Origin of the sequence: Formosa algae, assembly GCF_001439665.1 — a bacterium.
Classification (GTDB): domain Bacteria; phylum Bacteroidota; class Bacteroidia; order Flavobacteriales; family Flavobacteriaceae; genus Formosa; species Formosa algae.
On record NZ_LMAK01000034.1, the window covers coordinates 1 to 57,671 of the forward strand.

The following is a 57,671-nucleotide window of genomic DNA, read 5'->3' on the forward strand; positions in this document are numbered from 1 at the left end:
CTCGATGCTGCTTCTAATAACTCGGTAGACGATATAAGAAATCTTACCGAACAAGTTAGAATCCCGCCACAAATTGGTCAATATAAAGTCTATATTATTGATGAGGTACATATGTTATCTCAGGCCGCATTTAACGCCTTTTTAAAGACCTTAGAAGAGCCACCAAAGCACTGTATCTTTATTTTAGCAACTACCGAAAAGCATAAAATCATTCCTACAATCTTATCTAGATGTCAGATTTTTGATTTTAAACGTATTACGGTAAAAGACGCTAAAAACTATTTAAAATATATTGCTGAAGAGCAAGGTATAACTGCAGAAGACGATGCCTTACACATAATCGCTCAGAAAGCAGATGGTGCTATGCGTGATGCACTTTCTATTTTTGATCGTGTGGTGAGTTTTTCTGGTAAAAATTTAACCAGACAAGCCGTAACCGAAAACTTAAACGTTCTCGATTACGAAACCTTCTTTACCAGTACAGATTTTATTATTGAAAACAATATTCCACAATTATTACTACAATTAAACAATACGCTGTCTAAAGGATTCGACGGTCAACATTATATTGCTGGTTTAGCCTCACACTTTAGAGACCTTTTAGTGTGTAAAACACCACAAACGGTAGAACTCTTAGAAGTTGGAGAAGAAACCAAGCAGAAGTATTTAGAACAAGCTAGTAAAGCATCACAGTCCTTCTTGCTAAAAGGTATAGAACTCGCCAACGACTGCGATCTCAAATATAAAACCAGTAAAAACCAGCGACTCCTCGTCGAACTTTGTCTCATGCAACTTGCCTCTATCACTTTTGATGGAGAAAAAAAAAATAGCAAACGGTTCATAATTCCGCCTTCTTATTTTAGAGCTAAAGGCATTACCCCTATTCCGGTTAATAAACCCGTTATTTCAAACTCTAATAATCAAGAAACAGCAGTTGCTCAGCAAAAAGACACTACAAATACAGCCACCAGCTCTCCAGAAAAGAAAGCAGCGCCTTCTCAATTTTCTGAGCCTTCTGTTCCGAAAATTGTATTAAATAAAGCAAACAAACGTACTTCCGGTCTATCTTTAAAAAGTATTCGTGCTAAAAAAGAGCATGAAATTAAACAAAATGAAGTTGTTTACGATGAAATAAATTTACCAACAGACGACTTTATTGAAGAGGATATGCAAACCGCTTGGAAAGATTTTGTAAGCGTAATTGAAGCTGAAGGTAAACATAATTTAGCCTCTATTTTATCTATAGATACTCCTAAATTAAAAGACAAAACAACCATTAATGTTGTCTATCCAAATCAAACAAATAAAATTGAAGTTGAAAGAAGTCAGTTTCATTTAATGAGTTTTATTAGGAAACGTTTAAACAATTTCGATGTTAGTTTAGAGATTGAAATTAACGAAGAAAAAGAAAAGCAATACGCTTATACGCCTCGAGAAAAATTCGAAAAAATGTGCGAAAAAAACCCGAGTTTAGACCTATTAAGAAAAGCTTTCGATCTCGATGTATAAAATACTATATCATAATATTTTACAGTTTTCAATTTTACTCCTTATAGTAACTTGTTCTAGTTGCGATGGCAGAGATAAATCTCATAAAAAACCAAAGCAAATATTAGCAGATAATGGCTTATTAGAATCGTTTTCCGAACGCATAAATTATGTGCCAGAACACTATACAGAAACTGTTACAGACACTATTTTACATACAGGATATCATGTACGTATAAAGAGCTACACAGACATGAATTCTAATATACTTACCACCGAAAAAAAAGATAGTTTAGATATTAAAACGTTTTTTAGAACTCCCGTAGCAGAAGTAGCTGTTGATTTTAAAAATGAGACTATTTTTAATCATATCATTTCAAAAACATTTATTTCTGATAAGCTTGAAAACGTTTCAGAAGCACTTCACCCCTATCAATTAAAAAGTGTTTGGATAGACGACGACCACATCGCTAGTACTGACACTGTCCAGATGCAAATTTTATTTTGCAAACCAAACGTTATCTCAGACCACAAATCTTTTTTATTGTCAATTTCAAAAACAGGCGATTATAAAATCACTGAAATTAAAACTAAATTCTAAAGCATATGTTAGGCTTAAAATTACCAACAGATCCAAGATGGGTAAATATTGTAGAGAAAAATGTTGAAGACATTTTAACAGATCATGCTTATTGCGAACAAAAAGCAACAAGTACAGCAATTTCTTTAATTGTTAGTTTCCCAGAATATACAGCCTTAGTGCAAGAAATGGTGGCTTTAGTTAAAGAAGAAATTAGCCACTTTAAAATGGTTCACGATAAAATATTAGAAAACGGTTGGGTTTTAGGTCGCGATAGAAAAGATGCTTACGTGCTTAAACTAATTACCTTTTTTCCAAAAGGCGGAAGCAGAACCACACAATTAGTACACCGTTTATTGTACGCTGCCTTAATTGAAGCGCGAAGTTGCGAACGTTTTAGATTATTATCTGAAGAATTAGAAGATAAAGAATTAGCCGAGTTTTACCGTAAATTAATGGTTAGTGAAGCCAACCATTACACTATGTTTTTAGGATTTGCTAGAGAATATGGAGATAGAAATGAAGTCGATAGAAAATGGCAAGATTTATTAGAGTTTGAAGCTGAAATTATGAAAGATTTAAGCAAAAGTGAAACCATTCATGGTTAATTTAAACAGCCCTTTGAACGCCAATTTCAGAGGGATTTTTAAATTATTTCTTTGCAAATTCCTTTAAAACTTCAATAACATAATCTATATCCTCTTTAGTATTGTACTGAGAAAAAGAAAAACGGATAGAAGGTTTCTTGAAATCAGTTTCATTTAATAGTTCGGCCAACACATGCGAGCCTTTTTGACTACCACTTTGGCAAGCACTTCCTCGAGAACACGCAATACCTTTTAAATCTAACTGAAATAAAAGCATTTGGGTTTTATGTGATTCAAAAGGAAAACACACATTAACAATAGTATACGTTGTAACTTCTAAATTTGAAGAATCTCCATTAAAAGTAGCCTCAGAAAAAGCATTTTTAATTTCTGAACTAAAATACGTTTTTAACGACGTTATATATTCGCGTTCAGACTCTAAATGTGCATAGGCTTGCTTAAAAGCAGTTTCAAGACCAACAATATTATGAATAGATTCTGTACCTGCACGTAATCCACGTTCTTGTTCTCCGCCGTGAATTATAGGGTGAATTCCGGAATGTTTTCTCACAAAAACAAAACCAACACCTTTTGGTCCGTGAAATTTATGAGCACTTGAAACTATAAAATCTACAGGCATATCTTGTAAATCTAATTTATAATGTCCTATAGATTGTACAGTATCGCTATGAAACAGAGCCTGATTAGTTTTACAGAGTTCTGCCACTCGCTTCAAATCTAAAATAGTTCCTATTTCATTATTTACGTGCATTAAACTCACTAGAGTTTTAGCGTCCGATTGACGTAATAAATGCTCAAGGTCTGTAATATTAACAGTTCCATTAACATTTAAACCCACGTAAATCACTTCAATACCATCATTTTTTTCTAAAAAATTTACAGTATGCAAGACTGCATGATGTTCTATTTTAGATGTAATAATTCGTGTAACACCTAAATCTCTAACCGCACTTAAAAGCACTAAATTATCGGCTTCCGTTCCTCCAGAAGTAAAGAAAATCTCACCTGCTGTAACATTTAATTCCTTGGCAATAATCTTTCTAGCAGTTTCTACAACCGTTTTAGAGGCTCGCCCAAAACTATGAGATGATGACGGATTTCCATAAACCTCTGTCATTACATTTGTCATGTTTACAATAACATCATCATGTATTTTAGTGGTTGCAGCGTTATCAAGATATACCTTTTTCATGCTACAAATTTACTTCAATTAAAATTATTTTCAATAAGTCTATTTATAATTTCTCAAATCATTATTTTTGCATTTAAATTAATTTATATGCGTAAATTTTCGTTTGTTCTATGTTTGAGTCTATTCTCATTTTTGTCTTGTGATGATGGAGATATAATAACTGCCGAATTTGATTTTGATAGCACCTACGAGACTTGTGGCGATTTGGTATTTTACAATACTAAAGACGATCCCTACGAATCTTTATCCTTACAAATTACAGATCCAGAATTAACACTTGAAGATCTTTTAGAAGTTGAGGATGATAATACACTTGTTACGACTATAGATATTAGTTCTTCTAACCCGTTTAACTATCGTTCTTATGATGGAGATCCTTCAGATTATTTCTGTAATGATATACCGCCGTCAGATGTATATATTACAAACGATTTGGAAAGTACTTCTGGCGAAGCCACCATTACAACCATTTTAACTGAAGATGATGGTGATGGCATTCCTGCAGATGTTGAAGATGAAAATTTAGATGGTGATGATGATCCGAGTACAAATCCAACAGACACCGATGGCGATGGCATTCCTGATTATTTAGATGATGATGATGATGGAGATAATATTAAAACCAGCAGCGAATCGCCTAATTATGATGAAGATGAAGGCGATTTCGTAGATTCTTTAGATACAGATGGCGATGGCATACCAGACTATTTAGACCCGGACGATGATGGCGATGGCGTTTTAACTCGCGACGAAGAAAATAAAACACAAGACCAAAATCCAGCTAACGATATTACATTTAGTAGTGTGGGTGCAGATTATTTAAATCCAGATGTTGCAACTACGGTTACAGCAACAGCTTATAGAGAACACACCATTGAGCAAACGTATGAGATAACTACAGTACTTACTAATATTCAATTACCTAATGTAAGTCAAGATGTGTTTTATTTAGGAACTTTAGATGACGATGCAACATCAACTGAACGTTATGTAACACCAGATTTTTAATCTAAAATCTGGTCTGCATGTGCTTTTGTTTTTACTTTTAAGATAATATCATCAATAATACCGTCTTCATTAATTACAAAAGTGGTTCTGTGTATTCCATCGTATTCGCGTCCCATAAATTTTTTAGGTCCCCAAACACCAAAAGCATTAATAACTGTTTTATCTTCATCTGCTAATAAAGGATATTGAAATTTGTGTTTCGTTTTAAAGTTAGTTTGGCGTTTTTCACTATCGGCACTTACACCAAGAATTTCATAATTCAACGCTTGAAAACGCTCAAAATTATCTCTTAAATTACAAGCTTCAACCGTGCAACCAGGTGTACTTGCTTTAGGATAGAAAAAAATCACTAATTTTTTTCCTTTATAATCGTTTAAAGAAATTATATTGCCATCTTGATCCTTGGCTGAAAAATCTGGAGCCTTATCTCCTATTTTTAAAGTTGTCATAATTATTAAATTTATTCAAAAGTACAATAATGACTAAAAAAGAAAAAGTAGAGTTCGTTATAAATACACTAAAAGATTTATATCCTGAAATTCCTATTCCTTTAGATCATAAAGATCCGTATACTTTATTAATTGCTGTCCTTATGTCTGCACAAAGTACAGATGTGCGCGTAAACCAAATTACGCCGCTTTTATTTAAGAAAGCCGACAATCCGTATGATATGGTTAAATTAACTGTTGATGAGATTCGAGACATTATAAAACCTGTAGGATTATCGCCAATGAAAAGTAAAGGTATTCATGGTTTATCACAGATTTTAATTGATAAACATAATGGTGAAGTCCCTAAAACTTATGAAGCTTTAGAAGTGTTACCTGCAGTAGGGCATAAAACAGCAGCTGTAGTTTTATCTCAAGCCTTTGGTATTCCTGCTTTTCCAGTAGACACTCACATTCAGAGGTTAATGTATCGTTGGAATTTAAGTAATGGGAAAAATGTGGTTCAAACCGAAAAAGATGCAAAACGTTTATTTCCAGAAGCCTTATGGAACGACTTGCATTTACAAATTATTTGGTATGGACGCCAATATTCTCCAGCACGTGGTTGGGATTTAGATAAAGATATTATTACCAAAACAATTGGAAGAAAAACAGAAATTGATAAATATTATAAAACAAAAAAGTCCTGATTAAATCAGGACTTTTTTGTTTTTAGTTTATGCTTATTTTAAACTTTTCATTGTTACAATTTACAATGTGTAATGCTTTTGAATAATCTAAGAGAAATTTTAAAGTTTCCTTCTTAGGGTTTAAATTAATTTGACTTGTCGTCTTAGAGTAAAGTTTAGCCATTTATAATATTTTAAAGTTATTAATATTATAACGACAACCTTTTGAGTTTATTATGCTAATTTGTTAAAACCATATTATTTTTTTCAATAATTTTTCTCATATTAATTAGTGCATAGCGCATTCTTCCTAAAGCAGTATTGATGCTTACTCCCGTTTTATCAGAAATTTCTTTAAAACTCATATCGTTATACATACGCATAAGAATCACTTCTTTTTGGTCTTCTGGTAATTCATCAATTAACCGTCTAACATCAGACTCTACCTGACTTTTTATGATTTGTTTTTCAGCATTTAATGATGAATCACTTAAAACAGAAAAAATACTAAACTCACCAGAATTATCAAATTTTGGCATACGGTTATTTTTTCTAAAATGATCGATAACTAAATTATGAGCGATACGCATAACCCAAGGAATAAACTTCCCTTCTTCGTTATAATTACCCATTTTAAGCGTATTTATAACTTTAATAAAAGTATCCTGAAAAATATCTTCGGCAATATCGCGATTGTAAACTTTAGAATAAATAAAGCTATAAATTTTCTGTTTATGCCTTATAATAAGGGTTTCTAAAGCCCCTTCGTTTCCTCTAATATAATTGGTTATTAATACAGCATCTGCAGTAAGTTCTTTTTGCATAATCAATTTCTTTTAAGACACATAGAAGAACAAATCTTCTGTAATGTAGGTTAAAATGTTTTAAAAGTAATTGTGCTGAATAGGCTGTATCTATTTTGATTTGATGTTTCCAAATATATAAATATTCTTAAACAAATCACAAAATATTTTTTATAATTTATTTAACATTTTAAAGGGCAACAATCTATTTTCTTAGCTGACATACTTATGTTATCTTTGTAGACTATACTTAAAAACAGCTATGAGCAAGACCCTTTCTGAAGCAAATCCTAAAGAAAACATCATCATTAAAGGTGCAAAACTGCACAATCTTAAAAATATTGATGTCGTGATTCCTAGAAACAAACTTGTCGTTATTACCGGACTTTCTGGGTCAGGAAAATCAAGTTTAGCGTTCGATACATTATATGCAGAAGGACAACGCCGCTACGTAGAAAGCTTATCGAGTTATGCCAGACAATTTTTAGGCCGACTTAATAAGCCAAAAGTTGATTATATTAAAGGTATAGCACCAGCCATAGCAATTGAACAAAAAGTAAACTCTACCAATCCAAGATCTACTGTTGGAACCACGACAGAAATTTACGATTATTTAAAGCTATTATTTGCAAGAATTGGTCGCACCTACTCTCCTGTTTCTGGACATGAAGTCAAAAAAGACACGGTTACAGATGTTATTTCATTTGTAAAAACATTTCAGGACGGTGACAAATTATTACTCCTCTCTCCTATTATTCTTGAAGAAGGTAGAGCTTTAAAAGATAAACTGAACGCTTTAAAACAACAAGGTTACGCCAGAGTTAAAATTAACGAAGACGTTATTAGAATTGAAGAAGCGCCTGAAGACGCAAAAGTTGAAACCATTAAATTGGTTGTAGACCGAATTATTTTCAGAGATAATGAAGATTTCTTTAACCGATTAGCAGATGCTGTACAAACAGCTTTTTACGAAGGGAAAGGGAGCTGTTCTATTCAGGCATTAAGTGATAATTCTACACGTACATTTAGTAATAATTTTGAATTAGATGGTATTTCGTTCTTGGAACCTAATGTTCATTTATTCAGTTTTAATAATCCGTATGGTGCTTGTCCAACCTGTGAGGGATATGGAGATGTTGTAGGTATAGACGACGATTTAGTGATTCCAAACACTGCTCTTTCTGTTTTCGAAAATGCCATTTTTCCTTGGCGAGGCGAAAGTATGAGTTGGTTTAGAGACCAATTGGTAAATAATTCTCATAAATTTAATTTCCCAATTCATAAACCTTATTTTGAATTAACCGATGCCCAAAAGCAATTAATTTGGAGTGGAAACCAGTATTTTGAAGGCCTTTCTAGTTTCTTTGCTGAACTAGAATCTAAAGCCTATAAAATACAAAACCGTGTAATGCTTTCTCGTTACCGCGGAAAAACTAAATGTAAAACCTGTCAAGGCAAACGCTTACGTATTGAAGCCAATTATGTTAAAATTGGAGGTAAAACCATCACTGATTTGGTTGAATTACCTTTAGATAAACTGGCTGTGTTTTTTAAAGCCATAGAATTAAACGAGAATGACACCAAAATTTCTAACCGTTTATTAAAAGAAATAAATAGTCGTTTAGAGTTTTTATCAAATGTTGGACTAAATTACTTAACATTAAACAGACGCTCAAACACCTTATCTGGGGGAGAAAGTCAGCGTATTAATTTAGCGACTTCTTTAGGAAGTAGTTTAGTAGGCTCTATGTATATTTTAGACGAACCAAGTATTGGGTTGCACCCTAAAGATACGGAACGTTTAATTAGCGTTTTAAAAGCATTACGCGATTTAGGAAACACTGTAATTGTGGTTGAACACGATGAAGATATTATGCAAGCTGCCGATGAGATTATAGATATTGGTCCAGAAGCAGGAACCTTTGGTGGTGAAGTAGTTGCCACCGGAACGTATGCAGATATCTTAAAATCTGAATCGTTAACCGCTAAATATCTAAATGGCGATATGGAAATTAAAGTTCCAGAAAAACGCTTAACCTCTAAATATCAAATAGAAATTCTTGGAGCTAGAGAGCATAATTTAAAAAATGTAAATGCTACATTTCCTTTAAATATGCTTACTGTGGTTACTGGTGTTTCTGGTAGCGGTAAAAGTACATTAGTGAAAAAAATACTGTATCCTGCCATCCAAAAAGAACTCACAGGGTTTGGAGATAAACCAGGACAATTTTCAGAATTAAAAGGAAATTATAGTACGATAAAACACATAGAATTTATCGACCAAAACCCAATCGGAAGGTCTTCGCGTTCTAATCCAGTGACTTACGTTAAAGCTTACGACGATATTAGAAATTTGTTTGCTAATCAGAAATTAAGTAAAATCCGTGATTATAAAGCCAAACATTTCTCTTTTAATGTAGATGGCGGACGTTGTGAAACCTGTAAAGGTGAAGGAGAAGTGACTATAGAAATGCAATTTATGGCAGATGTACATTTACAATGTGAAACTTGCCAAGGAAAACGTTTCAAAAAAGAAGTTTTAGAAGTTACTTTTGAAGACAAGTCTATTGACGATGTTTTAAATATGACGATTGATGATGCGATAGCTTTCTTCGATTCATATAAAGAAACTAAGATAAAAAACAAATTACAACCGCTTCAAGATGTTGGTTTAGGCTATGTTACTTTAGGACAAAGCTCTTCTACCCTATCTGGTGGTGAAGCCCAACGTATAAAACTCGCAACCTTTTTAGGAAAAGGTAACACGAAAGAGAAAGCACTTTTTATTTTCGATGAACCTACAACAGGACTTCATTTTCACGATATACAGAAATTATTAAAATCCTTTAGAGCTTTAATCGAAAAAGGACATTCTATAGTCGTTGTAGAGCACAATTTAGAATTAATAAAATGTGCAGATTATATTATTGATCTTGGTCCAGGTGGTGGTGAATATGGTGGTAAAATTGTTGCTTCTGGAACGCCTGAAGAACTGGTAAAAAACAAAAATAGTGTAACAGCAAAATATTTAAAAGACAAAATATAACCTTAGTATTAATAGTATAGAAATGCTGCTGTCCCAATTATAGCAAAAGCTACAGGAATAACTAAAGATATAAATACTACCGAAATTATTACCGCTTTTATAAAACTTGTGCGTTTTCTAGACTTATAAAATTTACGTATTGCAAAATATAAATACATAAAACTTAACACTAATATCAGTTGGTTCGTAAATGAAGGCAAATCAAACAAAAAGTGAATTACTGTAAAAATGCTAAACATTATAAATAGAAACGCAAAATAGTACAAACTAAACACCAAATGTTGTGCATATTGCTTCTTTTTATAATGCATTAGATATAAAAAGAAAGCAAATATAGGCAATAAGACAAATAATGAAATTGGTACATAGTTATAAAATGTATCTATTAATGACACACTACTTTTATCCTTATAAAATTTATAGACTTGCAAGTAAAACTTTTTTTCAAAAGTACTTGCGTTATAATCTACACCCAACCCTTTTAAAACTTGATTTCCAGATGCATTTACTTGGACTAAAGAATCTAAAGTAAACCGATTAAATTTATTTTTTTCACCGTTATTAAATTGTAATTCAAGACTATCAATACCGTTTTTATTGACTTTTGAAGACTCTCTCTCTATTAGAGCATCCATCGTTTTAAAATTTTGCTGCACTTCTGCATCTATACGTTTTTCTTGTTTACTGACTTGAAAAGAAAATAAGAAGAAAAATACCACACTGGCAAACAAATAAAACTGAGCTGGGTTTAAATACTTTAATCGTTTTCCTTCAACAAATTGTAAGGCTAAAAATCCAGGCTTAATAAGTAACGGAAAAAAGCTTTTGAAAAAACGGGCATCTACAGAAAAATAATTATTAATCGTATTTTTAAAAATATCGTTAACCGTTAATTCTTCATGATAATTTTGCCCACAATTGGGACAATATTTAAATGTCTCATCAAATTTAAAATCGCAATTTTTGCACGTTTTACTCATAGGTTGAATTAAAAAAACTAAAAAGTGAAGATAAGTAACTTTTTAAAATATCTTATAATTAATTACCTTAGTCACTTATAAAAACCTATCATGAAATATAACATAGTTAAAGAAGACATCGTTTATAAAGATTTCTTTAAAATAAAAAAGGCTACAATCTTACACGATAGCTTCGAAGGTGATACTCAAATTGAGGTAGTTAGAGAATGTTTAGATCGTGGTAATGCCATCGCCATTATTTTAGTTGAAAAGGATACCGATTCGGTTTTGTTAATTAATCAATTTAGATATCCTACAATTACACATCCAGGATACGATGGTTGGCTAATTGAAATTGTTGCCGGTTGTATGGAAGCCGATGAAGATCCTATAGAATGTGCTAAACGCGAAGTTGAGGAAGAAATTGGGTATACCATAGCTAATATGGAATCTATGGGTGAATATTACTCATCTCCTGGAGGAAGTTCAGAAAGAGTTCATGGCTTTTATGCTGAAGTAAATTCTACAGACAAAAAATTTAAAGGCGGCGGATTAGATGCCGAACAAGAAGATATACAACTCATAAAATTTCCAATATCAGAAATTAAAAATGCTTTAAAAGCTAATACCTTTAAAGACGCTAAGACTATAATAGCACTGCAATGGTTACTATTAAACAAGTAATTATAATTAAACTTAAAAGCCCCTTAATCCTTATTAATTTCTCATAAAAAACGTATTTATTTATACATTATTAGCAGTAAAAATAAGATTTTACTAATATTAATTCAATAGCGATTTTGTTTTTGGCACGTTGTTTGTATTTATAACAGCACGAACCAAAAATTGATAAGCTATGAAATCATTTTTTACTTTATTACTTTTATCCCTTTTCGCTATTGCGGGGACTAAAGCAGCAACCTATACAACAGTTGCTACAGAGACTAGTAATTACAGCAATCCTAAAACATTTATATTTACAGAACAAGGTGTAGAGTTTTCAATATTCCAAGATGGACAATTCGATTTTTACATGTCCGGAGTACAGGAACGTGTAAATATTGCTTTCAATTCGTCTAATGTGCAGTTTAGTTTTAACACAGGTTATAACTATAATCCTTATGTGCAGTACGATGAATATGGTGCTATTATACAAATACAAAATGTACCTATTTATTATGATTATTACGGACGTATAGTTGGAGCAGGAAACGTGGCCATTAATTATAATAATTATGGTTTAGTCTCAAACATTGGAAACATGAATATTTATTACAACAGTTACGGTTATAGTCATTATTCAGGGCATATAAACTCATATAATATTGGTTATATATACAGACCATGGCATAGTTATTACCGTGTACCGAGTGTAAACTACCGTGTAGTATACCATACACCTTATAGAAAAAACTACCATGCTGTTAGGAGAACGTACAATAAACCTTACCAAAATAACAGAAGACCTGTGGTAAGCAGATATCAGAAACCAAATAACAGTACACGCGTTAAATCCAATACAACTCGTAGAAATTATAGCAATAAAACCAATACTAAAATTGCAAATAATAGTTCGAGATACAATACTAATAATACGCGTACTGCAAATACAGTGAAACGCAATTCAAGCGTAAGTACTAATAAAAATACTAGAGTTAGTGCTAAAAGTTCTAAGCAGAACACAACGCGAACGAACTCAAAAGCATCAAAAACCTATACGAGTTCAAACAAAAGTAGATATAGTGAGAATACAGGTAAAACCTCTACGCGGTCTTCAACTGTAAAACCATCTACTAAATCAAGTACTTCGAGTTCTAGATCGAATGGTACAACTATAAAAAGATCTACAACTAGTAGTCGAGGTTAAAACATTTAAAAATTCTACGTGTTCGTTTTCCCCAAAGCGATACGTGGGATTTTCTTTTTACACACGTTTTAACAGTTTGTTAAGCAGTTTAGTAATATCATCTGAAAGATTGAAATAATAACAAATTCCGCCATATACTACACCTATTATAAGCGATTTTAAACCGATATTTATTATCGGATGTATTGAAAAATCCCAGAAGTAAAACACTAATCCTGTTAATATAATTAGCAACAATACTTTAAATGTGTTTTCTGAAAACGGGAGTATCTTAAACTTTCGATATACAAAACTTATCTTTACCACATTGTAAATAAAGACAGAGATAAATGTCGCATAAGCAGCGCCATCTATACCATAATGTGGAATAAAATAAATATTAAGAAGTACAGAAATAATGGCCAAAAACACACCTTGAATTAACACCATTCTATAATAATCGCTGTTAAATAAAATGGCATTATTATTTCCTAAAAGATTATCGAATAATTTGGCTATTCCTATTAGAAAAACGACCATTATACCACTACCAAATTGTTCTGGTATTAACTTGTATAACTCGTTAATATTCAAAATAATTAATAAATAAATAAAACCACTAATTATAAATAGGTTGAGAGACGATTTTTTATACAAATCGTTGAGACTGACTTTATCCTTTTCGTTTAAATATTTAGCTGTCAGCGGATTTGTAATTTGATGCATCGCTCTAGAAGGCACACCTACCACAGAAGCTATATAAATAGCCACACTGTAATAAGCTACATTTTCAAGAATATTATAAAATCCAATCATGAATTTATCTATTTCTAAAATGATATTTGCAACAGAACCTGCTATGATAATTAAGGTTGTATATTTTAAAACAGCCTTGACATTATTAATTTTAGAAAATCGAATTACAGGACGTTTTACACTAAAGGCATAAACCATCATAATACACAATCTTATCACATACATAATTACGATTAGTACAATGAGTTCATCTACTGAAATAACATCTAAATACAGTAAAAGCAGTAAGAACATCGTTCCTAACCTATGAAAGACTTCCTTCATGAAATTCCCAAATACCGATTGCATTTGCACTTTTGCCCAAGAATAAAAGACTTCAAAATAAGCAAAAACGACAGCCGATATGTATATTAACCACACATAATCTTTTACTAAAGCATTATCATTAGCTATCCATGTACTTATGGAATCAAAAGCAATATATCCTATTGTGCCGAAAGGAATAATTATAACTAATGGTAAAAAGAGTATTAAGGTTAAAAATGAATTTTGGGATTGTCGTGTTTTATACGTTGAAAAAAACTTTATAATAGTATTATTTACCCCAAAAGCCATTAAAGGCATCAGAATATTAGCTGTAGAAAGTATAAAGGTTATTAAACCAAAATACTCATCACTTAAAAATCTTGTAAATAAAAACAAGGTATTAATAGCACCTAATCCAAAACCTAAATAGGTAATGATAGTGTTTTTTATAGATTGATTAATAACTACTCCCATTATAAAAGTTTTGAAAGCGTTTCGGTAAGCGAACGCCTACTATACTTTTGTAATCCTAGGGGATGAGACTGTAAAGTGCCTTGTTTAAAAGCTTCGTAATATTTTAAAACCTCACGTTTTAAGCCATTGTATTCTGTGTATAGAAAATACTGTCCTGTATTAGTCGTTTTAATAATCTGTTCGACATCAGAACCTACTGGCCCCATTGCTAATATAGGCCGATTAGACACCATATATTCAAACAATTTTCCAGGAATAATACACTGGGTGTCTTTAGAATCTATTTCAATTAACAATAACAGTTGCGATTGCTTTTGATACGTAATCGCTTCTTGATGTGATACATAACCCACATTATTTATATAACCATCGAGTTTAAATTTTTCTAGAGATTTAAGCACATCTTCACCTATACTTCCTATAATATTAAGTTGAAAATCTTCTGCAAAATCTTTGCGTTCTTTAACTAAGTCGCTTAATACACGCCACAAAATTTTAGGATTACGCTTTGACAATAGAGAGCCGATGTGAGATAAAGTAAATTTTTTATCTAACACGATTTGTTCTGTCTTAACCGTATCATAACCATTAGTAATTACATGAATAGGTTTAGTTGTAATGGCTTCAAATTCTGTTTTAGTCGGATTGCTCGTTACAATAACAGCATCTGCAGCATTTAAAACTTGATGTTCTAATTGCTTATGCTTGGCTTGAGATGCCGGTGTAAGTTTTAACTCTTTATGATAGCCTATTGTAGTCCAAGGATCTCTAAAATCGGCTATCCATTTTATATTTAAATCGGCTTGTAATTGTAATCCAATTAAATGTAAACTATGCGGCGGCCCCGTGGTAATTACAGTATCAATATCATGTTTCGATATATAATTGGATAAAAATGAAACGGAGGGTTTAACCCAAGATTTTCTAGCATCTGGAATAAAAAAATTCCCACGCACATAAAGCATTAAGCGCTCTACCCTACTCTGCTTTTTAGATTCGGTAATAATGCCTTTACTAATTGTTGTCACTTTATTTCCCGATAGTAATCGTGCTAATTTATACGGTTCTTTTATAGGCGTCTTTAAAATGGTTAAATCCTTAGAAACGTCTGCTTGTAAACTGGTATCAATTAATGGATAATTAGCATGTTCAGGAATATAAACAATCGGATTTACATTAAATTCGGGTAAATATTTTACAAATTTAAGCCATCGTTGTACACCTGGCCCACCAGCTGGCGGCCAATAATACGTTACGATAAGGACATTTTTTTTCATTGTAAAATAGCATTGTATTAATTTAAATTAGTCTTTACCTGTAGATGTTTTTTTAAACCCGAAAAACAATCCGATTAAAACCAATACACCCAGCACAACAGAACTTGCTAAAGCTATTGTACTTCCTTTTTGTATGACTGTAGGCTCAAATTTAAATTCGATACTATGAGTTCCTGCAGGAATATCTAAACCACGTAAAATATAATTTACACGTTCATGAGGGACTAACTCGCCATCCATAAAAGCATCCCAACCATCTGCGTAATAAATTTCTGAAAATACAGCAAAGCCATTTTGACTATTTGTAGACTTGTACTTAATATAATTAGGCTTATAAGTTATAGCTTGAATAGTTGCTGTAGAATCTACAACATTCGCCGTATTTTTAATCGTTTTAGAAGTTGTAACAGCAACATGTCGTGTATCTAAACTATCTAATTGCAGTATTTCTTGATTTGCAGATTCTACGGTTTTTACACGATTTACAAACCAAGCATTTCCATTAGCATCTGTATTTTCGTAAGGAAAATAAGCACCTTTTTCGTCTTGAGCGATAATATACTTGGTATTCAACATGTTTAACACGTTGATGTTGTTTTTAGAAATATAAAAATCGAAAACTTCATTATATCTACCCAATTTAGCTGCGTGATATCCATTTAAAGAATTATGAAAGTAGGATGCTCTTGCAGCACCGGAAGTGACATCAAAAACTCTAAAATGTGTAGTATCTTTTAAGATTTGTAAATCGGCAGCATTAGCCTGAAATGGCTTATTAACTTGCATAGCAGATTTAAAATCATCGTTATTCACATAACGCTTATCAACCCCAATCAAATCAACTAAAATTAGAGCTGCAAGACTCACCACGACAAGTGTTTCCGATATCTTTTTCTTCAAAAACATAAAGACAACCGTAGCCGCTAATAAAACAAATATTAAAGTTCTAAAGGTATCTTGTGTAAACATAGATGCTCTATCTGCTCGAATGGCATCAATAAAATCTGGTCCGTAATTTTGTGCGTAATACCCATCATTTCTGCCTACAAAATCAAATAAAGCAGACTTAAATACTAATAATAACACCGCTAAGCCTGCAGTAATTCCTGCCGAAAATTTTAAGGCCTTAAGTTTTTCATCATTAGTTTCGGTGACTTTAAATAATTCAACCAAACCTAAAGTACCTAAAACTGGAATACATAATTCCAAAATCACCTGAATAGAACTTACTGCTCTAAACTTGTTATACATGGGCACAAAATCGATAAAGAAATCGGTTAATAAACCAAAATGTTTTCCAAAAGATAATAATAGTGATAAGACTGTTCCTCCAACTAACCACCATTTAACACGTCCTTTAACAAGGAATAACCCTAATACGAATAGGAATAAAATTACTGCGCCTACATATGCTGGTGCCTCAACTATTGGTTGTATTCCCCAATAAGTTGGTGTTTGCTTAACAATTTCTCTAGCTTGTAATGGTGTAGCTCCACGTTTTAAATTAAACTGATAATATTCAGAATCGGTACCAACATCTTCATGGCTTCCTCCTCCAAAAATTCTAGGAATAAATAAATTTAAAGCTTCTAGTTTTCCGTAACTGTATTCGGTAATGTAAGATTTATCTAATCCTGTAGTAGCTTCTTTAGGAGAACCATCTGCATTAATTGTCAACTCACTCTGTCCACGCGTACTTTCTTTTACATATTCCTGAGTTGCTAAAATATTTGTAGCATTAAGTCCGATAGATAAAATTACTGCAGCTAATAAAATTCCCACAGCTTTAAAAAAATGAGGCAATTCTTTTTGCTTATAAGCATCTACTAAATACGCTATACCTAAAACAAGGACTAATAGCATTAAATAATAGGTCATTTGGTAATGATTAGCTACCAACTCTAATCCCATAGCAACCGTGGTTAATAAAAACCCAGCAATATATTTGCGTTGAAAAGTGAGCAAGATTCCGCTTAAAACTAAAGGCATATATGCAATGGCATGCGCCTTACTATTATGTCCTACGCCCAGAATGATTATTAAATAAGTAGAAAATCCAAAAGCGAGTGCGCCTAAGGCAGCGAGTTTAAAGTCAACTTTTAATGTGAGTAAAAGGATATAAAATCCGATAAGATATAGAAACAGATAGTCTGCCGGTCTTGGTAAAAACCGAATTGTTAAGTCTAATGTTTTAATGTAATTATGAGGATACTTTGCACCTAATTGATAGGTTGGCATACCACCAAACGCACTATTTGTCCAATAGGTTTCTTCTCCAGTTTGGGCTTTAAAATCCTTTTGTTGTTTAGACATCCCAATATAATGCATGATGTCGCTCTGAAAAATTTCTTTCCCTTTTAAAACTGGACTAAAATAGGCTAATGAAATAATAACAAAACCTATAAATACTAATAAATGTGGTAAAAATCGTTTAATTGATAATGACATGAATATGTGTTAAACTATGATTGCGAAAATTAATCAATTTCTTCGTAATCTACATATTCACCAACATTTTTATTTGAAGTTTCTTGCTTAGGCATCTTATCAATAACGACTTCGCCTTCAGGCTGAGATTGTTGACGTTTTTGTTGATTAGGATTGAATTGAGATCCAAATTTTTCTTCAGCTTTTTTCACAAAAAACTGCATAATAAATGGGGCGAAAAGTCTTAAAAGAATCTTCCCTCCAAACCAAATCAATAAAATTATTAATATCGTTCTCATTAAACCTGTCGCCGAGGCGTATTGAAGCATAGTTATAGTTTTGTACAAAAATACAATTCTTATACTTTAAAATGAATTGTAAATTGATAAAAAAAATATAAAATCTCTATATTTGGAGGCTAAGATCTCAAAGTACTTGACCTATGAAAACCTATTTCGCTTTAATTCTATCTATTATCCCGCTGATTGGATTCGCACAATATACAGATGTTATAAACTCTAACCGTCCTGGTGCCTCTAAAAGTGCGTATGCAGTTGGTGTAAATGTTATACAAGTTGAAGCGGGTATTTATTATGTAAAAGAAGATCATATTCCTTTGCAGTACGATGTGAGTGGTGTTGGAACCAACTTTGCTGCCCGATATGGATTATTATGGGAACCATTAGAAATTATTGTTGATGGAAACTTTCAAACAGATACCTATACAGATTATAGTTCGACTATAGATAGTGATTATACGCGTTCTAATATGAAATATTTTTCCATGGGTGCTAAATACCTTATATACGATCCGAATAAAAAAGCAGGAGAAGACAAACCTAACCTATATAGCTGGAAAGCCAATAGAAAGTTTAAATGGAGTCGTTTAATACCTGCGGTGTCTATATATGCTGGAGCAAATTACGATACAGAATTTAACCCTTATACCCCTTATGGTATTGAAGGTTTTAGTCCTAAAGTGTCTATAGCTACTCAACACAACTTTACAAATGGTTGGGTATTTATCATGAATCTATCTAAAAACAGAATAGGCATGAAGGATAGTAGTGATGAAGATGCCTCTGATTTACAATATATTTTCACGCTTACACATGGATTTGGAGAAAAATGGGTAGCTTTTGGAGAATATCAAGGTATTAAAAGTAATTTCTATGCCGACGATTTATTCCGTTTAGGAGGTGCTTATTTATGGAAAAAAAACTTACAATTCGATACAGCAGTAACGTTTAATGTAAAAGACACTCCAACAGTATTTAACCTTAGTTTCGGAGCCTCTTATCGTTTAGATTTACATAAAGACAAAGTCATTTCTGAAGATAATGGAACATCTGCAAAAGAAGAAGCAGAACGTTTAAATAACAAAGATTATTATAAGTTTGGTGAAGACGAAGATAAAGACAAAAACAAAGATACTGCGCCAACAGAATACAAAATGGATTAAGACATCCTAATTATTAAATATTTGAATACGTAGAAATCATTAAATGATTATATTAAAAGAAGTACAAACTAAAAAGGAATTAAAAGCTTTCGTAAAATTCCCTTTCGAACTTTATAAAGGATCTCCATATTGGGTTCCGCCAATTATTTCGCAAGAAATGGAAGTGTTTAACAGAGATGAAAATCCTATTTTTAATGATGCTACCGCTACGCTATTTGTGGCACTTAAAAACAATAAAATAGTAGGAAGAATTGCTATAATCATTAATAAATTAGACTTAAAACAATCTCAGAATAAAATACGTTTTGGATGGTTTGATGTTATAGACGATATAGAAGTTACTAAAACCTTGTTAGATAAAGTAAACGACATTGGAGTACAACATAATTTAGAGTATATGGAAGGTCCTATCGGGTTTTCTAACTTAGATAAAGTGGGTGTGCTTACCGAAGGTTACGACCATATTGGTTCTATGATTACGTGGTACAACCATCCGTATTATGTAGACCACTTAGTCGCTTTAGGTTTGGTACAAGAAAAAGAATACCAAGAAAATAAATTTCCGTTTTCTAACGTAAAACCGGAATTCTTTAAGAGAATAAATGAATTAGTAAAGAAACGTTATGGTTTACGGCCTTTAAATTTTACTAAGACAGATGATTTAATGCCTTATGTAGATCAAATGTTTGATCTTTTTAATACCAGTTATTCTGAATTAGCCTCGTTTGTAGAAATTACAGAACGACAGAAATCCTATTTTAAGAAAAAATTCATCTCTTTTATAAATCCTGAATTTATAAAGTTTGTAATGGATGAAGACGATAATATGGTAGCTTTTGCTGTAGTGATGCCGTCTTTTGCTGAAGCACTTCAAAAAGCAAATGGTAAACTGTTTCCTTTTGGTTTTATGCATTTACTGAAAGCTAAAAAAGAATGTAAAACCGTATCGTTTTACTTAATTGGTGTAGAACCTAAGTATAAAAACAAAGGTGTTACGGCTATTATTTTTAATGAATATTATGAAACATTAAAACCAATGGGCGTTGAAACATGTATTCGCACACCAGAATTGGAAGAAAATTATGCCTCTCACCAAATCTGGAAACATTTTGAAGCAACGACTTATAAGCGTAGAAAAACGTATCGTAAAGATTTAAAAACTATATAAAAACAAAAAATCCGAAACTTATAGGTTTCGGATTTTTTTATATGTTATAAACAATTTACTTACTATTCCATTGCGGCAGCAACAGATGCAGATAAACGTTTGTAAGTTCCATTTTCTAATCGTGAACGAATTGCTTCAAAAGCATCTAAAGTTTCGTTAACATCGTCTAAATCATGAGTTGCAGTTGGGATTAATCTTAATAAAATTAAACCTTTTGGAATTACCGGATACACTACTATAGAACAGAAAATTCCATGATTTTCACGTAAATCTTTCACCAAAGCCATAGCTTCTGGTATACTTCCTTTTAAATATACTGGAGTAACACAACTTTGTGTTGTTCCGATATCAAAACCACGAGATTTTAAACCTGATTGTAATGCATTTGTATTTTCCCAAAGTTTTGCTTTTAGTTCTGGCATTGTTCTAAGCATATCTAAACGCTTTAAAGCACCTACAACTAATTGCATTTGAAGTGATTTAGCAAACATTTGAGAACGTAAATTATATTTTAAGTAATCTATAATTTCTTGATCTGCTGCAATAAATGCACCTGTACTTGCTAAAGATTTAGCAAAGGTTGCAAAATACACATCGATACCATCTTGAACACCTTGCTCTTCTCCTGCTCCAGCACCTGTTTTTCCTAAAGTACCAAAACCGTGAGCATCATCTACCAAAAATCTGAAGTCATACTTCTCTTTTAAAGCAACAATTTCCTTTAAACGTCCTTGTTCTCCACGCATACCGAAAACACCTTCAGAAATAACTAAAATCCCTCCTCCAGTATGTTCTGCCATTTTTGTAGCACGTTCAAGATTTTTTTCTAGACTTTCAATATCATTGTGTTTGTAAGTAAAACGTTTACCCATATGTAAGCGTACACCGTCTATAATACAAGCATGTGCATCTACATCGTATACAATAACATCGTCTTTAGATACCAAGGCATCTATAGTAGACACCATACCTTGATAACCAAAGTTTAATAAATAAGCAGCTTCTTTACTTACGAATTCAGCCAATTCATTTTGTAACTTTTCATGAAGATCTGTATGACCAGACATCATTCTTGCTCCCATTGGGTAAGCAGAACCATAAGCAACACCTGCTTCTGCATCTACTTTCCTAACTTCAGGGTGATTTGCTAATCCTAAATAGTCATTGATACTCCAAGTCACAACATCTTTCCCTTGGAACTTCATTCTGTTAGATATTTCTCCTTCAATCTTAGGAAAAACGAAATAACCTTCTGCTTGAGACGCCCATTTTCCTAAAGGTCCTTTATCCTTATATATTTTTTCAAATAAATCTTTCATTTAAGCTACTAATATTATTTGGGCAAAATTAGCCATTTTTGACATTATGACATAATAAATTTAAACCCTGTTGTTAACAAACTTAATAACAAAGCACAATGCGTCTATAATCAATGCATTGTGCTCTATTACTATTATTTTATATATTGAATTTTCTGTATTGTTTCCTTATTAACACTATCAAAAAATCTTTGATCATTCCTCCAAGTATCGCTATAACTCTTATTCAGGTAACGCAAACTATAATCTGGAAACATGACAACTATAACATCATTTTCAGAAAAATAATTTACGACATCAAAATCTGTTACTGCCGGTATAAAGCTTTCACTTAGTCCGCCAACACCATGCAAATCTGTTTCCACTGCATCACAGGCTTTAGTGTCTTGAAATGTTTTTAATACCGAACAAAAAGCCTCTACACCTAATATTTTAATGTCTGGATTTTGTTCTTTTAAAAACTTCGCTGTTCCAGAAATTGTTGTTCCAGTACCGCTACACGTTACTAAGTGTGTGATTTTACCTGTTGTTTGTTCCCAAATTTCTGGCCCAGTAGATCTGTAATGTGCATCACTATTTAATTGATTAAAATATTGATTGATATATATCGATCCTTTTATTTCACGATGTAATCTTTTAGCAACTTCAAAACAGGATTTTGAATAGTCTACACTTTTAGGCTCTGGGCAAACATAAACTGTTACTCCCATAGCTTTAAGTGTATCAATTTTACTCACCTCGCATTTAGAACTTACAGCTAGAATACAATTGTATCCTTTAATACAACCTACCATGGCAATGCTAAACCCTGACTGATCCGAAATCGTTTCAATTATGGTATCACCTGGCTTTAATAATCCTTGCTTTTCTGCTTGCTCTATAATATGTAAAGCCATTCTATCTTTAGAAGCATGCCCAGGATTAAACGCTTCTACTTTAGCATAAAAATCACCATTGAATTGAGACGTAATTGTATTTAGTTTTATTAATGGCGTGCTTCCAACTAAATTCAGTACGTTATCAAATCCTTGATTTTTGTGTTCCATAGATGTTAATTATAAGCTACTTCATTTTTGATATGAACTAACTAAAACCTGACAAAAATAAGCATTTTTTTTTATTTAACAGTTGATTCCTTCTAATTCCAATAAAAACACATATTCCAAAGCCACTTCTTTTAAGCTTTCAAATCGGCCAGAAGCGCCTCCATGTCCCGCATCCATATCTGTTTGAAACAACAAAAGGTTAGTATCTGTTTTAACATCTCTTAACTTTGCTACCCATTTGGCTGGTTCCCAATATTGTACTTGAGAATCGTGCAAACCTGTAGTTACCAACATATTTGGATAGTCTTTTGCCTCAACATTATCGTAAGGCGAATACGACTTCATATAGTTGTAATAGGTCTCTTCATTCGGATTTCCCCATTCATCATACTCCCCTGTTGTTAACGGAATAGTATCATCTAACATGGTCGTCACAACATCTACAAAAGGGACTGCTGCCAAAATACCGTTATAAAGTTCAGGATTCAAATTAATTATCGCTCCCATTAACAATCCGCCAGCAGAACCACCGTAAGCATACATATGTTGAGTAGATGTATAGTTTTCTTGAATTAAATATTTTGTACAATCTATAAAATCGTAGAATGTATTCAGTTTAGTAAGTAATTTTCCGTTTTCATACCAATCGCGTCCTAAGTATTCTCCGCCTCTAATATGTGCAATGGCATAAATAAATCCGCGATCTAATAAACTCAATCTAATGGTAGAAAAATAAGGATCTATTGTAGAACCGTAAGAGCCGTATGCATAGAGTAACAACGGATTTTCCCCATTCATTTTTAACCCTTTTTTATACACTAAAGACACCGGAACTTTTACACCATCTCTAGCTGTTGCCCAAATACGTTTAGACGTATAATTGTCTTTATTAAATGTATCGCTTAATACTTCCTGTTCTTTTCTAACAATCTTGGTTTTTGTTTTAAAATTATAATCGATAACAGAACTTGGTGTCGTTAACGAATTATAACTGTAACGTAAAAATTCACTATCAAAATCAGGGTTATTTCCAGTATTTGCAGTATAGGTCTCACTATGGAAAGGCAAATAGTAATCTTCATTACCATCCCAACTCATGATTCTAATTTTATTTAAACCATTCTCACGTTCGCTTACAACCAAATAGTCTTTAAAAATTTCAATATCTTCTAAAAGCACATCTTTCCGATGTGGCAAAACCTCTTTCCAAAATGCCTTTCCTGTCTGTGTTTCATTCGTTTTTAAAAGCTTAAAGTTTGTGGCGCCATCTGCATTTGTAATGACATAAAAACTGTCTTTATAATGTGCAATTGCATAATCTAATTCGCGAATACGCTCCTGAAAAACGGTAAATGTTGCGTCTGGCGTATTTGCATTAACAAAACGGTATTCTGAAGTTAATGTACTTGCAGAACCAATCACAATAAACTTATCAGATTTTGTTTTGTATACAAAAGTATTATACGTTTCATCTGTTTCATGAAACACCACTTCGTCTTCTAAATTTGCGTGTAATTTATGCTTATACACTTTGTCTGAACGCAAAGTAACCTCATCTTTTCGAGTGTAAAAAAATGTTTTATTATCATTGGCCCAGGTTGCACTACCCGTAGTATTTAAAATCTTATCAGCATATACTTCGCCTGTAATTAAGTTTTTAACCTGAAGTGTATATTGTCTTCTACTCACGGTATCTACAGAAAAGGCGACCAAAGTATTGTCTTCACTAATAGAAATACCACCTAATTTAAAATAAGAGTAATCTTTAGCCATTTCGTTACAATCAAAAAGGACTTCCTCTTCTGCTTCCAGAGTCTCTTTTTTTCTTGTGTAAATAGGATAATCTTTACCTTTTTCGTAACGCGTTATATACCAATACCCATTTAATTTATAAGGCACAGACTCATCATCTTCCTTAATCCTAGACTTCATTTCTTCGAACAAATCTTTTTGAAATTGTTCGGTATGAGCCATTTTTTGTTTGGTATATTCGTTTTCAGCATTTAAATACGCAATAACCTCATCATCTTCCCTATCATTTAACCAAAAATAATTATCGATTCTCACATCATTATGAGCTATTAATTTTTCAGGTACTTTTTTTGCTATTGGGGGTTGAATATCTTTTTTCAAATGCTTTATATTTATTCTTAAATTTAACCTTCAAATGTATAAAAATTAAATAATTTTGTACTGAATTTAAAATATTAAAAATATGTTTGGAGACCTAATGGGTATGATGGGGAAATTAAAAGAAACCCAACAAAAAGTTGAAGACACTAAGAAGCGATTAAATACCGTTTTAGTTGACGAGCAAAGTAATGATGGTAAACTAAAAATTACTTTGACAGCGAATAGAGAAATAAAATCTATTATTGTTGATGATTCATTACTGGAAGATAAAGAGCAACTTGAAGATTATTTAATTTTAACATTAAACAAAGCTATTGAAAAAGCGACGGCTATAAATGAAGCTGAATTAGCTGCTGTAGCAAAAGACGGTATGCCTGATATTCCTGGTATGGATATGTTTAAATAATTAAGAACATAAACACCATAAAAAAAGGAAGCTAAAATTTAGCTTCCTTTTTTTGTATATGATATATAATAGAAAATTAAAGCGCTTCTCTTTTCGCTTTCTTTTCTTCTTTAAGTTCTTTTAAACGTTCTAATAAAGCACCACCAATCCAATAAGGAACTACAAACGTTAATAAAAATGTTAACAACCAAAACCCTATGGTTAAGATGGTTAAAAATGCTAAAAAGCCTAAATATTGGTCGAATTCGAACATAATTGGTGTGTTTCTTTATTATAACTGTCGCAAATATATATTAAATGCCTTTTTTAAACAATAGGTAATTAATATTTTATTAAAAGATTTTTAAATTATTTTGAATCTGGTTGCGGTGTCATTCTTAAATACGGTTTAATTTCGGTATATCCTTTTGGGAAAATATCTGGAATGTCTTTAGATTCTATACTAGGCGATACTACACAATCGTCTCCGCTTTTCCAATTCGCTGGCGTCGCCACTTTATGGTAAGCCGTTAACTGAAGAGAATCGATAACACGTAAAAGTTCATCAAAATTACGTCCGGTAGATGCTGGATATGTAATAATTAATTTCACTTTTTTATCCGGATCTACTACAAACACAGAACGCACTGTTAATTTATTATTGGCATTTGGGTGAATCATATCATACAATTCTGATACTTTATGATCTTCATCTGCAATAATTGGAAAATTAACGGTTGTATTTTGAGTCTCATTAATATCCAACACCCAACCTTTATGAGAATCTAATCCGTCTACACTTAAAGCCACCACTTTAACGTTACGTTTATCAAATTCATCTTTATATTTTGCTACTGTACCTAACTCTGTAGTACAAACTGGTGTATAATCTGCTGGATGAGAAAATAATATTCCCCAACTATCGCCTAACCATTCGTGAAAATTAATTTCTCCTTCTGTTGATTTTGCTGTGAAATTTGGAGCTTCGTCTCCTAATCTTATTGTTGACATAATATTTTTAATTTATTGATTATTTAATGCCTACTAAATTAATAGGTATTTAATAAATTATCAACTTCCTAGTCTTAAGATTATCTTAAATTTTAGTGATAAAAAATATACGACTTAAGCATTTAAAATAAAGATCAAAATCGTTAAATTTGTTACTCATAAAACTATATTTAAAAATGGACTATCGGATAGAAAAAGACACCATGGGCGAAGTTAAAGTGCCTGCAGATAAACTTTGGGGTGCACAAACAGAACGTTCTCGTAATAATTTTAAAATTGGTGCACCTGCATCAATGCCAATAGAAATCGTTTATGGATTTGCATATTTAAAGAAAGCTGCAGCCTACTCTAATCATGAATTAGGTGTACTTTCAATAGAAAAACGCGATTTAATTGCACAAGTTTGTGATGAAATTTTAGAAGGAAAACACGACGATCAGTTTCCTTTAGTGGTTTGGCAAACAGGTTCTGGAACACAGAGCAATATGAATGCTAACGAAGTTATTGCTAACAGAGCGCACCAAATAGCTGGTAAAGTGATTGGAGAAGGCGAAAAAACCATTCAGCCTAACGATGATGTAAACAAATCGCAATCGTCTAACGATACGTTTCCTACAGGTATGCACATTGCTGCCTACGAAAAAATTATAAAAAACACCATTCCTGGAGTTACCCAACTACGTGATACACTAAAGAAAAAATCTGAAGAGTTTAAAAACGTAGTAAAAATTGGACGTACCCACTTAATGGACGCCACGCCTTTAACTTTAGGACAAGAGTTCTCTGGTTATACTTCTCAATTAGATCATGGCTTAAAAGCATTAAAAAATACCTTACCTCACTTAAGCGAGTTGGCTTTAGGTGGAACAGCCGTAGGAACAGGGTTAAATACACCTAAAGGATATTCTGTTAGTGTGGCTAAATTTATAGCAGAATTTACAGGACTTCCTTTTATTACAGCTGAAAATAAATTTGAAGCTTTAGCAGCTCACGATGCAATTGTTGAATCTCACGGTGCACTTAAGCAATTAGCAGTTTCTTTAAATAAGATAGCCAACGATGTTAGAATGATGGCTTCTGGACCACGTAGTGGAATTGGAGAAATTATTATTCCTGCTAACGAACCAGGAAGTTCTATTATGCCTGGAAAAGTTAATCCTACTCAATGTGAAGCCTTAACTATGGTTTGCGCTCAAGTAATTGGTAACGATGTTGCTATTTCTGTAGCAGGAACACAAGGACATTATGAACTTAATGTGTTTAAACCAATTATGGCTTTAAACTTCTTACAATCGGCACAATTATTAGGTGACGCTTGTGTAAGTTTTGATATTCATTGTGCTGCTGGTATTGAACCAAATCATTCAAAAATTAATGAATTATTAAACAATTCGTTAATGCTTGTTACTGCTTTAAATACTAAAATCGGATATTATAAGTCTGCTGAAATAGCGAATACTGCTCATAAAAATGGGACCACGCTTAAAGAAGAAGCGGTAAACTTAGGCTATGTGACTGCTGAAGAATATGACGAATGGGTTAAACCAGAAGACATGATTGGATCGTTATCATAAATCCTTTTATAAATGATATTAAAAATCCCTTGATACTAAACATCAAGGGATTTTTTTATTTATGCTTGTGTTGGTTGCTCTGCAACAGGTGCTGGTTGTGCAAACAGATCTAAATAAGCATCAGCCAAATACGTAATGACATCTGAAGCTATTAAACTCTGATAGCCTTTTGTTTCGACAGCCAAATCAGCAGATTTACCATGTAAATACATTCCAAAACAAGTCGCTTCTAAAGCCGAATATCCTTGAGCCAATAAGCCTGTAATTACTCCTGTTAAAACATCGCCTGTACCTCCTGTGGCTAAGCCGGGATTACCTGTAGAATTTATATACAGTTTATTTTGATACACAGCAATAGAGTTTGCTCCCTTAATAAGCACGAGAATCTTATATTTTTCAGCAAAAGCTTTCGTTTTCTCCAACTTATCAAAGTCGTCTTCCCACACACCTATTAAACGTTCCAATTCTTTAGGATGCGGTGTTAAAATTGTATCGGCAGGCAAATGGACTAACAAGTTTTTATTTTTAGAAATTATGTTTAATCCATCAGCATCAAGAACCAATGGTGTCGTATTGGTCTTTAAAAAAGCTTCTAGAGCATCTCCCGTTTTTTTATCTGTACCTATACCAACACCTAAACCAATTACCGTTGGTGTAATCTCAAAATTAATTGCTGAAATGTGCTTATCATCTGCATCTGTAATCACCATAGCTTCAGGGAAAGCAGATTGCAAAGGCACATATCCGCAAGTGGGCACATAAGCTGTAACCAAGCCTGCTCCTGCTGCTAATACAGCACGACTCGCCAATTGGACGGCTCCTATTTTTCCATAACTTCCGCCAATAATTAAACCGTGACCAAAAGTACCTTTATGAGAAAATTTATCCCGTTGCTTATACATAGGTAACACGTCGAGTTTTCCTAAAATATGAGCAACCGTTTCTGTATTTTGCATATACTCCTGGTCTATTCCAATATCTAAAGCTTCCCATTGTTCTATGTACTTAGACGTTCCTGGTAAGAAAAATGCAAGTTTAGGTGTTTGAAAACTCAAAATAAAATTTGATTTTACAACAGCACCTTCCTGTTTTGGAGAACGATCTGTAAATAAACCCGAAGGAATATCTACGGATATCGTTAAGGCTTCAGCTCGTTTAAAATACTTAAACAAATTAATAACCCAATCTGCAACCGGTCGGTTTAACCCTACTCCAAAAATGGCATCTATAATAATATCCTTATTGGTAATTTCTGGAAAATCACTTTCATCATGAATACTAACAGGCCAATCTTTAGTTGTTTCTTTAAGACGCTCGTAATTATGTAAAAAATCTTGTGAACGGGTATCGCTAAAATCTACAACAAATGTTTTTACATTATAGCCATGTGTTACCAAATGTCTAGCCAACACCAAACCATCGCCTCCATTGTTCCCAATCCCACAAAAAACAAGAATAGGCACAGGAGCCCCTTTTAGTCGTAAATCTAACCAATTGAATAAGCTCATTCCAGCACGTTCCATTAAATCGGCTGAACTTATATTTTGTTTTTTTATAGTTAATCTATCACCTTCATAGATTTGTTCTTTTGAAAAAATTTTCATTGCTATTTTTTAAAAAAAATTCATTAGAGATTATTCAGTTAAATAGATTTAAATTGCTTTTAAATAAACGATTTAAGCATAACAGTAAATAATCTGTAAAAACGTAAAATACATTTTTTTATAACAGTAAAAGTAATACATTTGATAAGTTTAGTAGTAAAAAATGCAAAATACAGAACATACAATTCGTTTTATTTCAAGACCAACAAGCGTTGGTAGCATTGCTATTATTATTGCTTCTTTTACAAACATTATTACCCCTTGGGGTAATTAATTATATATCTTCCGTCCACAGAAATTGTAATGTCACATTACGATATCAACATAATAATAAGCTATTAAATTTATACAATCTACTTTAAAATGAAAGTATTAAAATTCGGAGGAACATCTGTAGGGTCCTCAAAAAACATAACTAACGTTGTATCCATCTTAACCAAATATGCTCAAACAGACAAAGTAATTTGTGTGGTTTCTGCTGTAGGTGGAATTACAGATAAATTACTTGAAGCTGGGCAATTAGCACAATCTAAAAACAGTGCATATGCCGAGGCTTTTACAAATATAAAAGAAATCCATATCTCAATTATTAAGGAATTAATTCCTAATAACAATGAAGCTGTTATTGAGTATGTAAACACCAAATTAGATGCCTTAAAAAATCTTTTAGACGGTATTTTCTTAATTAATGAATTATCTCCTAAAACATCTGACAAACTCGTTAGTTTTGGCGAGTTATTGTCGTCTTATATTATAGGTGAAACCTTGAAAAGTAAAGGTGCTAATGCAGAACGTAAAAACAGTCAGGAGTTAATAACCACAAACTCTAACTTTACTAAGGCGGAAGTAAACTATAAAGTGACTAATGCTAATATTCAAGAGTATTTTAAAACTAGCACGTTCGACATTACGATACTTCCTGGGTTTATTTCTAAATCGGTAACCGGTGAAATTACAACTTTAGGTCGTGGTGGATCAGATTTTACTGCTGCAATTGTTGCCGCAGCTTTAGAAGTAGATCAATTAGAAATCTGGACAGATGTTAGTGGTATGTACACTGCTAATCCTAAAATGGTAAAACAAGCGCTTCCGATAAATAAATTATCGTATCAAGAGGCTATGGAATTATCTCATTTTGGTGCTAAAGTGCTTTATCCGCCAACCGTACAACCGGTATTGAGTTTACAAATTCCAATTCATATAAAGAACACTTTAGAACCTGATGCTGTAGGTACCATTATCTCTAAAGATGGTAGTAATGTAAACAACGCTGCAAAAGGGATAACTAATATCAGTAATGTGGCGTTATTAACGCTTCAAGGTAACGGAATGGTAGGAATTCCAGGATTCTCTAGACGATTATTCCAAACCTTAGCTCAAGAAAAAATTAACGTGATTTTAATCACGCAAGCCTCTTCAGAACATTCTATTTGTTTTGGTATTGATGATAAAGATGCTATATCGGCAAAATCGGCTATTGATGCTGAATTTGAAAATGAAATTTCTTTAAAGAAAATCGATCCTATTTTAGTTGAAAGTAACTTATCTATTATTGCACTTATTGGTGATAGCATGAAGAGTCACCAAGGGATTAGCGGTAAAATGTTTAGTGCTCTAGGTAAAAACAACATTAATATTAGAGCCATTGCTCAAGGTGCTTCAGAACGTAATATTTCTGCTATCATCTCTCAAAACGACGTTAAAAAAGCGTTGAATATTTTACACGAAGTGTTCTTTGAAGGAAACATTAAGCAACTAAATGTATTTATTACAGGTGTTGGAAATGTAGGAGAGCGTTTAGTAGAACAAATTAAACAACAACGTAAATATTTAAAGGAAAACCTTAAAATTAATCTTCGTGTTGCTGGACTATCTAATTCAAGAAAAATGATATTCGATACCGATGGTTTATCATTAAAAAATTGGAAAGAACAGTTAGCAGAAGGTAAAGATGCAACTTTAGAAGGCTTTTACGAGTCTGTTAAACAATTAAACTTACGTAACAGTGTCTTTGTAGATGTTACTGCTAATAAAGATGTTGCCGATTTATACGCGATGTATTTAAAGCAAAGTATTGCTGTGGTTGCTTGTAACAAAATAGCATGTTCAAGCAAGCTAGAAAAATATAAAGAATTAAAACAATTATCGTTTAAATACAATGCGCCGTATTTATTTGAAACTAATGTTGGAGCAGGTTTACCTGTTATAGATACACTTAACAACCTTATTGCTTCTGGAGATAAAGTAACCTCTATTCAAGCTGTATTATCGGGAAGTTTAAACTTTGTATTTAACAACTTTAACGATACTACTAAGTTTTACGATGTGGTTAAGCAAGCTGCAGCAGAAGGCTATACAGAACCAGATCCACGTATTGATTTAAGCGGTGTAGATGTTGCTAGAAAAATCTTAATTCTTGCTCGTGAAAGCGGTACTGAAATGGATTTAGAAGATATTGAAAATACATCATTTTTATCTGAAGCTGGTGTGAAAAGTGATACGGTAGCCGATTTCTACGAGACTTTAATAGCAGACGAAGCACATTATCAAAAACTATATGCTTCAGCAAAAGCGAATAACAGTCAGTTAAAATATGTAGCCGAATTTAATAACGGTGAAGCTAAAGTTGGATTAAAAGAAATTCCAGAAGGGCATCCATTCTACAACTTAGAAGGAAAAGATAACATTGTGATGTTTTACACACAACGCTACCCAGAACAACCTATGATTATTAAAGGTGCTGGTGCTGGAGCAGAAGTTACAGCTTCTGGTTTATTTGCAGACATCATACGTATAGGAAACAACTAATTATAATCTTATAAAGACAATTTTATTTAAGATTTCTATAAAGTTGTCGCTTTAGAACTTATGAACGAAATAAGAATATTTTCTCCTGCTACTGTTGCAAACGTCTCTTGCGGATTCGATGTATTAGGCTTTTGCTTAGACAGTGTAGGTGATGAAATGGTGATACGTAAGACCGATAAAAAAGGCATTTACATCACTAAAATAGAAGGTTATGATTTACCATACGAAGCCGAAAAAAACGTTGCAGGTGTTTCTGCATTAGCCATGTATGCAGATGCTAAACCAGATTTTGGTTTCGAAATAGAAATTTATAAAAACATTAAACCAGGAAGCGGTGTGGGAAGTAGTTCTGCTAGCGCCGCCGGTAGTGTTTTCGGGATGAACGTATTATTAGGAAACCCTTACAATAATACAGAGCTATCGTACTTTGCTATGAAAGGTGAAGCCCTAGCTAGCCAAAGCGAGCATGCAGATAATATTGCTCCTGCCCTATTTGGAGGTTTTACTTTGGTTAAAAGTGTATCACCATTAGAGATTTTAGAAATCCCAACCCCTAATAATTTATACGCCACGATTATTCATCCGCAAATAGAAATTAAAACTTCAGAAGCGCGTGCTATCTTACCTAAAGATGTGGCTTTAAAAGATGCCATTTTACAATGGGCTAATGTAGGGAGTCTTATTCATGGATTACATACCAATAATTACGGATTAATAGAACGCTCTTTACACGATGCTATTGTAGAACCACACCGTAGCAAGCTTATACCATTGTATCAAGATGTTAAAGCAGCAGCCAAAACAGCTGGCGCATTAGGCAGTGGAATCTCAGGTTCTGGCCCATCTATATTTTCACTATGTGAAGGTATTAATACGGCTAAATCTGTAGAACAAGCTATACGTAAAGTCTATGCAAATAGTGACATTGAATTCGATACTTATGTATCTAAAATCAATGCAGAAGGCATGAAAATATTGAATAACTAACATAACTAAGACAAAAACAAACGCTATGAATTTTTTTAGTTTAAACAAAGAAGCTCCGGATACTACATTTAAAGATGCTGTAATCAGAGGGCTTGCACCAGACCGAGGTTTATATTTCCCAGAAAAGATAACTCCTCTGTCTGAAGATTTTTTTAAGAATATTGATAATTTATCACATGCTGAAATTGCTTTTGAAGCCATCAAACAATTTGTGTCTCCAGAAATTCCAGAAGATGAATTAAAAACTATTGTTGAAGAAACGTTATCCTTCGATTTCCCTATAGTAGAACTAAATAAAAACATATCGTTTTTAGAGCTTTTCCATGGTCCAACTATGGCTTTTAAAGATGTTGGTGCACGTTTTATGGCACGTTGTTTAGGACATTTTTCTAAAGACGCTAAACAAGATGTTACTGTTTTAGTTGCCACTTCAGGTGATACCGGAGGTGCAGTTGCTAATGGTTTTTTAGGTGTTGAAGGTGTAAAAGTCGTTATTCTTTACCCGAGCGGAAAAGTGAGCGATATTCAAGAAAAACAATTAACTACACTAAAAAAGAACATTACTGCTTTAGAAGTTAATGGCACGTTCGACGATTGTCAGGATATGGTAAAACAAGCCTTTTTAGATGCCGAATTAACAGATCACATGAAGTTAACTTCTGCTAATTCTATTAACGTTGCGCGTTGGTTACCTCAATTGTTCTATTTTATGTTTGCTTATAAACAGCTTCATAACAAATACGATAACCTTGTGTTTTCTATTCCTAGCGGAAACTTCGGAAATGTTTGTGCTGGTATGATGGCTCAACAACTTGGTTTACCTATTACACACTATATCGCATCTAACAACGAAAACAACGTAGTTACAAGATATCTTGAATCTGAACATTACGATGTAAAACCATCAATACAAACCATTTCTAACGCTATGGATGTAGGTAATCCAAGTAACTTTGTTAGAATTCAAGAAATCTATAAAAATGATTTCAGTTTACTAAAAGAAAATTTATCGTCTTACAGTTTCACAGATGAAGAAACGAAAGTCGCGATGAAAGAAATTTATAACGACTATAGTTATGTTGCAGATCCGCATGGTGCTGTTGGGTATTTAGGAGCTAAAAACTATGTAGAATCGCATCCAGAAGCACATTGTGTATGTTTAGAAACAGCACATCCAACTAAATTTTTAGATGTTGTAGGCGAAGTAATCAAAGAAAATATAGAGTTACCTGCTCAAATTTTAGCCGTCATGGATAAAAAGAAAAAATCTATAAAAATTAGTACATATAATGACTTAAAAACATATCTATTAAATCGTTAAGCTTACCCTATTTTAAATTACAAAAAGGTCATAAAATTATATTTATGGCCTTTTGTAGTTTTAAAAACTAGCCGTTAATAAACCATAATTACCAAACCATACAATTTAGGTGCTTCTTTAAGGTATATCCGACTTCTATTTAACCTTATTTTATAAACAGCAGTTCCTTGTAAACAGATTAAATTCTCTATTTTTGCGCCATATTCAATACAATCTAAATGAAAAATACAGCTTTAACAACAACTCATGAAGCCCTTGGTGCTAAAATGGTTCCTTTTGCAGGTTACAATATGCCTGTGCAATACGATGGTGTAAATATAGAACACGAAACAGTAAGACAAGCTGTTGGTGTGTTTGATGTAAGTCATATGGGAGAATTCTTAATTGAAGGTCCAAATGCCTTAGCGCTTATTCAGAAAGTAAGTAGTAACGATGCTACAAAACTAACTATTGGGAAAGCACAATACAGCTATTTACCAAACGATAATGGTGGTGTTGTAGATGATTTAATTATTTACAAAATCAAGGAAGAGACCTATTTATTAGTTGTTAATGCAAGTAATATTGAAAAGGATTGGAATTGGATAACCTCTAAAAATGATGTAGGTGCCATTATGCGCGATTTAAGTGAAGACTATTCTTTGCTTGCCATTCAAGGTCCAAAAGCAATAGAAGCTATGCAACCACTTACTAGTCATGACCTCTCGGCTATTAAATTTTACAATTTTGAAGTTGGAGATTTTGCAGGTATAGAAAATGTTATTATCTCGGCAACTGGTTATACAGGAAGTGGCGGATTTGAAATTTACTGTAAAAATAGTGAGGCTAAACAAATCTGGGATAAAGTTGTAGAAGCTGGTGCAAAACCAATTGGCTTAGCTGCAAGAGATACTTTACGTTTAGAAATGGGATATTGTTTATATGGTAACGATATAGATGATACAACCTCTCCATTAGAAGCTGGTTTAGGATGGGTTACAAAATTCACAAAAACATTTACAAACTCTGAAGCCTTACAAGCAGAAAAAACAAACGGCTTAACAAATAAATTAGTTGCTTTTACTTTAGACGAGCGTGGTATTCCACGTCACGGTTATGATATTGTAGATGCAGACGGACAAAAAATAGGCGTTGTTACCTCTGGTACCATGTCTCCTTCTTTAGGAATTGGTATTGGTTTGGGTTACGTGCCTAAAGATTTTGCTGCGGTAGACGGTAAAATACATATTCAAATTCGTAAAAAAGCAATTCCAGCAACTGTAGTAAAATTACCATTCTACAAAGGATAAAAGCGTACAAAACTTCTTAGGAAGCAGATAGCATGAAGGAGCAAAGAAGTAAACATAGAATCTTAATTTTAGGAGCAAGCGGCTTTATTGGCAATGCCATTTATAAAGAGCTTTGCTCCTATTTTAATACGTTTGGTACTTATAACACTGCACGACGAGAATTTGAAGAGAATCATCAATTTTTTCAATATAACGTTGAAGAAGATGATGTCTTTGAGATTCTGGAAGCTATTCGTCCTACCATCATAATTTCAGCTTTACGCGGCGATTTTTCAGCTCAAGTTATTGCTCATAATCATTTGGCAGAATATATTATAGCCACAGATGCTAGACTCTTTTTTATATCATCAGCAAATGTATTCGATGCTTATAGTCAGTTTCCGAGTTACGAATTAGATAAAACTTTAAGTCACAGTATTTATGGGCATTTCAAAATAAAAATTGAAAACATGCTGATGCGCTTACCTAAAAAGCAAGTCGCTATACTAAGACTACCTATGGTTTTTGGAACTCAATCTCCCCGAATAAAAGAAATAAAACAACATTTACACGATAAAACCCCCATAGAAGTTTTTCCTAATTTAATAATGAATGTTACTACAGATTCTAAAATCACACAGCAAATTCATTATTTAATTAATAGAAATAAATATGGGATTTTTCATTTAGGCAGTACAGATTTAGTCCATCATGACGAGTTTACAGCAGAAATCATTTCATCTATAGGCCTTTACAACCCTGTTTTTAAGCAAGTATATACTACGAATAGTGATAGATATTTAGCCGTTTTACCAAAAGAAAATCTATTACCCAAACACTTACGCATTGTTAGTAAACAAATCTTAACAGAATTAGAAGTGTAATTGATTTTAAGTTTAAAAATCACTATTTTTAATAGCACAAAAAAAGAAATTAATTATGAGCAAATTATCAGAACACGATATTGAAAAACGTTTATTACAATTTCCAGAATGGGAATATTATGAAGATGCATTACATGCCGAATTTGAATTTGATAACTTTAAAGATTGCTTTAGTGCCATGAGCAGAATCGCTTTCGATTGTGAAGCCTTAAATCATCATCCAGAATGGACAAATGTGTACAATGTACTTACCATTACACTAACAACACATAGCGAAAAAGGAGTTACAGATAAAGATTTTAAATTGGCTGAAGCGATTGAAGCTATTGTAGAACCAGAAGAAGATTAAACATAACACAGTTGGCATAATTTTTTATAAATTTGCAGCCAACTTTATAAAAAATTAAAATACACATAAGACATGGGAAGAGCTTTTGAATTTCGTAAAGCACGCAAAATGAAACGTTGGTCTGCCATGAGTAAAGCTTTTACTCGTATTGGTAAAGACATTGTAATGGCTGTAAAAGAAGGTGGTCCTGATCCCGATAGCAACTCTAGGTTAAGAGCCGTAATACAGAATGCTAAGGCCGTTAACATGCCTAAAGACAATGTAGAACGTGCCATTAAACGCGCTAGCGACAAAAGTTTAGGTGACTATAAAGAAGTTATTTTTGAAGGTTACGCCCCTCATGGTATTGCTATTTTAGTTGAAACCGCTACAGATAATAATACACGTACTGTTGCAAACGTACGTAGTTATTTTAATAAATGCGATGGTAGTTTAGGAACATCAGGTTCTGTGGTTTTTATGTTCGACCATACATGTAATTTTAGAATTGCAGGCGAAGGTTTAGATCCTGAAGAATTAGAATTAGAATTAATCGATTTTGGAGCAGAAGAAGTTTTTGCAGACGATGACGGTATTTTAATTTACGCCCCTTTTGAAAGCTTTGGAGCCATTCAATCTGAATTAGAATCTAGAGGTATAGAAATATTATCTTCAGGTTTTGAACGTATTCCTCAAGTTACCAAAGAACTATCTGCTGAAGAAGCTGCAGATGTAGAGAAATTATTAGAAAAAATTGAAGAAGATGACGATGTGCAAAACGTGTACCACACCATGCAAGAGTCTTCTGAAGAAGAGGAATAACCCTCTCAAAATTATACTAGAAAAGAGGACTTTAGGTCCTCTTTTTTATTCACTTTATCTCTAATATCTATACTCCTATCGAATTAAGGATTTAAAGACATAAATAAGTGAGAACGGTTTTGTAAATTTGACTTCCTAAAAAATTATTCATTTATCTAACTACCATATGCCTTATATCAAGCGTATAGAATCAGAATTATCGCTATTACAACACGATCTTCGTCACCATAAACTATATAATATACTTAAGACAACAGAAGATGTAAAGCTCTTTATGGAGAACCACGTATACACCACTTGGGATTTTATGTCGTTGCTTAAAACCTTACAATTACAATTTACCACCTATAAATTACCATGGGTTCCGAATAAGAATCCTGAGATTTTTAAGTTTATAAATGAAATTGTTGCTTCAGAAGAAAGTGATGTTAATGAATTGGGAGAGATTAAGAGCCATTTTGAAATGTACGTAGATTGTATGGTACAAATTGGAGCAAACACCACATTAATAACCACTTTTGTAGAACTTATAGAAAATAATATTGAGGTGTCTAAAGCGGCAAACTTGGTATATATTCCTGAGTTTATAAAAGATTTTATCGAGTTTACATTCAATATCATCAAAACAGAAAAACCACATTTAATGGCATCTGTCTTTATTTTTGGTAGAGAAGATATTATCTCTGAAAAAGTATTAAATGTAATAAGTAACTTAGAAACCGATAAAACACCGTGTACTAAACTGTCTTATTTATTAAACAGATATTTGTTTTTAAAGCAAGAAGATCAGCGTGCGTTATCTTATAAAATGCTAACCGAATTATGTGGCGATGATTCCGAAAAATGGGAAGACGTTTTAGGAGTAGCCAAAGAAGCTTTAAAACATCGTAAAATTCTTTGGGATAACATTTACAACATTATTCTTGCCAGTAAAGAAGATCGTGCTTAATATTATTAATTGATATAAATAAACTGTTTAAAAATTGAATTGGATACTACTAATTATTGCGGGCCTATTTGAAGTTGGTTTTGCTGCCTGTTTAGGTAAAGCAAAATATGCTGAAGGCCAAATAGCGACATATTGGTATATTGGTTTTTTAATTTGCTTAACCTGTAGTATGGTGCTTTTAGTAAAAGCAACAGACACATTACCTATAGGAACAGCCTATGCGGTGTGGACTGGAATAGGTGCCGTTGGAACCGTTTTAGTGGGAATTTTTATCTTTAAAGAACCCGCAGATTTTTGGCGTATATTCTTTATATCGACCTTAATTTTATCTATTATCGGACTCAAGTTTGTGTCGCATTAATCCTTTTGGAAACTGTATTCTGGAACTTTCCCCACCACATCTTTAAAAAAGGCATGCATAAATTTAAAATCGGCTTCCATATCATCTGTTGGATAAAATGGTTCTGATATAACATTCTGTTTTTTACCAAAATCAAAAGTTACCATCACTATAGGTACATTTGCTTCTTTAGCAATATAATAAAACCCAGACTTCCATTCGGTTACTTTTTTTCGTGTGCCTTCTGGCGCTAAACTTAGCCGAAGCTCATCATGCGTTTCAAACATTTTAGCAATAGATTGCACTTTATTCTGTCCTGGAGTTCTATCTAATTCAACACCTCCAACTTGTTTAAGATACCACCCTAAAACACCTTTAAATAATTCTTTTTTTCCTATAAAATTAATAGGAGTATGCTTTATTCTTCTTAGTAATAAACCAATGTAGAAGTCGTGCCAACTGGTATGTGGCACAGCAATAATCATATACTTCTTTAAATCGGCTGGAAAGTCACCTATAACCTTCCATTTCATCAGTTTATAATAAATAAACTTATATAGCGATGTCATCATATTATGTCTAATTCAAAAAAAATTACATTAATTCGTACATGCTACGTAACTTTTCTCTTGTTATGGTTTTGTTCCAATTATTTCCCAACGCATTTTCCCAAAGCGGTACCATGCCTAGAGCAACATCAATCATAGTATTAAATTCTTTATCGCTTAAATCTTTACAAAGTCCTTGTGGCAATTCTATATTATGTTTAGCCTTCATCGCTTTAAAAAGAGCTACACCTTCAGGATAGAACTCCTCTAAATGATCGAAAACAATACAATTACCAAGACCATGTTTTGTCCCTAATAAATAAGACAAACCATAACTCATGGCATGTGCTACACCTACTTGTGAATAAGCAATACTCATACCACCGTGCCAAGACGCCATCATTAATTTATCTTCGGCTTCTTTTTTATCAATAGTATCGCTTAAGAAAATCTCTTTACACAACTCTAAGGCTTTCTCTCCATAGCTTTGGCTAAACGCGTTTAGATAGGTACCAGTTAAAGATTCTATACAATGAATATAACAATCCATTCCCGTGTAAAACCATTGCTGTGTTGGTACATCTTGAATTAATTCTGGATCTAAAAGCACCTGATCGAAAGGCGTATAATCTGAATTTATTCCAAGCTTTTTTTCTGGACCAGTAAGTACAGTTGTTCTAGACACTTCTGCTCCAGTTCCAGATATCGTTGGAATACCAACATGATATATTGCAGGACTTTTAACTAAATCCCATCCTTGATAAGCACTTGTTTCCCCTTCGTTAGTTAACATGATGGATACCGCTTTTGCTAAATCTAAAAGTGTACCGCCACCAATACCAATAATACCCGAAGGTCTGTCTTTAAATTTTAATATAATATGTTCAACTAAAGCATCAACTTGAGAAGTTTTAGGTTCTTCTGCTGCCGAAATAAATATAATTTCGTCTTCGTAAGCTAATGGTATTCTTGATGTTAATTTTTCATTGCCTTGAAAGACTTCATCGACTAAAAATATAAATGGAGCATTTACATTTAAGCGTTTAAGCAGTAAAATTTCTTCTAATTGATTAAAACTACCTCGTCCAAATACAACTTTAGACACCATCGGAAAATTCTTAAAATTCATTCTGTCTTGAATAACGTATGTTATAACTTATTTTAAAACCTCTAACAAATCTGTTAATGCCTGAATTGTTTTGTAGGTTTTGCCATTTTTATCTTGTTCTGTGACTTGTTCATGCACCCATGTGGTATGGAATGGTACATGAATAGCTTGTGCGTTTATGTGTATTAATGGAAGAACATCTGATTTTAAAGAATTCCCTACCATTAAAAATTCTGCTGGATTGATTTTTAAATGATTCAATAAATTAGAATAGTTTTCTTCTTTTTTATCGCTTACCACTTCTATATGATGAAAGTAATCTAACAATCCTGATTGTTTTAATTTGCGTTCCTGATCTAATAAATCGCCTTTAGTAATTACAATTAAACGGTATTGTTCTGAAAGTGTTTTTAAAACCTTTTCTACACCATCTAATAATTCTACAGGTTTATTAATCATCTCTTTACCAATCTCTAAAATGGACTGTATTGTGGCATTAGAGACGGTATTATTAGATAATTCTAAAGCCATTTCAACCATAGACAATACAAAACCTTTAATACCATATCCGTAAATAGGAAGGTTTTGAAGTTCCATTTTAAACAACTCCTGATCTATTTTATTTTTAGTTTCAAATTGAGATAAGAGTTTACCAAATGCTTCTTCGGCATCTCTAAAATAGGTTTCATTAACCCAAAGTGTATCATCGGCATCAAAACCTATAACTTTTATGTTACTGTAATCTATTTCCATAATTTCTTAGCACGTTCTAGATCTTCTGGGGTGTCTATTTCTACACCTTGTACATCTGTTTCAACCATTTTTATTCGTTTTCCGTATTCCAAATAACGAATGCATTCTATTTTTTCTGAAGCTTCCAATGGTTTCATTGGTAACGTATAAAAATCTAATATGGCATCTTTTCTAAACGCATAAACTCCTTTGTGTTTATAATATTTTACAGCTATATTAGTATCCCGAGGATATGGGATTGGACTTCTAGAAAAATACAGTGCAAAGTTGAAATTATCGACTATAACTTTTACTGTATTCGGATTATTAATTTCGTCTGCTTCGGTAATGTGTACCATTAATGATGCCAAATCGATCTGTTTCTCATCATCATCTTTAAATACGTCTATTAATTTTCCTAAAGATTCTACATCTGTAAAGGGTTCGTCTCCTTGAACATTAACAACAATATCGACATCTAAAGAAGCTACTGCTTCTGCAATTCTATCACTTCCACATTCATGTTCCTTAATACTCATCATGGCTTTACCTCCATTATTTACAATCTCATTGTAAATAATATCGCTATCTGTTACCACTATAACATCGTCGAATAATTTGGTTGCTACAGTCGCTTCATACGTACGGCGTATAACTGTTTTACCACCTAAATCTTGCATTAATTTTCCCGGAAATCGAGACGCACTATAACGTGCAGGAATCATTGAAATTATTTTCATATATAAAAACTAAATCTTGTTCAAAAATAGGACTTTTATAATACATTTTAGGTGTCGTAGTTGCTAATCTTTAATTCACTTTTAAAATAAATTTTTACAACTTTAATATTATTTGAGTAGGTTTATAATACATATTTCATTTTTTTGTACCTTGAAATATTAATTTTAAACAAAAAACATGTCTGGTATTTTAGATTTATTAAATAGTGACTTAGGAAAAAGCGTTGTAAGCGGACTTGCAAACCAATCAGGACAAGACTCAAGTAAAACAAGTGATTTACTTACAATGGCGTTACCTTTATTAACGCAAGCAATGACAAAAAACGCACAAGCTTCTCCAGAAGGTGCAGAAGGGTTATTAAACGCTCTTAGCGGAAGTAAACACGACGGAAGTATTTTAAATAATTTAGACGGCTTCTTTAATGGCGGTGTAGATGAAGCAGAAGTTGAAGATGGTAAGAATATTTTAAACCATGTTTTAGGAAGTAAACAACAAAATGTAGAATTAGCTTTAAGCCAAAAGACAGGAATAGATGCAAGTTCTGTATCTCAGATTTTAAAAATGGCAACTCCTATTTTAATGAGTTATTTAGGAAAACAACAACGAGAAAATAATGTATCGAGCACTTCTGATTTAAGCGGAATGCTAGGTGGTTTATTTCAAGGAAACTCTGCTGAAGGCGAACAAAATTTCCTTACAAGTATTCTAGACGCAGATGGCGATGGTAGTATTGTTGATGATGTTGCTGGTATGTTTTTAGACTCTAAAGGTTCTAAATCTAGCTCTGGTGGTATTGGAGATGTGTTAGGTGGTTTTTTAAAATAATCTCCCTATAACTTTACAACAAAATATAAACCAAGCCTTAGAGCTTGGTTTTTTTATAACCACTCTATTTTTTTTAAACGAACTAAATATTGTATATTGAGTATAGACTTATTTCTTATATGAAAACTATATTTTACATCCTTCTTATTACTTTATGTTGTATTGGTTGCAATGCTGGTAAAACAAATTTGAAGACTTCTGGTACCAACAAAGCGGTTAATGTAACTGAAAACGACACCATACGTATAGAAAATGATAGTTTAGAATATGAAATTATAATTATAGAACCTGGTTTTAATGCTTGGCTTAATAGTACTGCAAAACCAGAAGGCTATTACTCCCAACAATATTTAGAATCTAGAAATTACATTTTAGTAACAGAATGGAATATTAGAGTTTCCAATCCGCAACGTTATGACCCTAATTTATACGAGTTATCTATAGACTATAGGCCAAATATAGATTATGGTTACGAGGTGAATTATAAAATGTATAACTACTTTGTCTATTTTCAATTAAAATACAATCAAAAATTGTCTGGTTTTGTTCCTAGAAATTAATATATATTTGCAGCTGTAAATATTTATGGAAAAATTTAAACAACATTGGGAGATTACTAAAAATTGGCAATTCTTATTTCCAGTTTTAGGATTTCTAATACTTATTTATAGCGCCTTTAAAATAGGCCGTGCAATAATAGGCACACAAAACAGTATCCTGCTTATTTTATCTACTGCAATCTTTGCGTTTTTACTTTTAAAATTCTTTATGTTTCTATTTAAAAAATTAGAAGATAAATGGGTTTTAGAACATCGATGGGAAATGATTCGTGTGTTTATGGTATTTGCTGTTACAGGATCTTCTTCCCTATTTGTGGGACGCCCAATTATTAAATGGCTTGGGATTACTAAAGATAATTTAAGTCCGTTTTTATATTGGACATTATATATTCTTGTGGGTATAATTTTTTACCAGATTCTTTTAGTGTTCTTTGGCTGGCTCTTCGGTCAGTTTGAATTTTTCTGGAAGTTTGAAAAGAAAATGTTACGCCGTTTTGGATTAAAGCGCTTTGTAGATTAACACCTATAAATTATTATAATATATAAATACCACCAAGTGGTATAAAAAAAAGTCTCTTAAATAAGAGACTTTTTTGATTTTAATTGTTTGTTTTCAGATGAATTAGTACTGAAAACATATGTATAGAACCACATTAATGTGAATGTTGGTATAATATCTAATCCAGGCATGGCTTCTTCTAAAAATGAAATCCCAGCAGCTATTTTACCTTGCTGACCTTTGTAGAGTTTTGTCATAATATAAGCTGAGGCTGGTGCCCAAATAATATCTGAGAATTCTCCTATTCCTGGCACAACAAAACTAATATACCCCACGGCATCTAAAAGGACACATAAGGCTAGTTTTTTATAATTTTTGGTTTTTGGCATATTACTATTTTAAGATTATATAATATACTCATTGCAAGAAACATACCAAAATTATATTAAGATAAATCTTGACTTATCAATTTTAAAAATTCGTTTCTGGTTTCAATCTTTTCAAACTGCCCTCTAAAACCCGAAGTTGTGGTTACCGAATTTTGTTTTTGTACGCCACGCATCATCATACACATATGGCTAGCTTCAATCACTACAGCCACACCTTGCGGTTTAAGTGTATCGTTTATACAATCTAAAATTTGTTTTGTTAATCGTTCCTGAACTTGTAATCGTCTTGCAAAAACATCTACAATTCGTGGTAATTTACTTAATCCAACAATATGTCCGTTAGGGATATAAGCAATATGAGCTTTTCCAAAAAAAGGCAACATATGGTGCTCACAAAGCGAGTACAATTCAATATTCTTAACAATAACCATTTCATTATAAGACTCTTCAAACATTGCGCCTTTTAAAATTTCGGCTGCATCTAAATCATAGCCTTGTGTTAAAAATTGCATGGCTTTAGACGCGCGTTCTGGTGTTTTTTGTAAGCCTTCTCGCGTTACATCTTCTCCTATATTATCTATAATGTGTTTGTATTGAGATTTAATCTCATCGGTAATTTCAATATTGTATTCTTCGTAATGCTTGTAAGACATAAGTCGTCTGTTTTGTTATGTTTGCAAAGATATCGATTTTAATTTATCCTTCGCACCATTCACACTATTGCTAATACATTTAAGTTCCAAATTATCACAATACATAAATGGTTGATAACATGGTTTTATTTTATAGAAAGAATCTTATAAGAGATCACGTTACTAACTATTCGGCTTGAGTTTCGAACACTATTAACCAATTATACTTTTATTTACAATCTCTTTTGAATCAAAATCTATTTAATTTTGTGAGATCACTATTAAAGTATTACTTTGTTCATCTTAATAGCAATGCATGATTCAAGCAAAAAACATTCATAAATATTACGACGATTTTCATGTTTTAAAAGGTGTAAATCTTCATATTAAAAAAGGAGAAATCGTATCTATAGTAGGAGCTTCTGGAGCAGGAAAAACCACCTTACTCCAAATATTAGGGACTTTAGATGCGCCTTCAAAAAAAGAAAATTCCGAGCTCGTAATTAATGGCATAGATATCCAAAGTTTAAAAGAAAAAGGATTAGCCAAATTTAGAAACGAACATATTGGGTTTATTTTTCAATTTCATCAATTATTACCCGAATTTACGGCATTAGAAAATGTCTGTATTCCCGCTTACATAAAAGGTGTAAAACCAGGCGAAGCAGAGCCTCGTGCCAAAGAATTACTAGATTTTTTAGGATTATCGCATCGTTACCACCACAAACCTAACGAGCTTTCTGGAGGAGAACAACAGCGTGTTGCTGTTGCTCGTGCGTTAATAAATAATCCAAGTTTAATTTTTGCCGACGAGCCTTCTGGAAATTTAGATAGTGAGTCTGCAGAACAATTACACAGTTTATTTTTTAAACTACGCGAGCAATTCGGACAAACATTTGTTATAGTTACGCACAATGAAGAATTAGCCAACTTGGCCGACAGAAAATTAGTTATGGTAGATGGAAATATTACAATCTAAAATAGAAACTTATGGTGCCATTTTAAAACAGTACCTGAAGTTTATTAAACACCCCGAATTAAAGGAAGACAAAACTTTATTTGAGGGATACTCAAAAATTAATGTTTTTGTTACGGCTTTAATTGTCGCTTTTGTTTTAAATATTGGTTTTACCATTTTATTTTCAATTATTGAAGCCTTTGGCCTTGTTAATTTTGACGATCATGCTTCTGCACAATTATTTGAAGATTATCCGTATTACGTTGTCGTCTTGTTAGGTGTAGTCCTCGCTCCTATTTTAGAAGAATTGTTTTTTAGAGGTCCGCTAACACTATTCAAAACGAAGCATTATATATACGTATTTTACTTTTTTACTCTAGCTTTTGGATTTGTACATATCACTAATTTTGAAATCACTAGAAATGTATTACTATTATCTCCAATTCTTGTGGCGCCACAAATTATAATTGGCCTATTTTTAGGTGTGATAAGACTGCAATATGGACTAGGCTATTCCATGCTATTTCATGCAATTTATAATGGTATATTAATTATTCCAGCCATATTTTTCCTTCCTGAATAATGACAAAAAACGAATTAAAAGACTTCTTAGACGCTAAGGTAATTGAATACAATAACCCTAAATTTAATGAGAGTGATCCAATTCAAATTCCGCATACCTTTACATTAAAAGAAGACATTGAAATATCCGGATTTTTAACGGCTACAATCTCTTGGGGTAATAGAAAGAGTATCATTAAAAATGCTACACATATGATGGCATTACTAGATCAAGCTCCTTATGATTTTGTAATGAATCATTCAGAAAAAGATTTAGAAACTTTAAAATCATTTGTACATAGAACTTTTAATGGTGATGATTTAGCACAGTTTATCGTCAGTCTGAAACATATTTACACCCAACATAATGGTTTAGAGGCTCTTTTTACAACACATGCTGTTACAGATTCTTTGCAACCTGCTATTCATCAATTTAAACAGGTGTTTTTTGAAAATGAACATTTACAACGTACTCAAAAACACATTAGCGATCCTAATAAAAATTCGGCCGCAAAACGCATCAACATGTATTTAAGGTGGATGGTAAGAAACGATAATACGGGTGTAGATTTTGGTATTTGGGACAAATTATCGCCCTCACAACTGTCTTGCCCATTAGATGTACATTCAGGAAATGTAGCACGAAAATTAGGTTTACTAAACAGAAAACAAAACGACGGTAAAGCTTTAACGGAATTAGATGGCGCTTTACGAAAATTTGATAAAAAAGATCCTGTAAAATACGACTTTGCACTCTTTGGTTTAGGCGTATTTGAAGGCTTTTAAGCTCAGTTTTACTATATTTATCACTCTATTTTTATTCTATACTAAAAAAAAGCGCTATGAAACATTATTACACCATTCTCTTTTCCCTCTTTACCATTTGCGGCATTTCGCAATCTGTAAAAATACCTACAGATACTATGGTTGTTACCACACATACCACCACTATTAAGAACAAAAGCATTTCATACACTGCAACAACGGGAACACAGCCAGTTTGGGATAAAAAAGGGAATCCTATTGCGGCGTTATATTATACGTATTACGAACGTAATAATGTTAAAGATAAAGCCAACAGACCTTTAGTTATTTCTTTTAACGGCGGACCTGGTGCTGCATCAGTTTGGATGCACATTGCTTACACTGGACCTAAGGTTTTAAATATTGATGATGAAGGTTATCCCGTTCAACCTTATGGTGTAAAAGATAATCCAAATTCTATTTTAGATATAGCAGATATTGTTTACGTGAATCCGGTAAACACAGGATATTCTAGAATGATAGCCGATAAAGAAGGAAAACTACCAGAACGCGACACTTTTTTTGGCATTAATGCTGATATTAAATATTTAGCCGCATGGATTAATACGTTTGTAACTAGAAAAAACCGCTGGGAATCTCCTAAATATATTATTGGAGAAAGTTATGGTGGAACTCGTGTAATGGGTTTAGCTAACGAATTACAATCCAAACAATGGATGTATTTAAATGGCGTTATTATGGTATCTCCGGCAGATTATCAATTATACAGCACCGGACAACCTATTTACTCTGCTTTAAATTTACCTTATTTTGCAGCAACAGCATGGTATCATAATATGTTACCAGCAGCATTGCAACAAAAAGATTTACTAGATGTATTACCTGAAGTTGAAAATTACGCTATAAACACGCTAATGCCAGCCATTGCTAAAGGCGGATTTATTTCTGAAACTGAAAAACAAAACGTCGCTAAACAAGTGGCTTATTATTCTGGATTAACAGAAAAAGAAGTGTTGCAAAGTAATTTAGAAGTTCCAACAAAATACTTCTGGAAATCGTTATTACGTGATAAAACGGGACAAACTATTGGTCGTTTAGATTCTAGATATTTAGGAATAGACAAAACCGAAACCGGTGTTTCTCCAGATTATAATGCAGAAATTAGTTCGTGGTCACATTCCTTTACGCCTGCCATAAACTATTACATAAGAGAAGAATTAAATTTTAAAACCGATTTAAAATATAATATGTTTGGCGACGTACACCCTTGGGATCGCAGTGACAATAATGTTAGAGAAGGTTTAAGACGAGCGCTTGTACAAAACCCGTATTTGAAAGTATTGGTGCAATCTGGTTATTATGATGGTGCTACTACCTATTTTGCTGCGAAATATACTATTGGCCAAGTAGATCCGAGTGGAAAATTAAAAGACCGTTTTACTATAAAAGGTTACAGAAGCGGACATATGATGTACTTGAGAAAAGATGACTTAATTTCTGCAAATGATGATATTCGTGAGTTTATTAAGGATGCCTCTAGCAACGGAAAAGCAGCGAAATACACTAAAGAATAAGTTTTTAAATTTAGAACTTAGAATTACGAAAAACGATTGGTTACTATCTATGTAACCAATCGTTTTTATTTGAAGTAAACTCATCTGATTAAGTTTGTGGCATCATTGTATTCACACATTTAAAATGGCTGTACGCCTCAATCAATCAACTTCAGTATTTAAATGTATAGAAGTTACTGAAGGTTTATAAACTGATTTCTATCTTTTATCTATTAGAAGCATTTAATAGACGTGTTTTAACCAAAAAAAATCCAGCTGAATAGCTGGATTTTTTATAATCTATGATAAGTGATAAGTAACTCTAAATATTACTTCGCAATATTTACGGCTCTTGTTTCTCTAATAACGGTTACTTTTACCTGACCTGGATAGGTCATATCTGTTTGAATTTTTTGAGAAATGTTGAATGATAAATCAGATGCATTTTGATCTGTTACTTTTTCACTTTCAACAATTACACGTAATTCTCTACCGGCTTGAATTGCATAAGCTTTTTTAACACCTGTGAAACCGAAAGCTATATCTTCAAGATCTTTTAAACGTTGGATATAACTATCTAAAACTTGACGTCTTGCTCCTGGTCGTGCTCCTGAAATAGCATCACACACCTGAATAATTGGTGCTAATAACGATTTCATTTCAATTTCGTCGTGGTGCGCTCCAATAGCATTGATTACATCGTCTTTCTCTCCATATTTCTCTGCCCATTGCATACCTAAAATAGCATGAGGTGTTTCCATGTCTGCTTCAGCATCTGGCACTTTACCAATATCGTGTAATAATCCGGCACGTTTCGCTAATTTCGGATTTAATCCTAATTCTGCTGCCATAATTCCACAAAGTTTAGCCACTTCACGCGAGTGCTGTAGTAAGTTCTGACCGTAAGACGAACGGTATTTCATACGTCCTACCATTTTAATAAGCTCTGGGTGTAAATTATGAATTCCAAGATCGATTACTGTACGTTTTCCAACTTCAATAATTTCTTGTTCAATTTGTTTTCTGGTTTTCTTAACGATCTCTTCAATACGTGCTGGGTGAATACGACCATCGGTTACTAATTTATGTAACGATAAACGGGCGACTTCACGACGTACAGAATCAAAGCAAGATAAGATAATAGCTTCTGGCGTATCATCTACAATAATTTCTACACCTGTAGCTGCTTCAATGGCACGAATGTTTCGTCCTTCACGACCAATAATACGGCCTTTAACATCGTCACTTTCAATATTAAATACAGACACACAGTTATCTACTGCTTCTTCTGTACCAATACGCTGAATGGTATTAATTATAATCTTTCTAGCTTCTTGTTGCGCAGTAAGTTTAGATTCTTCAATAGTACTTTGAATAAAAGCTAAAGCATCGTTTTTGGCTTCACCTTTTAAAGATTCTACCAATTGCGATTTCGCTTCCTCTGCAGATAAACTAGAAATCACTTCTAATTGATCGATTTGACTTTTATGCAGGCGTTCTATCTCTTCTTGTTTTTTATCTAAGAAATCTAATCTGTAGTTATAGTCTTTTAATTTCGCGTCGTATTCTGCGTTTAGTTTTTTGTTTTTAGAAAGTTCATTAGATACTTGAGACTCTTTATCTCTAGTACGTTTTTCTGCATCAGCTATCTTTTTATCGCGACTTAAAATTACTTTTTCGTGTTCAGATTTTAGTTCAATAAACTTTTCTTTTGCTTGTAATATTTTATCTTTTTTAATGGCTTCACCATCTATATTAGCATCTTTCACGATTTTTTGTGCTTCTGCTTTCGCGTCAGATACAATTTTTGATGCATTATTCTTTTCTAAAATCCTGGCTATTATAAAGCCAATTATTACGCCTAATAGCGTGCCTCCTACAATTAATAAAATTGAGTTATCCATGGGTTCCGGTTAGTAATTATTTATATATAAAAAAAGCCTGTACTGGTTCTATGTTTTGTATAAACTCCTTAAAAATAAGTTTAGGGCTAACAAGCTGATCAAGGATCTGCCCAAGTATTAAACGAATTTAACACTAGCAGCATGCTTTTACAACTTAAACTCACCCTCTTTAAAGAATTAACGTTGAGTTTATCAAAAAAAATGACCAATACAGGCAGTAACTTTGTTTATTTTAAAGATCGTTAAGATTTCAATTGGGTGTCTAATAAGCGATTTAAAGCGTTTAACTTATCCTCGACATGTTCACTAATCGACTCCTTATCTATTTGTTTTTGTTCTACTTGAGATGCAAATTGTAAAGCACACATGGCCAACACATCTTGTTTATCTCTTACAGAATAACTTTGCTCAAACTGTGTAATCATAGCTTCAATTTCCTTTGCGGCCTTACGTAAACCCTCTTCTTGCTCTGGCGCAATCGTTAGCGGGTAAACTCTGTTTGCAATAGAAAGTTTAATTTTAAGCATATCTGACATAAATTCAATTTACGATTACATTATTCCGAGAGTTGTGAAATACAATAATCTATCTCTCTAACTAATGAATTTATTTTAAGCTTTGTTTCCTTTTTGTTATCGTCACTGCCAAGCATGCTTTTTGCAATTTTGAGTGCTTCATATTTTTCTGACCAAGCCTCAATCTCTAGTTTATGATTTTGAAGGTTGTGCTGCGAATTTTGTAAATCTTCCTTTAACTTAGCATTTTCTTGCTTTAACGCATCAACGTTGCGTAGCATCTTGCTAATTTTATCTTCTAGAGCATCTACAATTTCTTCAATATTACTCATTTACAATCACCATACTTATCTCACAAAGTTAACATACCTAAGTAAAAATAACAATTGTTTTGGATATAAAATTTAAAATAGTTGGTTGTCTCTCATTTTCAATACAATGAAAAGCTTATGTTATATTATACTTTGCATATTGCGTTCAAATAATTACATTAGTGCCTCAATAATAATATATGCGAATTCCCTTATTTTTATTCCTTTTTATTCCCTTTGTATTGTTTTCACAAAACCCGTATCCACAGGATTATTTCAGTAATCCGTTGGAGATTCCGATAGTTTTGGCGGGGACTTTTGCAGAATTACGATCCAATCATTTTCATTCGGGACTAGATATAAAAACCCAACAGCGCGAAGGTTTAAAAGTATTGTCTGCTGCAGATGGTTTTGTAAGTCGCATAAAAATCTCACCTTTTGGTTACGGTAAAGCTCTTTATATTACTCACCCTAACGGATATACTACTGTATATGCCCACCTTTCTAAATTGTCTCCAAAAATTGAAGCGTATTTAAAAGAACGCCAATACGAAGCAGAGTCTTATGGTATTGAATTGTTTCCTCCTATTAAGGCATTGCTTGTAGACAAAGGCGAGCTTGTAGCCTATAGCGGAAACACAGGAAGTTCTGGCGGACCGCATTTGCATTTCGAAATTCGAGATAAGAATGAACACCCTTTAAATCCCATGTTATTTGGCATAAATACTAAAGATACCAACAAACCTACAATTAGCAGTTTGTACGCCTATCCTATTGGAGAAAATGCTCAAATTAATAAATCTGATAGCAAGCAAAAAATTAGACTGAGAGCTCAAGGCAATGGGAATTTTGTTGCCGAACCTATTGAAGCTTTCGGGAAAATTGGATTTGGAATTGAAACCGTAGATCGGCAAGATTTAGCTTACAATAATAATGGTGTTTACAATATTCAAACGCAATTTAACGGGCAAACTAATTTTGAAATCGATTTTAAATCCTTTTCATTTTTAGAAACAAACGACATTAATAGATTGATAGATTACGATATTTATAAAAACGAAAGAGACCGTATTCAGAAACTATTTATAGATACTAATAACGAGCTCAGTTTATATAAAAACACTACAGACCAAGGCTATATAACCATTACTGATAGCACCTCTGCAGTGTATAAAATAAAGGTCAGCGATTTTGAAGGTAATGCCTCTTGGATTACTGTGTCTATAGACGGAAAAGAAAATTCAACCGTTTTAAAAACACCTCCAGCAGTTACACCTTATTATTTATACGAAAATAAAGCGAGTACTTTAACCGAAGAAAATGTGACTGTAAACTTTTACAGAAACACATTTTATGAAGATTTTTTTATAGATTTTAAAGTCTCTAACGACACCTTACAGTTACTTCCTATTGGGCAAGCTGCCAGAAAAAACTTTAGCATAGCTTTCGATATTTCTAAATATAAAGAAGCCGATAAAGACCAATTATTTATTGCAGAATTGGTAGGCTATAAAAAGAGTCCGAGTTATTCTAAAACCACTAGAACAGATAATACGCTTATTACTTATACTAAAGATTTAGGCTATTATACTTTAGTTTCAGACACTATTGCTCCTACAATTGTGCCTACTAATTTTAAAAACGACCAATGGCTAAGTAGTGCAAAAACATTACAAGTTAAAATTACAGACGATATGTCTGGTATTTCTGATTATAGAGCGACCATTAACGGAAAATGGATTCTGATGGAATACGAGTATAAAAATAATACTTTAACTTACCATTTTAGTGACGGGATGAGTACCAAAGGACAAAACGATTTTAAACTCATAGTAATTGATAATGTAGGAAATAGTTCTACTTTTGAAGCTAGGTTTCACAGAAAATAAATGAATACAAACATCTTTAATACACGTTTTTTATTAAACGTTATCTGCATTTTAATTCCTTTTATAGCCGTTGCTCAAAGCGGAACATTACAAGGTGTTATACTAGACGAACAAAATCACCCTATTGCCAACGTTAATATTAAAGCTGGAACGCAAGGTACACAGTCTAACGAAAATGGATTTTATCTTATTAAAATTCCTCATAGTGAAAACGTACAAGCCGTGTTCTCGCATATAACTTTTAAATCTATAACTGCTAGTTTTAATTTAAAAGACGGTGAAGTGTTCGAGTTTAATCCTGTCATGAATACTAAAGTAGAACAAATTGCTACTGTAGTCTTATCGGGGAATAAACGAAAAGATGTGCAAGGTATTGTCACCTTAAACCCAACTGTTATTCGTAAGATTCCGGGTGCAAATCCTGGGATAGAAAACTTACTAAAAACACTGCCTGGCGTAAGTAGTAATAACGAGTTAAGTACCCAATATTCTGTACGTGGTGGAAATTACGACGAAAACCTAGTTTACGTTAATGGTATAGAAGTGTACAGACCATTTTTAGTCCGCTCTGGACAACAAGAAGGTCTTAGTTTTGTAAATACCGACATGGTACAAAATGTAGATTTTTCTGCTGGTGGTTTTCAAGCAAAGTATGGCGATAAATTATCTTCAGTATTAGATATTACCTATAGAAAGCCAGTAGATTTTGGTATCAATGCCGATTTAAGTTTACTTGGCGGAAGCGTATCTATAGAAGGCATTAGTAAAGATTCAAAATTCACCAGTCTTGTCGGATTACGTTACCGCGATAACAGTTTATTAGTAAACGCTAAAGAAACAGAAACCAATTACGATCCTAAATTTGCAGACATACAAACGTATTTCACCTATCAGTTTACAGATAAATTCAGTATGAATTTTTTAGGAAATGCATCTATCAACAAATACAATTACGAGCCTGAAACACGTCAGACTAATTTCGGAACCTTAGATGATGCTCAAGCCTTATTGGTATATTATGAAGGTGAAGAAAAAGATGCTTACCAAACGCTTTTTGGAGCATTACAAGCCACTTATGATGTGAGCGACGATTTACACTTACACTTAGTTGCATCTACATATCACACCACAGAAGAAGAGTATTTTGATATTTTAGCAGAATACAGATTGGGAGAAGTAAACAGCAATATAGGCGATGAAGATTTAGGTGAAGTGGAATATAGTGAAGGTATTGGCGGACAACTAAACCACGGAAGAAACGATTTAGATGCCTTAATTACTACTATAGAACACAAAGGAACCTACTCGACTAACGACAACGATTTTAACTGGTCTGTAAAATATACTAATGAAGATATTCGCGACAGGTTAGTAGAATGGGAAGTTATAGATTCGGCTGGATATTCTATAAATGCACCCGATTATTACACGCCAAACAATCAGCCGTACGAACCTTATGAAGGCCCATTAGAAGCATACCAAAATGTAAGAGCTACCAATAGCACAAGTATAGACCGAATACAAGCCTATTTACAATGGAGTCGTCGTTTTGAATTAGGCGATCACGAAGTTTGGGCAAATGCTGGGGTTCGCTCCCACTCTTGGACCGTGAGTGGCGAAGGTATTGAAAGCAACTCACAAACCGTTTTTAGTCCGAGAGCGCAATTCGCTATAAAACCAAATTGGAAACACGATATGCTATTTAGAGTCTCTGGAGGTTTATATTATCAGCCACCTTTTTACAGAGAATTAAGAGATGAAACCGGAACCGTAAATCCAGAGGTTAAAGCACAAAAATCTGTACATTTTGTATTGGGTAACGATTACAGTTTCCAAATGTGGGAACGCCCGTTTAAACTGACTACAGAAGCCTATTATAAAGACCTAACCGACGTAAATCCATACACGGTTGAAAATGTTCGTATAAGATATGCTGCTAATAATAATGCCGTGGCTTACGCCTATGGTTTAGATTTACGCTTAAACGGAGAGTTTGTACCTGGAACAGAATCGTGGTTTAGTTTTGGCTATTTAAAAACCGAAGAAAACATAGATAATCGTGGGTATATTGCACGACCAACAGATCAGCGATTAAAATTTGGTGCCTTATTCCAAGATTACGTGCCCAATATTCCTGCCATGAAAATGTATTTAAACTTAGTGTACAACACCGGATTACCTGGAGGTTCGCCTAGTTATGCCGACCCATACGTTTACCAAACACGCTTACCAGATTATAAACGTGCCGATTTAGGTTTACAATATGTTATCGTAGATGAAAACAAAGACTTTGACAGCGGTTGGAAAAAATCATTTAAATACTTATCTGTAGGTTTCGAAATTTTTAATGTGTTTGATGTTCAAAACTCCATAACCAATACTTGGGTGCGCGATGTGTACAGTAAAAAACAATACGCTATTCCTAATTACCTAACACCAAGAGTGTTTAACATTAGAACAACCATGAAGTTTTAATCTTTTTTTTTATATTCAGATCTCATATAGAATGTGATACAGTTAAACTCAAGCATTCTAAATGGAATGCATTATGAAAAAGCAAAATCTAAAAATATTTAGAATAGTCTTATTATTAGGAACCCTAATCTCTCTTTATTTTGTGCCCTGGCCCATTGTAAAAGCATGGTTAATTCCGCTTCCTGATAACGTCCAAACACAAGTAAACAAAGCAACCGATTATGGGTTCGATGGTATTATTGTGTACGTTGATAAGGCTAATAAAACACCAACTTTATATGCCGCAGGAACTAAGAACAGAATAGGTAATGTTCCCGCAGATCCTAAAGCTTTATTTAAAATTGCTAGTGTAGATAAACTTTATAATGCAGTTGCAGTATCTAAACTGGTTTACAACGGTACACTCGATTTAGATAAAACCTTAAGCGATTATTTACCAGAATTACAAGATAGAATTGCGTATGCCAATACGATTAGTATTAGAATGTTAGTTCAGCATCGTAGTGGTATTCCAAACTATACAGATACCTTTAATTATTGGAGTGAGCCTAAGACTAATGATGACGATAAACTGGCTCTCATTTTAGATAAACCTGCTAATTTTAAACCAGATACTGCTTACGCCTATTGCAACACAAATTACCTTTTACTTTCTAGAATTATGGAGCGCGTGCTTGGTTATGATCCTTTTATATTTATTCATAACGCCATTTTAAATCCTCTCAACCTAAACCAAACCTATGCGTCAATTAACGCTGTAAATTTAGATGATGTTATGAGCGGCTATTATGTAGGGTACGACACCGATTTAAAATCTAATCCGGTCGGTTCAATGCTAGCTACCGCCGAAGATTTAGGTAAATTTATAAGAGCCTTAAATGATGGTTCAGTATTTAAAAACAAAAAGGAACAAGATATTTATACTTCCATTTACAAATACGAACACACGGGATTAATTCCTGGCTATCAAACCATAGCTAAATATCATGAAGACATCGATACTGTAGTGATTCAATTTACAAATACAGTCGATTTTGAAGGCTACAATTGGAATCTATCTGAAATAATGTACAATCGAATTGTAAAAATTTTAAAAGGGACATAGTCGCGCCATCACCATTTTAAATTCTAATTGAGGTCTCAACTAAAGGTTTAATTTTTAAGTCAAAATCACCATTATTTTCATTATATTAGAACAATTTACGGTAGCTTCGTGATGTTATAATAACAGACCTAAACCGTTTATAATTTAAAAACCAAACAAATGGAACAACGCGTCGTAATTGCAATAACAATACTTGTTTTTTTAATCGTTTTATTCTTCTATTGGAAGCTTACTGTAGGTCGCTATAAAAGTGAAAATAGTGAGCGCATGAGAAAATTATGGGGAAAACGAACGTATTATTGGGA

Annotated in this window: 55 protein-coding genes and 1 other RNA gene (1 of these 56 running past the window's edge); 32 read left to right on the forward strand and 24 right to left on the reverse strand. The window is 32.9% G+C overall.

The genetic code is table 11. The features are described 5' to 3' along the window. The 3 genes from dnaX to AST99_RS09725 form a co-directional block, all read left to right on the forward strand. Positions 1-1,509 (forward strand): DNA polymerase III subunit gamma/tau (gene dnaX, locus AST99_RS09715; protein WP_057781642.1); only part of this gene is annotated, 1,509 nt, incomplete at its 5' end. After that, positions 1,502-2,089: a hypothetical protein gene (locus AST99_RS09720; protein ID WP_057781643.1), complete on the forward strand. Its 588-nt coding sequence runs from the start codon at positions 1,502-1,504 to the stop codon at positions 2,087-2,089. The genes dnaX and AST99_RS09720, both read left to right, overlap by 8 nt. 5 nt (positions 2,090-2,094) lie before the next feature. Further along, complete coding sequence (locus tag AST99_RS09725) at positions 2,095-2,676, forward strand: MiaE family protein (RefSeq protein ID WP_057781644.1); 582 nt, start codon at positions 2,095-2,097, stop codon at positions 2,674-2,676. Between the two features lie 43 nt (positions 2,677-2,719). Here the strand turns inward: AST99_RS09725 and AST99_RS09730 are convergent, their stop codons facing one another. Beyond that, positions 2,720-3,868 (reverse strand): cysteine desulfurase family protein, encoded by a 1,149-nt coding sequence (locus AST99_RS09730; protein ID WP_057781645.1) that lies wholly within the window; start codon positions 3,866-3,868, stop codon positions 2,720-2,722. 87 nt (positions 3,869-3,955) lie between these two features. On the opposite strand from AST99_RS09730, the gene AST99_RS09735 reads away from it, so the two are divergent. Continuing rightward, entirely contained in the window at positions 3,956-4,876 is a 921-nt protein-coding gene (locus tag AST99_RS09735) for a hypothetical protein (protein WP_057781646.1), read from the forward strand. Here the strand turns inward: AST99_RS09735 and bcp are convergent. Continuing rightward, positions 4,873-5,325, reverse strand: a complete 453-nt coding sequence (gene bcp / locus AST99_RS09740) for a thioredoxin-dependent thiol peroxidase (RefSeq protein ID WP_057781647.1) — start codon at positions 5,323-5,325, stop codon at positions 4,873-4,875. The genes AST99_RS09735 and bcp overlap by 4 nt on opposite strands. Positions 5,326-5,354: 29 nt before the next feature. Here bcp and AST99_RS09745 point away from each other — a divergent pair, with 29 nt between their 5' ends. After that, positions 5,355-6,014: an endonuclease III domain-containing protein gene (locus AST99_RS09745; protein WP_057781648.1), complete on the forward strand. Its 660-nt coding sequence runs from the start codon at positions 5,355-5,357 to the stop codon at positions 6,012-6,014. A 218-nt stretch (positions 6,015-6,232) separates the two neighbouring features. On the opposite strand, the gene AST99_RS09750 is transcribed toward AST99_RS09745, so the two are convergent. After that, a complete protein-coding gene (locus AST99_RS09750) occupies positions 6,233-6,817 on the reverse strand; it encodes an RNA polymerase sigma factor (RefSeq protein ID WP_057781649.1) in 585 nt (194 codons plus the stop codon). Positions 6,818-7,058: 241 nt separating this feature from the next. On the opposite strand from AST99_RS09750, the gene uvrA reads away from it, so the two are divergent. Then, complete coding sequence (gene uvrA, locus AST99_RS09755; protein ID WP_057781650.1) at positions 7,059-9,842, forward strand: excinuclease ABC subunit UvrA; 2,784 nt, start codon at positions 7,059-7,061, stop codon at positions 9,840-9,842. Between the two features lie 8 nt (positions 9,843-9,850). Here uvrA and AST99_RS09760 read toward each other — a convergent pair whose 3' ends face one another. After that, complete coding sequence (locus AST99_RS09760; protein WP_057781651.1) at positions 9,851-10,822, reverse strand: DUF3667 domain-containing protein; 972 nt, start codon at positions 10,820-10,822, stop codon at positions 9,851-9,853. Between the two features lie 90 nt (positions 10,823-10,912). Here AST99_RS09760 and AST99_RS09765 point away from each other — a divergent pair, with 90 nt between their 5' ends. Both AST99_RS09765 and AST99_RS09770 read left to right on the forward strand, forming a co-directional pair. Further along, positions 10,913-11,485 carry an NUDIX domain-containing protein gene (locus tag AST99_RS09765; RefSeq protein WP_057781652.1) on the forward strand — a complete coding sequence of 191 codons (573 nt, stop codon included), beginning with the start codon at positions 10,913-10,915 and terminating at the stop codon, positions 11,483-11,485. Positions 11,486-11,657: 172 nt separating this feature from the next. Further along, positions 11,658-12,668: a hypothetical protein gene (locus tag AST99_RS09770; protein ID WP_057781653.1), complete on the forward strand. Its 1,011-nt coding sequence runs from the start codon at positions 11,658-11,660 to the stop codon at positions 12,666-12,668. Positions 12,669-12,725: 57 nt separating this feature from the next. Here AST99_RS09770 and AST99_RS09775 read toward each other — a convergent pair whose 3' ends face one another. Genes AST99_RS09775 through AST99_RS09790 form a run of 4 tightly spaced genes read right to left on the reverse strand, consistent with a single transcriptional unit; the run spans position 12,726 to position 18,216 of the window. Next, entirely contained in the window at positions 12,726-14,183 is a 1,458-nt protein-coding gene (locus AST99_RS09775; RefSeq protein WP_057781654.1) for a lipopolysaccharide biosynthesis protein, read from the reverse strand. Further along, a complete protein-coding gene (locus AST99_RS09780) occupies positions 14,183-15,460 on the reverse strand; it encodes a glycosyltransferase (RefSeq protein ID WP_057781655.1) in 1,278 nt (425 codons plus the stop codon). The genes AST99_RS09775 and AST99_RS09780 overlap by 1 nt, the downstream gene beginning before the upstream one ends. Positions 15,461-15,487: 27 nt before the next feature. Next, positions 15,488-17,908: a YfhO family protein gene (locus AST99_RS09785; protein WP_057781656.1), complete on the reverse strand. Its 2,421-nt coding sequence runs from the start codon at positions 17,906-17,908 to the stop codon at positions 15,488-15,490. A gap of 29 nt (positions 17,909-17,937) precedes the next feature. Continuing rightward, positions 17,938-18,216, reverse strand: a complete 279-nt coding sequence (locus AST99_RS09790; RefSeq protein WP_057781657.1) for a DUF4834 family protein — start codon at positions 18,214-18,216, stop codon at positions 17,938-17,940. A 113-nt stretch (positions 18,217-18,329) separates the two neighbouring features. On the opposite strand from AST99_RS09790, the gene AST99_RS09795 reads away from it, so the two are divergent. Then, the gene (locus AST99_RS09795) at positions 18,330-19,349 is read left to right on the forward strand and encodes a transporter (RefSeq protein ID WP_057781658.1); all 1,020 of its coding nucleotides are present in this window, start codon (positions 18,330-18,332) and stop codon (positions 19,347-19,349) included. Positions 19,350-19,392: 43 nt separating this feature from the next. Continuing rightward, entirely contained in the window at positions 19,393-20,517 is a 1,125-nt protein-coding gene (locus tag AST99_RS09800) for a hypothetical protein (RefSeq protein ID WP_057781659.1), read from the forward strand. A gap of 62 nt (positions 20,518-20,579) precedes the next feature. Here the strand turns inward: AST99_RS09800 and capB are convergent, their stop codons facing one another. The 3 genes from capB to AST99_RS09815 form a co-directional block, all read right to left on the reverse strand. Further along, positions 20,580-21,836 carry a cysteate-C-fatty acyltransferase gene (gene capB / locus AST99_RS09805; protein WP_057781660.1) on the reverse strand — a complete coding sequence of 419 codons (1,257 nt, stop codon included), beginning with the start codon at positions 21,834-21,836 and terminating at the stop codon, positions 20,580-20,582. Positions 21,837-21,970: 134 nt separating this feature from the next. Further along, positions 21,971-22,882 (reverse strand): PLP-dependent cysteine synthase family protein, encoded by a 912-nt coding sequence (locus AST99_RS09810; RefSeq protein ID WP_057781661.1) that lies wholly within the window; start codon positions 22,880-22,882, stop codon positions 21,971-21,973. A gap of 75 nt (positions 22,883-22,957) precedes the next feature. After that, positions 22,958-25,015, reverse strand: coding sequence for a S9 family peptidase (locus tag AST99_RS09815; RefSeq protein ID WP_057781662.1), 2,058 nt, complete (start codon positions 25,013-25,015; stop codon positions 22,958-22,960). An 82-nt stretch (positions 25,016-25,097) separates the two neighbouring features. On the opposite strand from AST99_RS09815, the gene AST99_RS09820 reads away from it, so the two are divergent. Beyond that, entirely contained in the window at positions 25,098-25,421 is a 324-nt protein-coding gene (locus tag AST99_RS09820) for a YbaB/EbfC family nucleoid-associated protein (protein WP_057781663.1), read from the forward strand. Between the two features lie 76 nt (positions 25,422-25,497). Here the strand turns inward: AST99_RS09820 and AST99_RS18745 are convergent, their stop codons facing one another. Together AST99_RS18745 and AST99_RS09825 are read right to left on the reverse strand one after the other, a co-directional pair. Further along, positions 25,498-25,674: a hypothetical protein gene (locus tag AST99_RS18745; RefSeq protein ID WP_172441728.1), complete on the reverse strand. Its 177-nt coding sequence runs from the start codon at positions 25,672-25,674 to the stop codon at positions 25,498-25,500. Between the two features lie 95 nt (positions 25,675-25,769). Beyond that, positions 25,770-26,411: a peroxiredoxin gene (locus tag AST99_RS09825; protein ID WP_057781664.1), complete on the reverse strand. Its 642-nt coding sequence runs from the start codon at positions 26,409-26,411 to the stop codon at positions 25,770-25,772. A gap of 176 nt (positions 26,412-26,587) precedes the next feature. Between AST99_RS09825 and fumC the strand changes: the two genes are divergently transcribed. After that, positions 26,588-27,985, forward strand: coding sequence for a class II fumarate hydratase (gene fumC, locus AST99_RS09830; RefSeq protein ID WP_057781665.1), 1,398 nt, complete (start codon positions 26,588-26,590; stop codon positions 27,983-27,985). A 59-nt stretch (positions 27,986-28,044) separates the two neighbouring features. Here fumC and AST99_RS09835 read toward each other — a convergent pair whose 3' ends face one another. Further along, positions 28,045-29,589, reverse strand: a complete 1,545-nt coding sequence (locus tag AST99_RS09835; RefSeq protein WP_057781666.1) for a bifunctional ADP-dependent NAD(P)H-hydrate dehydratase/NAD(P)H-hydrate epimerase — start codon at positions 29,587-29,589, stop codon at positions 28,045-28,047. A gap of 363 nt (positions 29,590-29,952) precedes the next feature. Between AST99_RS09835 and thrA the strand changes: the two genes are divergently transcribed. From thrA to AST99_RS09880, 9 genes are all read left to right on the forward strand, one after another. Then, on the forward strand, positions 29,953-32,397 hold the full coding sequence (gene thrA / locus AST99_RS09840; protein WP_057781667.1) for a bifunctional aspartate kinase/homoserine dehydrogenase I: 2,445 nt from the start codon (positions 29,953-29,955) through the stop codon (positions 32,395-32,397). Between the two features lie 60 nt (positions 32,398-32,457). Further along, entirely contained in the window at positions 32,458-33,384 is a 927-nt protein-coding gene (locus AST99_RS09845) for a homoserine kinase (RefSeq protein ID WP_057781668.1), read from the forward strand. A gap of 25 nt (positions 33,385-33,409) precedes the next feature. Continuing rightward, the gene (thrC, locus tag AST99_RS09850) at positions 33,410-34,705 is read left to right on the forward strand and encodes a threonine synthase (RefSeq protein ID WP_057781669.1); all 1,296 of its coding nucleotides are present in this window, start codon (positions 33,410-33,412) and stop codon (positions 34,703-34,705) included. A gap of 218 nt (positions 34,706-34,923) precedes the next feature. Beyond that, a complete protein-coding gene (gene gcvT, locus AST99_RS09855) occupies positions 34,924-35,994 on the forward strand; it encodes a glycine cleavage system aminomethyltransferase GcvT (protein ID WP_057781670.1) in 1,071 nt (356 codons plus the stop codon). 32 nt (positions 35,995-36,026) lie between these two features. Continuing rightward, positions 36,027-36,857 (forward strand): sugar nucleotide-binding protein, encoded by an 831-nt coding sequence (locus AST99_RS09860; RefSeq protein ID WP_057781671.1) that lies wholly within the window; start codon positions 36,027-36,029, stop codon positions 36,855-36,857. Positions 36,858-36,912: 55 nt separating this feature from the next. Beyond that, complete coding sequence (locus AST99_RS09865; RefSeq protein WP_057781672.1) at positions 36,913-37,206, forward strand: 4a-hydroxytetrahydrobiopterin dehydratase; 294 nt, start codon at positions 36,913-36,915, stop codon at positions 37,204-37,206. 72 nt (positions 37,207-37,278) lie between these two features. Beyond that, a complete protein-coding gene (locus tag AST99_RS09870; RefSeq protein ID WP_057781673.1) occupies positions 37,279-38,007 on the forward strand; it encodes a YebC/PmpR family DNA-binding transcriptional regulator in 729 nt (242 codons plus the stop codon). Positions 38,008-38,173: 166 nt separating this feature from the next. After that, positions 38,174-38,956, forward strand: a complete 783-nt coding sequence (locus AST99_RS09875) for a DUF3050 domain-containing protein (RefSeq protein WP_057781674.1) — start codon at positions 38,174-38,176, stop codon at positions 38,954-38,956. 34 nt (positions 38,957-38,990) lie between these two features. Beyond that, positions 38,991-39,317: a DMT family transporter gene (locus tag AST99_RS09880; protein WP_057781675.1), complete on the forward strand. Its 327-nt coding sequence runs from the start codon at positions 38,991-38,993 to the stop codon at positions 39,315-39,317. Here the strand turns inward: AST99_RS09880 and AST99_RS09885 are convergent. The 4 genes from AST99_RS09885 to kdsB are packed head-to-tail and all read right to left on the reverse strand — an operon-like array spanning position 39,314 to position 42,424. Next, positions 39,314-39,865: a 1-acyl-sn-glycerol-3-phosphate acyltransferase gene (locus AST99_RS09885; protein ID WP_057781676.1), complete on the reverse strand. Its 552-nt coding sequence runs from the start codon at positions 39,863-39,865 to the stop codon at positions 39,314-39,316. The genes AST99_RS09880 and AST99_RS09885 overlap by 4 nt on opposite strands. A 25-nt stretch (positions 39,866-39,890) precedes the next feature. Then, positions 39,891-40,973, reverse strand: coding sequence for an iron-containing alcohol dehydrogenase family protein (locus AST99_RS09890; RefSeq protein WP_057781677.1), 1,083 nt, complete (start codon positions 40,971-40,973; stop codon positions 39,891-39,893). 27 nt (positions 40,974-41,000) lie between these two features. Next, on the reverse strand, positions 41,001-41,705 hold the full coding sequence (locus AST99_RS09895) for an HAD family hydrolase (RefSeq protein WP_057781678.1): 705 nt from the start codon (positions 41,703-41,705) through the stop codon (positions 41,001-41,003). Then, the gene (gene kdsB, locus AST99_RS09900; RefSeq protein ID WP_057781679.1) at positions 41,696-42,424 is read right to left on the reverse strand and encodes a 3-deoxy-manno-octulosonate cytidylyltransferase; all 729 of its coding nucleotides are present in this window, start codon (positions 42,422-42,424) and stop codon (positions 41,696-41,698) included. Before kdsB ends, AST99_RS09895 begins: the two co-directional genes overlap by 10 nt. A 178-nt stretch (positions 42,425-42,602) precedes the next feature. Between kdsB and AST99_RS09905 the strand changes: the two genes are divergently transcribed. The 3 genes from AST99_RS09905 (at position 42,603) to AST99_RS09915 (ending at position 44,330) form a co-directional block, all read left to right on the forward strand. Then, positions 42,603-43,250: a DUF937 domain-containing protein gene (locus AST99_RS09905; RefSeq protein WP_057781680.1), complete on the forward strand. Its 648-nt coding sequence runs from the start codon at positions 42,603-42,605 to the stop codon at positions 43,248-43,250. 119 nt (positions 43,251-43,369) lie between these two features. Continuing rightward, the gene (locus AST99_RS09910) at positions 43,370-43,810 is read left to right on the forward strand and encodes a DUF6146 family protein (RefSeq protein WP_057781681.1); all 441 of its coding nucleotides are present in this window, start codon (positions 43,370-43,372) and stop codon (positions 43,808-43,810) included. A gap of 25 nt (positions 43,811-43,835) precedes the next feature. After that, positions 43,836-44,330 (forward strand): DUF6787 family protein, encoded by a 495-nt coding sequence (locus AST99_RS09915; protein ID WP_057781682.1) that lies wholly within the window; start codon positions 43,836-43,838, stop codon positions 44,328-44,330. Positions 44,331-44,386: 56 nt separating this feature from the next. Here AST99_RS09915 and AST99_RS09920 read toward each other — a convergent pair whose 3' ends face one another. Next, positions 44,387-44,698, reverse strand: coding sequence for a hypothetical protein (locus tag AST99_RS09920; RefSeq protein ID WP_057781683.1), 312 nt, complete (start codon positions 44,696-44,698; stop codon positions 44,387-44,389). Positions 44,699-44,754: 56 nt separating this feature from the next. Next, a complete protein-coding gene (folE, locus tag AST99_RS09925; protein ID WP_057781684.1) occupies positions 44,755-45,351 on the reverse strand; it encodes a GTP cyclohydrolase I FolE in 597 nt (198 codons plus the stop codon). A gap of 295 nt (positions 45,352-45,646) precedes the next feature. On the opposite strand from folE, the gene AST99_RS09930 reads away from it, so the two are divergent. The 4 genes from AST99_RS09930 to AST99_RS09945 are packed head-to-tail and all read left to right on the forward strand — an operon-like array spanning position 45,647 to position 49,188. Beyond that, positions 45,647-46,309, forward strand: a complete 663-nt coding sequence (locus AST99_RS09930) for an ABC transporter ATP-binding protein (RefSeq protein WP_057781685.1) — start codon at positions 45,647-45,649, stop codon at positions 46,307-46,309. Then, positions 46,290-46,871 carry a CPBP family intramembrane glutamic endopeptidase gene (locus AST99_RS09935; protein ID WP_057781686.1) on the forward strand — a complete coding sequence of 194 codons (582 nt, stop codon included), beginning with the start codon at positions 46,290-46,292 and terminating at the stop codon, positions 46,869-46,871. The genes AST99_RS09930 and AST99_RS09935 overlap by 20 nt, the downstream gene beginning before the upstream one ends. Continuing rightward, the gene (locus AST99_RS09940; RefSeq protein ID WP_057781687.1) at positions 46,871-47,635 is read left to right on the forward strand and encodes a TIGR02757 family protein; all 765 of its coding nucleotides are present in this window, start codon (positions 46,871-46,873) and stop codon (positions 47,633-47,635) included. Before AST99_RS09935 ends, AST99_RS09940 begins: the two co-directional genes overlap by 1 nt. Before the next feature lie 56 nt (positions 47,636-47,691). After that, positions 47,692-49,188, forward strand: a complete 1,497-nt coding sequence (locus AST99_RS09945; protein WP_057781688.1) for a S10 family peptidase — start codon at positions 47,692-47,694, stop codon at positions 49,186-49,188. A gap of 308 nt (positions 49,189-49,496) precedes the next feature. Here AST99_RS09945 and rny read toward each other — a convergent pair whose 3' ends face one another. From rny to AST99_RS09960, 4 genes are all read right to left on the reverse strand, one after another. Continuing rightward, the gene (rny, locus tag AST99_RS09950; protein WP_057781689.1) at positions 49,497-51,071 is read right to left on the reverse strand and encodes a ribonuclease Y; all 1,575 of its coding nucleotides are present in this window, start codon (positions 51,069-51,071) and stop codon (positions 49,497-49,499) included. A 61-nt stretch (positions 51,072-51,132) separates the two neighbouring features. Next, positions 51,133-51,260, reverse strand: a non-coding RNA gene (gene ssrS / locus AST99_RS18355) — 6S RNA. A gap of 53 nt (positions 51,261-51,313) precedes the next feature. Next, positions 51,314-51,607, reverse strand: a complete 294-nt coding sequence (locus tag AST99_RS09955) for a cell division protein ZapA (protein WP_057781690.1) — start codon at positions 51,605-51,607, stop codon at positions 51,314-51,316. A gap of 20 nt (positions 51,608-51,627) precedes the next feature. Further along, complete coding sequence (locus AST99_RS09960) at positions 51,628-51,918, reverse strand: hypothetical protein (RefSeq protein WP_057781691.1); 291 nt, start codon at positions 51,916-51,918, stop codon at positions 51,628-51,630. Positions 51,919-52,097: 179 nt separating this feature from the next. Between AST99_RS09960 and AST99_RS09965 the strand changes: the two genes are divergently transcribed. The 4 genes from AST99_RS09965 to AST99_RS09980 all read left to right on the forward strand — a co-directional run. Beyond that, positions 52,098-53,786 (forward strand): M23 family metallopeptidase, encoded by a 1,689-nt coding sequence (locus AST99_RS09965; RefSeq protein WP_057781692.1) that lies wholly within the window; start codon positions 52,098-52,100, stop codon positions 53,784-53,786. Beyond that, on the forward strand, positions 53,787-56,261 hold the full coding sequence (locus AST99_RS09970; RefSeq protein WP_083495657.1) for a TonB-dependent receptor: 2,475 nt from the start codon (positions 53,787-53,789) through the stop codon (positions 56,259-56,261). Between the two features lie 73 nt (positions 56,262-56,334). After that, positions 56,335-57,366 carry a serine hydrolase domain-containing protein gene (locus AST99_RS09975; RefSeq protein WP_057781693.1) on the forward strand — a complete coding sequence of 344 codons (1,032 nt, stop codon included), beginning with the start codon at positions 56,335-56,337 and terminating at the stop codon, positions 57,364-57,366. Between the two features lie 159 nt (positions 57,367-57,525). Next, a protein-coding gene (locus AST99_RS09980; RefSeq protein ID WP_057781694.1) for a hypothetical protein crosses the window boundary here: on the forward strand, positions 57,526-57,671 show its 5' portion. It continues 79 nt past the right edge of the window; the window shows 146 of its 225 coding nt (coding positions 1-146); the start codon lies at positions 57,526-57,528; its stop codon lies off the right edge, out of view.

Excerpts from the sequence above, each read along its gene's own strand:
- AST99_RS09720 (WP_057781643.1), top strand. The coding sequence starts at position 1,502 with ATGTATAAAATACTATATCATAATATTTTACAGTTTTCAATTTTACTC.
- AST99_RS09725 (WP_057781644.1), top strand. The coding sequence starts at position 2,095 with ATGTTAGGCTTAAAATTACCAACAGATCCAAGATGGGTAAATATTGTA.
- AST99_RS09730 (WP_057781645.1), bottom strand. The coding sequence starts at position 3,868 with ATGAAAAAGGTATATCTTGATAACGCTGCAACCACTAAAATACATGAT.
- AST99_RS09735 (WP_057781646.1), top strand. The coding sequence starts at position 3,956 with ATGCGTAAATTTTCGTTTGTTCTATGTTTGAGTCTATTCTCATTTTTG.
- bcp (WP_057781647.1), bottom strand. The coding sequence starts at position 5,325 with ATGACAACTTTAAAAATAGGAGATAAGGCTCCAGATTTTTCAGCCAAG.
- AST99_RS09745 (WP_057781648.1), top strand. The coding sequence starts at position 5,355 with ATGACTAAAAAAGAAAAAGTAGAGTTCGTTATAAATACACTAAAAGAT.
- AST99_RS09750 (WP_057781649.1), bottom strand. The coding sequence starts at position 6,817 with ATGCAAAAAGAACTTACTGCAGATGCTGTATTAATAACCAATTATATT.
- uvrA (WP_057781650.1), top strand. The coding sequence starts at position 7,059 with ATGAGCAAGACCCTTTCTGAAGCAAATCCTAAAGAAAACATCATCATT.
- AST99_RS09760 (WP_057781651.1), bottom strand. The coding sequence starts at position 10,822 with ATGAGTAAAACGTGCAAAAATTGCGATTTTAAATTTGATGAGACATTT.
- AST99_RS09765 (WP_057781652.1), top strand. The coding sequence starts at position 10,913 with ATGAAATATAACATAGTTAAAGAAGACATCGTTTATAAAGATTTCTTT.
- AST99_RS09770 (WP_057781653.1), top strand. The coding sequence starts at position 11,658 with ATGAAATCATTTTTTACTTTATTACTTTTATCCCTTTTCGCTATTGCG.
- AST99_RS09775 (WP_057781654.1), bottom strand. The coding sequence starts at position 14,183 with ATGGGAGTAGTTATTAATCAATCTATAAAAAACACTATCATTACCTAT.
- AST99_RS09780 (WP_057781655.1), bottom strand. The coding sequence starts at position 15,460 with ATGAAAAAAAATGTCCTTATCGTAACGTATTATTGGCCGCCAGCTGGT.
- AST99_RS09785 (WP_057781656.1), bottom strand. The coding sequence starts at position 17,908 with ATGTCATTATCAATTAAACGATTTTTACCACATTTATTAGTATTTATA.
- AST99_RS09790 (WP_057781657.1), bottom strand. The coding sequence starts at position 18,216 with ATGCTTCAATACGCCTCGGCGACAGGTTTAATGAGAACGATATTAATA.
- AST99_RS09795 (WP_057781658.1), top strand. The coding sequence starts at position 18,330 with ATGAAAACCTATTTCGCTTTAATTCTATCTATTATCCCGCTGATTGGA.
- AST99_RS09800 (WP_057781659.1), top strand. The coding sequence starts at position 19,393 with ATGATTATATTAAAAGAAGTACAAACTAAAAAGGAATTAAAAGCTTTC.
- capB (WP_057781660.1), bottom strand. The coding sequence starts at position 21,836 with ATGAAAGATTTATTTGAAAAAATATATAAGGATAAAGGACCTTTAGGA.
- AST99_RS09810 (WP_057781661.1), bottom strand. The coding sequence starts at position 22,882 with ATGGAACACAAAAATCAAGGATTTGATAACGTACTGAATTTAGTTGGA.
- AST99_RS09820 (WP_057781663.1), top strand. The coding sequence starts at position 25,098 with ATGTTTGGAGACCTAATGGGTATGATGGGGAAATTAAAAGAAACCCAA.
- AST99_RS18745 (WP_172441728.1), bottom strand. The coding sequence starts at position 25,674 with ATGTTCGAATTCGACCAATATTTAGGCTTTTTAGCATTTTTAACCATC.
- AST99_RS09825 (WP_057781664.1), bottom strand. The coding sequence starts at position 26,411 with ATGTCAACAATAAGATTAGGAGACGAAGCTCCAAATTTCACAGCAAAA.
- fumC (WP_057781665.1), top strand. The coding sequence starts at position 26,588 with ATGGACTATCGGATAGAAAAAGACACCATGGGCGAAGTTAAAGTGCCT.
- AST99_RS09835 (WP_057781666.1), bottom strand. The coding sequence starts at position 29,589 with ATGAAAATTTTTTCAAAAGAACAAATCTATGAAGGTGATAGATTAACT.
- thrA (WP_057781667.1), top strand. The coding sequence starts at position 29,953 with ATGAAAGTATTAAAATTCGGAGGAACATCTGTAGGGTCCTCAAAAAAC.
- AST99_RS09845 (WP_057781668.1), top strand. The coding sequence starts at position 32,458 with ATGAACGAAATAAGAATATTTTCTCCTGCTACTGTTGCAAACGTCTCT.
- thrC (WP_057781669.1), top strand. The coding sequence starts at position 33,410 with ATGAATTTTTTTAGTTTAAACAAAGAAGCTCCGGATACTACATTTAAA.
- gcvT (WP_057781670.1), top strand. The coding sequence starts at position 34,924 with ATGAAAAATACAGCTTTAACAACAACTCATGAAGCCCTTGGTGCTAAA.
- AST99_RS09860 (WP_057781671.1), top strand. The coding sequence starts at position 36,027 with ATGAAGGAGCAAAGAAGTAAACATAGAATCTTAATTTTAGGAGCAAGC.
- AST99_RS09865 (WP_057781672.1), top strand. The coding sequence starts at position 36,913 with ATGAGCAAATTATCAGAACACGATATTGAAAAACGTTTATTACAATTT.
- AST99_RS09870 (WP_057781673.1), top strand. The coding sequence starts at position 37,279 with ATGGGAAGAGCTTTTGAATTTCGTAAAGCACGCAAAATGAAACGTTGG.
- AST99_RS09875 (WP_057781674.1), top strand. The coding sequence starts at position 38,174 with ATGCCTTATATCAAGCGTATAGAATCAGAATTATCGCTATTACAACAC.
- AST99_RS09885 (WP_057781676.1), bottom strand. The coding sequence starts at position 39,865 with ATGACATCGCTATATAAGTTTATTTATTATAAACTGATGAAATGGAAG.
- AST99_RS09890 (WP_057781677.1), bottom strand. The coding sequence starts at position 40,973 with ATGAATTTTAAGAATTTTCCGATGGTGTCTAAAGTTGTATTTGGACGA.
- AST99_RS09895 (WP_057781678.1), bottom strand. The coding sequence starts at position 41,705 with ATGGAAATAGATTACAGTAACATAAAAGTTATAGGTTTTGATGCCGAT.
- kdsB (WP_057781679.1), bottom strand. The coding sequence starts at position 42,424 with ATGAAAATAATTTCAATGATTCCTGCACGTTATAGTGCGTCTCGATTT.
- AST99_RS09905 (WP_057781680.1), top strand. The coding sequence starts at position 42,603 with ATGTCTGGTATTTTAGATTTATTAAATAGTGACTTAGGAAAAAGCGTT.
- AST99_RS09910 (WP_057781681.1), top strand. The coding sequence starts at position 43,370 with ATGAAAACTATATTTTACATCCTTCTTATTACTTTATGTTGTATTGGT.
- AST99_RS09915 (WP_057781682.1), top strand. The coding sequence starts at position 43,836 with ATGGAAAAATTTAAACAACATTGGGAGATTACTAAAAATTGGCAATTC.
- AST99_RS09920 (WP_057781683.1), bottom strand. The coding sequence starts at position 44,698 with ATGCCAAAAACCAAAAATTATAAAAAACTAGCCTTATGTGTCCTTTTA.
- folE (WP_057781684.1), bottom strand. The coding sequence starts at position 45,351 with ATGTCTTACAAGCATTACGAAGAATACAATATTGAAATTACCGATGAG.
- AST99_RS09930 (WP_057781685.1), top strand. The coding sequence starts at position 45,647 with ATGATTCAAGCAAAAAACATTCATAAATATTACGACGATTTTCATGTT.
- AST99_RS09935 (WP_057781686.1), top strand. The coding sequence starts at position 46,290 with ATGGAAATATTACAATCTAAAATAGAAACTTATGGTGCCATTTTAAAA.
- AST99_RS09940 (WP_057781687.1), top strand. The coding sequence starts at position 46,871 with ATGACAAAAAACGAATTAAAAGACTTCTTAGACGCTAAGGTAATTGAA.
- AST99_RS09945 (WP_057781688.1), top strand. The coding sequence starts at position 47,692 with ATGAAACATTATTACACCATTCTCTTTTCCCTCTTTACCATTTGCGGC.
- rny (WP_057781689.1), bottom strand. The coding sequence starts at position 51,071 with ATGGATAACTCAATTTTATTAATTGTAGGAGGCACGCTATTAGGCGTA.
- AST99_RS09955 (WP_057781690.1), bottom strand. The coding sequence starts at position 51,607 with ATGTCAGATATGCTTAAAATTAAACTTTCTATTGCAAACAGAGTTTAC.
- AST99_RS09960 (WP_057781691.1), bottom strand. The coding sequence starts at position 51,918 with ATGAGTAATATTGAAGAAATTGTAGATGCTCTAGAAGATAAAATTAGC.
- AST99_RS09965 (WP_057781692.1), top strand. The coding sequence starts at position 52,098 with ATGCGAATTCCCTTATTTTTATTCCTTTTTATTCCCTTTGTATTGTTT.
- AST99_RS09970 (WP_083495657.1), top strand. The coding sequence starts at position 53,787 with ATGAATACAAACATCTTTAATACACGTTTTTTATTAAACGTTATCTGC.
- AST99_RS09975 (WP_057781693.1), top strand. The coding sequence starts at position 56,335 with ATGAAAAAGCAAAATCTAAAAATATTTAGAATAGTCTTATTATTAGGA.